The 57671-nt window shown below is 67.4% G+C and carries 45 protein-coding genes (2 of these 45 only partly in view); 32 read left to right on the top strand and 13 right to left on the bottom strand.

Going from position 1 to position 57671, the window contains the following annotated elements; translation table 11 throughout:
* Positions 1–460 carry the 5' portion of a zinc-dependent metalloprotease gene (locus AC1DW0_RS16175; protein ID WP_477946880.1) on the bottom strand. 2225 nt of this gene lie to the left of the window's left edge, so 460 of the gene's 2685 nt are visible here — the first part of the coding sequence; it begins with the start codon at positions 458–460; the stop codon falls past the left edge of the window.
* 124 nt (positions 461–584) lie between these two features.
* Here AC1DW0_RS16175 and AC1DW0_RS16170 point away from each other — a divergent pair, with 124 nt between their 5' ends.
* From AC1DW0_RS16170 to AC1DW0_RS16115, 12 genes are all read left to right on the top strand, one after another.
* Positions 585–1175, top strand: coding sequence for a YqiA/YcfP family alpha/beta fold hydrolase (locus tag AC1DW0_RS16170; protein WP_477946878.1), 591 nt, complete (start codon positions 585–587; stop codon positions 1173–1175).
* An 18-nt stretch (positions 1176–1193) separates the two neighbouring features.
* Positions 1194–3233: a ribonuclease catalytic domain-containing protein gene (locus AC1DW0_RS16165; RefSeq protein WP_477946876.1), complete on the top strand. Its 2040-nt coding sequence runs from the start codon at positions 1194–1196 to the stop codon at positions 3231–3233.
* A gap of 1 nt (position 3234) precedes the next feature.
* Positions 3235–4089 (top strand): energy transducer TonB, encoded by an 855-nt coding sequence (locus AC1DW0_RS16160; RefSeq protein ID WP_457326062.1) that lies wholly within the window; start codon positions 3235–3237, stop codon positions 4087–4089.
* Positions 4086–4925, top strand: coding sequence for a shikimate dehydrogenase (gene aroE, locus AC1DW0_RS16155; RefSeq protein WP_477946874.1), 840 nt, complete (start codon positions 4086–4088; stop codon positions 4923–4925). The genes AC1DW0_RS16160 and aroE overlap by 4 nt, the downstream gene beginning before the upstream one ends.
* A complete protein-coding gene (gene mtgA, locus AC1DW0_RS16150) occupies positions 4889–5638 on the top strand; it encodes a monofunctional biosynthetic peptidoglycan transglycosylase (RefSeq protein WP_457354341.1) in 750 nt (249 codons plus the stop codon). The genes aroE and mtgA overlap by 37 nt, the downstream gene beginning before the upstream one ends.
* Positions 5639–5713: 75 nt before the next feature.
* The gene (locus AC1DW0_RS16145; RefSeq protein WP_056203566.1) at positions 5714–6301 is read left to right on the top strand and encodes a hypothetical protein; all 588 of its coding nucleotides are present in this window, start codon (positions 5714–5716) and stop codon (positions 6299–6301) included.
* Entirely contained in the window at positions 6298–6819 is a 522-nt protein-coding gene (locus AC1DW0_RS16140) for a TlpA disulfide reductase family protein (RefSeq protein ID WP_477946872.1), read from the top strand. Before AC1DW0_RS16145 ends, AC1DW0_RS16140 begins: the two co-directional genes overlap by 4 nt.
* A gap of 117 nt (positions 6820–6936) precedes the next feature.
* A complete protein-coding gene (gene aroQ / locus AC1DW0_RS16135; protein WP_457394870.1) occupies positions 6937–7383 on the top strand; it encodes a type II 3-dehydroquinate dehydratase in 447 nt (148 codons plus the stop codon).
* 60 nt (positions 7384–7443) lie between these two features.
* Positions 7444–7902, top strand: a complete 459-nt coding sequence (gene accB / locus AC1DW0_RS16130; RefSeq protein ID WP_056203557.1) for an acetyl-CoA carboxylase biotin carboxyl carrier protein — start codon at positions 7444–7446, stop codon at positions 7900–7902.
* 9 nt (positions 7903–7911) lie between these two features.
* On the top strand, positions 7912–9261 hold the full coding sequence (gene accC, locus AC1DW0_RS16125) for an acetyl-CoA carboxylase biotin carboxylase subunit (RefSeq protein ID WP_056203555.1): 1350 nt from the start codon (positions 7912–7914) through the stop codon (positions 9259–9261).
* Entirely contained in the window at positions 9258–10154 is an 897-nt protein-coding gene (gene prmA, locus AC1DW0_RS16120) for a 50S ribosomal protein L11 methyltransferase (RefSeq protein ID WP_056203552.1), read from the top strand. The genes accC and prmA overlap by 4 nt, the downstream gene beginning before the upstream one ends.
* Positions 10155–10233: 79 nt before the next feature.
* On the top strand, positions 10234–11364 hold the full coding sequence (locus AC1DW0_RS16115; RefSeq protein WP_477946869.1) for a zinc-ribbon and DUF3426 domain-containing protein: 1131 nt from the start codon (positions 10234–10236) through the stop codon (positions 11362–11364).
* A gap of 387 nt (positions 11365–11751) precedes the next feature.
* Here the strand turns inward: AC1DW0_RS16115 and AC1DW0_RS16110 are convergent, their stop codons facing one another.
* The 7 genes from AC1DW0_RS16110 to AC1DW0_RS16080 form a co-directional block, all read right to left on the bottom strand.
* Positions 11752–12201, bottom strand: coding sequence for a histone (locus tag AC1DW0_RS16110; RefSeq protein ID WP_457323809.1), 450 nt, complete (start codon positions 12199–12201; stop codon positions 11752–11754).
* Positions 12202–12410: 209 nt separating this feature from the next.
* The gene (locus tag AC1DW0_RS16105) at positions 12411–13571 is read right to left on the bottom strand and encodes a ribonucleotide-diphosphate reductase subunit beta (protein ID WP_457443147.1); all 1161 of its coding nucleotides are present in this window, start codon (positions 13569–13571) and stop codon (positions 12411–12413) included.
* 156 nt (positions 13572–13727) lie between these two features.
* Positions 13728–16643 carry a ribonucleoside-diphosphate reductase subunit alpha gene (locus AC1DW0_RS16100; protein WP_056203543.1) on the bottom strand — a complete coding sequence of 972 codons (2916 nt, stop codon included), beginning with the start codon at positions 16641–16643 and terminating at the stop codon, positions 13728–13730.
* Positions 16644–17125: 482 nt separating this feature from the next.
* Entirely contained in the window at positions 17126–18574 is a 1449-nt protein-coding gene (locus AC1DW0_RS16095; protein WP_457326055.1) for a sigma-54-dependent transcriptional regulator, read from the bottom strand.
* Entirely contained in the window at positions 18571–20253 is a 1683-nt protein-coding gene (locus AC1DW0_RS16090) for a sensor histidine kinase (RefSeq protein WP_477946865.1), read from the bottom strand. The genes AC1DW0_RS16095 and AC1DW0_RS16090 overlap by 4 nt, the downstream gene beginning before the upstream one ends.
* Positions 20254–20255: 2 nt before the next feature.
* On the bottom strand, positions 20256–20498 hold the full coding sequence (locus AC1DW0_RS16085; RefSeq protein WP_056203534.1) for a PP0621 family protein: 243 nt from the start codon (positions 20496–20498) through the stop codon (positions 20256–20258).
* Positions 20495–21379, bottom strand: a complete 885-nt coding sequence (locus AC1DW0_RS16080; RefSeq protein WP_056203530.1) for a cytochrome C assembly family protein — start codon at positions 21377–21379, stop codon at positions 20495–20497. The genes AC1DW0_RS16085 and AC1DW0_RS16080 overlap by 4 nt, the downstream gene beginning before the upstream one ends.
* Before the next feature lie 324 nt (positions 21380–21703).
* On the opposite strand from AC1DW0_RS16080, the gene ffh reads away from it, so the two are divergent.
* Together ffh and AC1DW0_RS16070 are read left to right on the top strand one after the other, a co-directional pair.
* Positions 21704–23083 carry a signal recognition particle protein gene (ffh, locus tag AC1DW0_RS16075; protein ID WP_457349941.1) on the top strand — a complete coding sequence of 460 codons (1380 nt, stop codon included), beginning with the start codon at positions 21704–21706 and terminating at the stop codon, positions 23081–23083.
* A gap of 243 nt (positions 23084–23326) precedes the next feature.
* Positions 23327–23761, top strand: coding sequence for a hypothetical protein (locus tag AC1DW0_RS16070; RefSeq protein WP_457389041.1), 435 nt, complete (start codon positions 23327–23329; stop codon positions 23759–23761).
* Here AC1DW0_RS16070 and AC1DW0_RS16065 read toward each other — a convergent pair.
* Both AC1DW0_RS16065 and AC1DW0_RS16060 read right to left on the bottom strand, forming a co-directional pair.
* Positions 23758–24369, bottom strand: coding sequence for a LysE family translocator (locus tag AC1DW0_RS16065; protein ID WP_477946862.1), 612 nt, complete (start codon positions 24367–24369; stop codon positions 23758–23760). The genes AC1DW0_RS16070 and AC1DW0_RS16065 overlap by 4 nt on opposite strands.
* Positions 24366–25268 carry an NAD-dependent epimerase/dehydratase family protein gene (locus tag AC1DW0_RS16060; protein WP_457349947.1) on the bottom strand — a complete coding sequence of 301 codons (903 nt, stop codon included), beginning with the start codon at positions 25266–25268 and terminating at the stop codon, positions 24366–24368. Before AC1DW0_RS16060 ends, AC1DW0_RS16065 begins: the two co-directional genes overlap by 4 nt.
* A 101-nt stretch (positions 25269–25369) precedes the next feature.
* On the opposite strand from AC1DW0_RS16060, the gene AC1DW0_RS16055 reads away from it, so the two are divergent.
* The gene (locus AC1DW0_RS16055) at positions 25370–26281 is read left to right on the top strand and encodes a LysR substrate-binding domain-containing protein (protein WP_457349949.1); all 912 of its coding nucleotides are present in this window, start codon (positions 25370–25372) and stop codon (positions 26279–26281) included.
* Here AC1DW0_RS16055 and ftsY read toward each other — a convergent pair.
* On the bottom strand, positions 26244–27368 hold the full coding sequence (gene ftsY, locus AC1DW0_RS16050; protein WP_457349951.1) for a signal recognition particle-docking protein FtsY: 1125 nt from the start codon (positions 27366–27368) through the stop codon (positions 26244–26246). The two genes, AC1DW0_RS16055 and ftsY, sit on opposite strands and share 38 nt — an antisense overlap.
* 111 nt (positions 27369–27479) lie before the next feature.
* Between ftsY and AC1DW0_RS16045 the strand changes: the two genes are divergently transcribed.
* The 8 genes from AC1DW0_RS16045 (at position 27480) to AC1DW0_RS16010 (ending at position 42794) form a co-directional block, all read left to right on the top strand.
* On the top strand, positions 27480–31361 hold the full coding sequence (locus AC1DW0_RS16045; RefSeq protein WP_477946859.1) for a beta-galactosidase: 3882 nt from the start codon (positions 27480–27482) through the stop codon (positions 31359–31361).
* A gap of 20 nt (positions 31362–31381) precedes the next feature.
* Positions 31382–32545 (top strand): beta-galactosidase BglB, encoded by a 1164-nt coding sequence (bglB, locus tag AC1DW0_RS16040; protein ID WP_477946857.1) that lies wholly within the window; start codon positions 31382–31384, stop codon positions 32543–32545.
* A 627-nt stretch (positions 32546–33172) separates the two neighbouring features.
* Positions 33173–34828: an MFS transporter gene (locus AC1DW0_RS16035; protein WP_477946855.1), complete on the top strand. Its 1656-nt coding sequence runs from the start codon at positions 33173–33175 to the stop codon at positions 34826–34828.
* On the top strand, positions 34825–37551 hold the full coding sequence (locus AC1DW0_RS16030) for an exo-rhamnogalacturonan lyase family protein (protein ID WP_477946853.1): 2727 nt from the start codon (positions 34825–34827) through the stop codon (positions 37549–37551). Before AC1DW0_RS16035 ends, AC1DW0_RS16030 begins: the two co-directional genes overlap by 4 nt.
* Positions 37552–37627: 76 nt before the next feature.
* Entirely contained in the window at positions 37628–38842 is a 1215-nt protein-coding gene (locus AC1DW0_RS16025) for a rhamnogalacturonan acetylesterase (protein WP_477946851.1), read from the top strand.
* A gap of 5 nt (positions 38843–38847) precedes the next feature.
* Complete coding sequence (locus AC1DW0_RS16020) at positions 38848–40092, top strand: serine hydrolase domain-containing protein (protein ID WP_477946849.1); 1245 nt, start codon at positions 38848–38850, stop codon at positions 40090–40092.
* 201 nt (positions 40093–40293) lie between these two features.
* On the top strand, positions 40294–42120 hold the full coding sequence (locus AC1DW0_RS16015; protein WP_457349964.1) for a rhamnogalacturonan lyase B N-terminal domain-containing protein: 1827 nt from the start codon (positions 40294–40296) through the stop codon (positions 42118–42120).
* 11 nt (positions 42121–42131) lie between these two features.
* Positions 42132–42794, top strand: coding sequence for a PEP-CTERM sorting domain-containing protein (locus AC1DW0_RS16010; RefSeq protein WP_477946846.1), 663 nt, complete (start codon positions 42132–42134; stop codon positions 42792–42794).
* A 70-nt stretch (positions 42795–42864) separates the two neighbouring features.
* Here the strand turns inward: AC1DW0_RS16010 and AC1DW0_RS16005 are convergent, their stop codons facing one another.
* Both AC1DW0_RS16005 and AC1DW0_RS16000 read right to left on the bottom strand, forming a co-directional pair.
* Positions 42865–44259 carry an FGGY-family carbohydrate kinase gene (locus AC1DW0_RS16005; RefSeq protein WP_477946844.1) on the bottom strand — a complete coding sequence of 465 codons (1395 nt, stop codon included), beginning with the start codon at positions 44257–44259 and terminating at the stop codon, positions 42865–42867.
* The gene (locus AC1DW0_RS16000; RefSeq protein ID WP_477946842.1) at positions 44256–45350 is read right to left on the bottom strand and encodes a DeoR/GlpR family DNA-binding transcription regulator; all 1095 of its coding nucleotides are present in this window, start codon (positions 45348–45350) and stop codon (positions 44256–44258) included. Before AC1DW0_RS16000 ends, AC1DW0_RS16005 begins: the two co-directional genes overlap by 4 nt.
* Before the next feature lie 239 nt (positions 45351–45589).
* On the opposite strand from AC1DW0_RS16000, the gene AC1DW0_RS15995 reads away from it, so the two are divergent.
* The 9 genes in view from AC1DW0_RS15995 to AC1DW0_RS15955 are tightly spaced (at most 32 nt apart) and all read left to right on the top strand, a layout consistent with a single transcriptional unit that may run on beyond the window.
* Positions 45590–47710 (top strand): bifunctional rhamnulose-1-phosphate aldolase/short-chain dehydrogenase, encoded by a 2121-nt coding sequence (locus AC1DW0_RS15995; protein ID WP_477946840.1) that lies wholly within the window; start codon positions 45590–45592, stop codon positions 47708–47710.
* A 21-nt stretch (positions 47711–47731) separates the two neighbouring features.
* Entirely contained in the window at positions 47732–49030 is a 1299-nt protein-coding gene (gene rhaI, locus AC1DW0_RS15990) for an L-rhamnose catabolism isomerase (protein WP_477946838.1), read from the top strand.
* A 1-nt stretch (position 49031) separates the two neighbouring features.
* Complete coding sequence (locus AC1DW0_RS15985; RefSeq protein ID WP_477946836.1) at positions 49032–50399, top strand: glycoside hydrolase family 28 protein; 1368 nt, start codon at positions 49032–49034, stop codon at positions 50397–50399.
* A 14-nt stretch (positions 50400–50413) separates the two neighbouring features.
* Entirely contained in the window at positions 50414–50734 is a 321-nt protein-coding gene (locus AC1DW0_RS15980) for an L-rhamnose mutarotase (protein WP_477946834.1), read from the top strand.
* A gap of 12 nt (positions 50735–50746) precedes the next feature.
* On the top strand, positions 50747–52579 hold the full coding sequence (locus AC1DW0_RS15975; protein ID WP_477946832.1) for a glycoside hydrolase family 2 protein: 1833 nt from the start codon (positions 50747–50749) through the stop codon (positions 52577–52579).
* Positions 52576–55509 carry a DUF4982 domain-containing protein gene (locus AC1DW0_RS15970; protein ID WP_477946830.1) on the top strand — a complete coding sequence of 978 codons (2934 nt, stop codon included), beginning with the start codon at positions 52576–52578 and terminating at the stop codon, positions 55507–55509. Before AC1DW0_RS15975 ends, AC1DW0_RS15970 begins: the two co-directional genes overlap by 4 nt.
* 3 nt (positions 55510–55512) lie before the next feature.
* Entirely contained in the window at positions 55513–56529 is a 1017-nt protein-coding gene (locus AC1DW0_RS15965; RefSeq protein ID WP_477946828.1) for a glycoside hydrolase family 43 protein, read from the top strand.
* Complete coding sequence (locus AC1DW0_RS15960; RefSeq protein WP_477946826.1) at positions 56526–57305, top strand: alpha/beta hydrolase; 780 nt, start codon at positions 56526–56528, stop codon at positions 57303–57305. The genes AC1DW0_RS15965 and AC1DW0_RS15960 overlap by 4 nt, the downstream gene beginning before the upstream one ends.
* Positions 57306–57337: 32 nt before the next feature.
* Positions 57338–57671: the 5' portion of a hypothetical protein gene (locus tag AC1DW0_RS15955; RefSeq protein WP_056203458.1), read on the top strand. It continues 533 nt past the right edge of the window; only the first 334 of its 867 coding nucleotides appear in the window; the start codon lies at positions 57338–57340; the stop codon falls past the right edge of the window.

The raw sequence follows: 57671 nt of genomic DNA, 5'->3' as shown, positions 1-57671 counted from the left end.
GGCTGGGCGAGAAAGCCTGCTCGATGGCCAGCTTGCTGGACGGGTTGTCCGTGCGGAACTTGGTGTTCAGCGCAATCAGCTGCACATGGTTGCCAATGCGACGCCATTCGGCCAGCTCGTCGCCCAGCATCTGGCTGGCGTACAGGCCGCGCTCGCCGACGGCGTTGGCGACGTTGACACTGAACAGGAAGGGCTTGTTGAAGGCTTCCTTGGGGATCTCGATCCAGACCTTCTCGTCCTTGCGCCAGATCGGGAACAGGCCGGGCTGCTCCTTGGCGCCCTTGATGATCTCGGCAAAGGGCTTGGGCGCCGTCGGGTCGGCCGGCGGGCGGGCGGGAGCGGGTGCCGAAGCGGCGGCGCCGGGGGCCGAAGCGGCGCCATTGGGCGCGGGCGGGGTTTGGGCGTGGGCAACCGCAGCCAGCGCGAGCAGGGCGGCGGCGGCCAGGGCGGTGCGGGGCATCGGGATCATGGGGTGACGGTCCGGGATTGCGGAAAGGCAGGCACTGTGGCTGGGAGCGACACTCGCGTCAATCGGAGCCCTCCCCCGTCGCGGAGCGGCAGAAATTCACGCAAAAACTTCCGTCATGTCGTTGACTCATCTGCTCTATTTGCACGGCTTTCGCTCGTCGCCGGCCTCGGCCAAAGCGCTGCGAATGGCCGCCTGGGCGGCTACACAGCCGGGCCTGACCTTCGCCTGCCCGCAGCTGCCGCCCTCCCCGCTTGACGCCATGGCCCTTGTCGCCGGAATCGTGGCGGCCTGGCCATCCGAGGGTGCCGCCGTCATCGGCAGCTCGCTCGGTGGCTTCTACGCCACCTCGCTGGCCGAGCAGCACGCCCATCGCGGCTGGCGCGTCGCGGTGCTGAACCCCGCCGTCGACCCGGCGCGCGACCTGTCCCGCCACATCGGCACGCTGACCGCCTGGCACGACCCGCAGCTGAAGTTCGAGTTCACGGCCCAGCATGTGGCGGAACTGGCCGCCCTGACGCCACCGGCGAGGCTGACCAAGCCGCTGCGCTATTACGCGCTGATCGCCAAGGGCGACGAGCTGCTGGACTGGCACGAGATGCTGGCCCGTTATGCCGGCTGCGACGGCGAGGTGCTGGAGGGCAGCGACCACGGGTTGTCCGACTTCGAAGACCACCTGCCCGGCTTGCTGAAACACCTTCAAGGCTGAGGCGACAATCGCCCTCCTATGTTTGCGCTGTTTGATGACGCCGGGAAATTTCTCGCCGGCCGGGTGATGTCGGAGGCCGATGCCTCGCTGCAGGTCGAGCTGGACTCGGGCAAGCGGGTCAAGGTCAAGTCCGCCAACGTGCTGTTGAAATTCGAGCAGCCGGCGCCAGCCGTGTTGCTGGCGGAGGCCCGCAAGCTGGCCGACGACATCGACCTCGACCTGGCCTGGGAATTCGCCCCCGAGGGAGAATTCGGCTTCGCCGACCTGGCGCGCGACTATTTCGACGCCAAGGCCGGCACCCTGCAGCAAGCGGCCGCGCTGTTTCGTCTCTACGAAGCACCGCACTATTTCCGCCGCGCCGGCAAGGGCCAGTTCAAGAAGGCGCCCGAGGAGATCGTCAAGGCCGCGCTGCTGGGCATCGAGCGCAAACGCCAGCAACAACTGCAGATCGAGTCCTGGGCCGACGAGCTGGCGGCGGGCACCTGCCCCGCGCCCATCCAGGACCAGATCTACAAGATCCTCTTCAAGCCCGACAAGAACGGCCCGGAATACAAGGCTGTCGTCGAGGCCAGCAAGAAGTCGCACAAAGCGCCGCTGGACCTGTTGCAGGGCGCCGGCGCCATCACCAGCGCCTACCAGTTCCACTGGAAGCGCTTCCTGTTCGAGAACTTCCCCAAGGGCGCCGGCTTCCCCGCGCTGACGGCGCCGGAGATCAAGGACGAGCTGGCGCTGTCGCCGGCGCGCGCCTTCTCCATCGACGACTCGCAGACCACCGAGATCGATGACGCGCTGTCGGTGCAGGGCCTGGGCACGGGCACCGTCACCTTCGGCGTTCACATCGCTGCACCGGGCCTGGCCATCACGCCGGACTCGGCCGTCGACAAAGTCGCCCGCGAGCGCCTGTCCACCGTCTACATGCCGGGCTGGAAGCTGACCATGCTGCCCGACGACGTCGTGCAGGCCTACACGCTGATCGAGGGCCGCGACTGCCCGGCAGTCTCCATCTACTTCACGATGGATGAGGCCACCTTCGAGATCAAGGCACGCGAGACCAGGCTGGAGCGCGTGCACATCGCCGCCAACCTGCGCCACGACAAGCTCGACGGCATCGTCACCGACGCCACGCTGTCGGGCGAGGCGCCGGCCGACTACGCCTTCGCACGCGAACTCGCCTTCACCTGGCGCCTGGCCAAGCACTTGAAGGCCCAGCGCGAGGTCGTGCGCGGCAAACCCGAGAACTTCAACCGGCCGGACTACAACTTCCGCCTTGCCGGCGAACGCTCGGAGGCGCCGAACGGCACGGAGTCCGTCGAGATCAGCATGCGCGCCCGCGGCAGCTCGCTGGACCTGATCGTGGCCGAGGCCATGATCCTGGCCAACTCCGCCTGGGGTGGCTGGCTGGCCGAGCTGGGCCTGCCCGGCATCTACCGCAGCCAGGCCAGCCTCGCGCCGGGCATCAAGGTGCGCATGGGCGTCAAGGCCCTGCCCCATGCCGGCATGGGCGTGGCGCAGTACACCTGGGCCACGTCGCCGCTGCGCCGCTATGTCGACCTGGTCAACCAGTGGCAGATCATTGCCTGCGCCCGCCACGGCAAGATGGCAGCACTGGCCGCGCCCTTCAAGCCCAAGGACGCGCAGCTGTTCTCCATCATCTCGGGCTTCGAGTCCGCCTACATGGCCTACAACGGCTTCCAGAACGGCATCGAGCGCTTCTGGACGCTGCGCTGGCTGCAGCAGAACGGCACGACCGAACTGACCGCCGCCGTCATGAAGGACGGCCTGGTGCGCGCCGACGACCTGCCGCTGGTGTTCAAGGCGCTGGGCTGCGACTCGCTGCCGCGCGGCAGCCATGTGAAGGTGCGCATCACCGGGCTGGACGAGATGACGCTGGACGTGCATGCGACGCTGGTCGAGCGGCTGGATGAGTCGCCTGCCGCTGAAGAACCGGAAGGCGATGAGGACGAGCTCGAGGCCGCCGCGGCACCGCTGACACTGGCCATCGACCTGAATGATGGTTCCGGCGAGGCAGAACCCGCCGAAGCGGCCTCGCAAAGCTGAGATGCGCAAACCGAGCACGCTGCAGATCGCGCTCGCGTTTTCGCTTGGCGTGCACATCGCGCTGATGTTCATGCGCATCGCCGCGCCCGAGGCCTTCAACCGCATCTTCCAGGACACGCCGCTGGAGGTGGTGCTCGTCAACACACGCTCCAACGAGGCGCCCGTCAAGGCCCAGGCCCTGGCCCAGGCCAACCTGGCTGGCGGCGGCAACATGGAAACCGGCCGCGCGACTTCGCCACTGCCACCGGCGCGGCAAAGCGAAGTGGGTGATGCGGCCGAGGCGCAAAGCTCGCAGATCGCCCAGTTGCAGCAGCAGCAACAGCAGTTGCTGACCCAGGTGAGGCGCGAGCTGGCCCTGCTGCCCCCGCCTGACCCGCGCCGCGAAAAGACCGACGCTGCCGAGCGCGCCCTGGCCGAGAAACGCCGACAGCTCGTGGACCTGCTCGCCGAGATCGAGAAGCGCGTCAACGACGAGAGCGCCCGGCCGCGCAAGCGCTACGTCAGCCCGGCCACGCGTGAGGTGGTCTACGCCCAGTACTACGACGGCCTGCGCCGCCGCATCGAGGAGCGCGGCACGCGCGACTTCCCCGAGGCGCGCGGCAAGAAGCTTTATGGCGAGCTGACCATGAACATCCACATCGACCACAAGGGCCGCGTCATCGAGACCGAGATCGTCGCCTCCAGCGGCAACCCGACGCTGGACAAGCGCGCCGTCGCCATCGTGCAGGCGGCCTCGCCCTTCGGCAATTTCAGCAAGGAGATGCTGCGCGGGGCTGAGGTGCTGGTCATCACATCGCGCTTCAAGTTCACGCGTGACGAAAGCCTGGAAACGACTTTGCAGGGGCAGCCGCAATGACTGATCGATATGCCGTTGTCGGTCATCCGGTCGAGCACAGCCGCTCGCCGGCCATCCACGCGATGTTTGCGGAGCAGACGGGGCAGCAGCTCGTCTATGAGCGGCTGCTTGCGCCGCTGGATGGCTTCGAGGCCACGCTGCGCGCGTTCGCGGCCGCTGGCGCCAAGGGCTGCAACATCACCGTACCCTTCAAGTTCGATGCCTTTGCGCTGGCCACCGAACATACGGAACGCGCCGCGCTGGCCTGCGCCGTCAACTCGCTGCGCTTCGACGAAGGGGGCTGGGTGGGCGACAACACCGACGGCGTCGGTCTCGTCAACGACATCCAGCGCAACGCCCGCCGGCCGCTGGAAGGCCTGCAGGTGCTGCTGGTGGGCGCCGGAGGCGCGGCGGCCGGCGTGCTGGGCAGTCTGATCGCGGCCAGGCCGGCGCGCATCACCATCGCCAACCGCTCAGTGGGCAAGGCCCAGGCCTTGGTGGCCAGCCATGCCGACCTGGGCGTCCCCCTTGCCGCGGTCACCTTGGCGGAGGCCCCCGCTGCGCAAGACATCGTCGTCAACGCCACCAGCACCAGCCTCGCCGGCGCGGCCTCGCCGGTCGATGCCCGCGTGCTGGCCCGCGGCGCGCTGGCGCTGGACATGATGTACGGCCCCAAGGCGCAAGGTTTTCTGGACTGGGCCGCCGCCCACGGCGCCGAGCCCCGCGACGGTCTGGGCATGCTTGTCGAGCAGGCGGCCGAGGCCTTCTTCTTCTGGCGCGGCGTGCGGCCAGACACGGCGCCGGTGCTGAAAGCGCTGAGATCCGAGCTGAAATCCGAGCTGGGGGCCGCGCTGTGATCCGCCACATCGGCCGACTCGTCGCTGTGCTGGCCCTGGCCGTCATTTGCCTGCAGCTCTGGTTTGCTGGCCGCATCGCGCTGATGAACGTCCTCGCACCGCAGTCCACCAGCTTCCAGCGCAGCGAGGCCGTGCGCCTGTTGAAGGAAAAACAGCAGGTCGCCTGGAGCCAGCAGTGGGTGAACGACGCCCAACTGGCCACCACGCTCAAGCGCGCCGTCATCGCCAGCGAGGACGACGGCTTCGCCCAGCACGGCGGCGTGGACTGGGAGGCCCTCAAGGGCGCCTGGAAGAAGAACGAGAAGGCACAGGCCCGCGTGGAAGCTCGCGGCAAAGGTGTGGCCAAGGTCATCGGCGGCTCGACAATCACCCAGCAGCTTGCCAAGAACCTGTTCCTTTCCGGCGAGCGCACGCTGTTGCGCAAGGGCCAGGAGCTGATCCTCACGTTGATGCTGGAAGGCCTGCTGAGCAAGCAGCGCATCCTGGAGATCTACCTGAACAGTGTCGAATGGGGGGAAGGCCTGTTCGGTGCCCAGGCCGCGGCGCGGCATTACTTCCGCACGGATGCGTCACGCCTGGGCGCCTTCGAGGCCGCGCGGCTGGCGGTGATGCTGCCGGCGCCCAAGCGCTTCGAGCGCCAGCCGGGCTCGGCCTATGTCATGGGCCGGGCCGGCCTCATCGTCGGCCGCATGAACAGCGCCCAAACGCCATGACCACCCCCACGCTCGCTTCGCTCACTGCCCCCCGAGGGGGCGCGTCAGTGCTTCGGACGGCCGTGCGCCACTGACATGAGCGACTTCACCGAAGAAATCGCCGCTGCCGCGGCCCGCCTCATCGTCGACGAGGGCATGGACTGGGGCCCGGCCAAGCAGCGCGCCGCCCGCGACCTGGGCGCGCCGCGCGCCGCCTTGCCCGGCAACGACGAGGTCGAGGACGCCGTGCGCGAGCACATCGCCATCTTCCATGCCGACACTCAGCCGGCCGAGTTGCGGGCCCTGCGCGAGCTGGCCGCGCAGTGGATGGCGCGCCTGGCCGAGTTCCGCCCGCACCTGACTGGCGCCGTCTGGCGCGGCACGGCGACACGGCTGTCCAATGTTCACCTGCAGCTGTATTGCGACGACAGCAAGGCGGCCGAGATCGCCTTGCTGGATCGCGGCATCAACTTCGACGTGGCCGAAACGACAGCCGGCCGTGGCCGGCAGGTCGACATGCTCATCCTGGATGCACCTTGCGCCGCCCTGGGCGAGCGGGTGACGCTGTGCCTGACCATCCTGGACTTCGACGACCTGCGCGGCGCCCTCAAGCCCGACGCGCGCGGCATGACCGAGCGCGGCGACCTGGCCGCGCTGCAAAACCTGCTGGAGGCCGCCGAATGACGCCCATCAACCGCCGCCTGATCCTGACTGGCGCCGGCGTCGGGGCCGCAGCCCTGGGCGCCGCCTTCGCCTGGCGCAAGCTGAACCCACCGGTGGCTTCCGTCGTCGCCCAAGCATTCTGGGCGCGACGCTTTCCTGCCCTGGACGGTAGCGATCTGGACGTCAGCCGCTGGCGCGGCCAGCCCCTGCTGGTCAATTTCTGGGCCACCTGGTGCCCGCCCTGCGTCAAGGAACTGCCGGAGATCAACCAGTTCTACAAGGAAGCCAAGGGCAAGGGCTGGCAGGTGTTGGGCCTGGCGGTGGACCAGGCCGAGCCGGTCAAGGCCTTCCTGCAGAAGACGCCGCTGGATTTCGCGGTCGCGCTGGCCGGGCCGGAAGGCCTGGGGCTGGTGCGGGAACTGGGCAATCCGGCCGGCGGCCTGCCCTTTTCCGTCGTGTTCGACGAGACTGGGGAGATCAGCTGGCGGCGTCTGGGCGTGAGCCGCCTGGAAGAACTGCGCCAATTGGCCCGAAGCTGACGCGCCCCCGAGAATTTCCCTATCCAGCAGGAAATCGGGTCCAAAACGCGTAAAGTTCGCCCTTCCTCAATTTAGTGGCGACTCTCTAGACCTTCGGGCAGGCGCGCCGCCACATGTTTGATGCAAGTTCTCGTCCTGCATGGCCCCAACCTCAACCTGCTCGGCGCCCGCGAGCCCGAGGTCTACGGCGCGCAGACTCTCGCGCAGATCGATGCCGAACTCGGCAAGATCGCCACGGATGCCGGCGCCACGCTGAACAGCTTCCAGAGCAACCACGAGGGAGCATTGGTCGACCGCATCCAGGCTGCGCGCACCGACGGCACGCGCTTCATCATCATCAATCCGGCCGCCTACACCCACACCAGTGTCGCCATCCGTGACGCGCTGGCGGCTGTGGCCCTGCCCTTCATCGAAGTTCATTTGTCGAACATCCACCGCCGCGAAGCCTTCCGCCACCACAGCTATATGAGTGAGCTGGCGGTGGGCGTCATCTGCGGCCTCGGCGCCAACGGCTACCGCCTTGCGCTGCGCCACGCCCTCGAATCGTTGGAAGCTGGCGCCTGACCTCCGGTCTCGCGCCGCTTTTTCTCTTCCCCCACAACAACAACACCGCCTGGAGCCAAGATGGACCTTCGCAAGCTCAAAACCCTGATCGACCTGGTTTCGGAATCCAATATTTCCGAACTGGAAATCACCGAGGCCGACGGCAAGGTCCGCATCGTCAAGGCTGACCCGGCCGCCGCCGTGGCCATGCAGCCGGTCTACGCCGCCGCTCCCGTCGCCCATGCACCGGCCCAGGTCGCCATGCCCGCCGCCGCAGCGGCCCCGGCCGCCGCGCCGGTCGAGACCGGCCATATCGTCAAGTCGCCGATGGTCGGCACCTTCTACCGTGCGTCCAGCCCCAACGCCAAGCCGTTTGCCGACGTTGGCCAGCAAGTCAAGGAAGGCGAAGCCATCTGCATCATCGAAGCGATGAAGATCATGAATGAGATCGAAGCCGACAAGAGCGGCACGATCACCAAGGTCATGTGCGAGAACGGCCAGGCCGTAGAGTTCGGACAACCGCTGTTCGTGATCGAGTGAGGCCACTCGATGTTTAAGAAGGTCCTTATTGCGAATCGCGGAGAGATCGCTCTGCGCATTCAACGAGCGTGCCGAGAACTCGGCATCAAGTCCGTCGTCGTCTATTCAGAAGCCGATCGCGACGCCAAATATGTGCGCCTCGCCGACGAGGCCGTCTGCATTGGCCCGGCGCCCTCGGCCCAGAGCTACCTCAGCATGCCGGCCATCATTGCGACGGCCGAGGTGACGGACGCTGAAGCCATCCACCCCGGGTACGGCTTCCTCAGCGAGAACGCCGACTTCGCCGAGCGCGTCGAGCGCAGCGGCTTTACCTTCATCGGCCCGACGCCTGAGTCCATCCGCCTGATGGGAGACAAGGTCTCGGCCAAGCAGGCCATGATCCGCGCCGGCGTGCCCTGCGTGCCCGGCTCCGAAGGCGCCCTGCCCGAGGACCCGAAGGAGATCATCAAGATCGCCCGATCGGTGGGCTACCCCGTCATCATCAAGGCGGCCGGCGGCGGCGGCGGGCGCGGCATGCGCGTCGTGCACACCGAGGCGGCCCTGGTGCACGCGGTGCAGACGACACGCGCCGAAGCGGGTGCGGCCTTCGGCAACCCCGAGGTCTACATGGAGAAGTTCCTGGAGAACCCACGCCATGTGGAGATCCAGATCCTCGCTGACACCTTCAAGAACGCCGTCTGGCTGGGTGAGCGCGACTGCTCCATGCAGCGCCGCCACCAGAAGATCATCGAGGAAGCGCCGGCACCCGGCATCCCACGTCGCAACATCGAGAAGGTGGGCGACCGCTGCGCGGCGGCCTGCAAGAAGATGGGCTACCGCGGCGCCGGCACCTTCGAGTTCCTGTACGAAAACGGCGAGTTCTACTTCATCGAGATGAACACGCGCGTCCAGGTGGAGCACCCGGTCACCGAGATGGTCACCGGCATCGACATCGTGCAGCAGCAGATCAAGATCGCAGCCGGCGAGAAGCTGCCGTTCACGCAGCGCCAGATCGAGATGCGCGGCCACGCCATCGAATGCCGCATCAACGCCGAAGACCCGGTCAAGTTCGTGCCCTCGCCCGGCCGCATCACGATGTGGCACGCGCCGGGCGGCCCCGGCGTGCGCGTGGACTCGCATGCCTACACGAACTACTTCGTGCCGCCCAACTACGACTCCATGATCGGCAAGATCATCGTCCACGGCGACACGCGTGAGCAGGCCCTGGCGCGCATGCGCATCGCGCTGAGCGAGACGGTCGTCGAAGGCATCCAGACCAACATCCCGCTGCACCGCGAGCTGATGGCCGACGCCAAGTTCATCGAAGGCGGCACATCCATCCATTACCTTGAAGGCTGGATGGCTGCCCACAAGCGATGAGCAACCTCTTCGAGTTGGCCCTGGTCTGCCACGAGGCCGACGTCGAGATCGTCAGCGATGCGCTGATGGAGATCGACGCTCTCGCGGTCTCGGTGGAGGATGCCGACGCAGACACCGAGGCTGAGCACGCCTTGTTCGGCGAACCCGGCATGCCGGCGCCCGCAGCCGGTTGGGAGCGCTCGGTCGTCAAGGCCCTCTTTCCCACCGAGCCCGAGGCCACCGAGGCGGCGACGCTGATCCTGGCCCAGGACTGGGCTACGGATGTGCATGTGCAAGCCATCCAGGCCGTGCCCGAGCAGGACTGGGTGCGCCTGACGCAAAGCCAGTTCGCGCCGGTCGAGATCACGCCCGAGTTCTGGATCGTGCCGAGCTGGCACGAGGCACCGCCGCAGGCCCAACGCGTCATGCGCCTGGACCCCGGGCTGGCCTTCGGTACAGGCACACATCCAACGACGCGCATGTGCCTGCGCTGGATCGCGACCCATTCCCAGCCCTGGATTCGCGTGCTGGACTATGGCTGTGGCTCCGGCATCCTTGCCATTGGCGCGGCCCTGCACGGCGCGCGTGACATCGACGCCGTCGACATTGACCCGGCTGCCGTCACTTCGTCGCGCGACAACGCGGCGGCCAATGGCGTCACGCTGAAACCCGGCCTGCCGGAGCTGGCCCGGGGCGAGTACCCGCTGGTCATGGCCAACATCCTGGCCACACCGCTGAAGCTGCTCGCACCACTGCTTTGCGCCCATGTCGCGCCCGGCGGCAACCTGATCCTGGCTGGCATCCTGAGCCGCCAGGCTGAGGAACTGAAGGCCGCCTACGCGCCCTGGCTGGCGCTTGAAGTCAGCGATGAAGAGGATGGCTGGATCCTGATGACGGCCCAGCGAGCGGCATGAGCACCGCACGGCCGCCCGAAGGTGCTCATTCCCGCTTGGCGGGAGTGAGCCCGGACTTGAGACGCCCTGAGGGCATCTCATGCCTGGCGAACGCCTGGCCGCTCCGTCGGCCAGGCAAGCGCGCAGCGCGAAGGGTGCACCCGTGAGCCTCGCGACGCGCTGCACGGCCTGCGGAACGATCTTCAGGATCGTCGAGGACCAGTTGCGCGTCTCCGATGGCTGGGTGCGCTGTGGCCGTTGCGCGGAGATCTTCGACGCCCGCGAACTGCTGTTCGACATCGAGCGGGACGCTCCACCGCCCTGGCCGCCACAGTATGCGCCGGCCACCGTGGTGCCGGAGCCCGAGCCCCTGCCACCGCCTCCCCCTCCGCCACCTCCGCCCCCGGTCTACACACCGCCAGCGGACTGGATGCCGCCCCCCGAACCCGAGCCCCGTGCCGAGGCCTTGCCTACCGGCTGGCCCTCCGAGTACGGTCGGCAGGAAGCCAGGCCCGAGCCTCATTGGGTGGGTGACGACCGTGCCAGCGAGCCGGTTGCCGCCCCCCCGCCCATGGTGGCGCGTGATGCCGGGCCGGAACCGTCGATGGCCGAGATGGCTCCCATCACGGCCGAGCCGGCGGAGCGGCCGGGCAAGCCCGCAAAGGTCGCCAAAGCCGCCAAGCCGCAGAAGCCCGGCAAGGCCGAGGCGCCCGGCAGACTCGTGCCCGAGTTCATGCGCAAGGCCGAGAACACCGCTCGCTGGAATCGCCCTGCCGTGCGTGTGGCCCTCGGCGTCGCATCCCTCTTGCTTGCCGCAATGCTGGCCCTGCAGGTGACGCTGCACTTTCGCGACGCCATTGCCGCCCTGCACCCGCCCCTGCGCGAGCCATTGAAGGCGCTGTGCAGCGCCGCTGGCTGCGAGGTCAAACCGTGGCGGCGCATCGAGGCGCTCAGCATCGAATCAACGGCGCTCAGCCCGGTGGGCGCCGGCAGCTACAAGCTCAATCTCGCGCTGCGCAACAAGATCAGCGTGGACGTCGCCGCGCCTTGGGTGGAATTGAGCTTGACCGATGCCAGCGGCGCGGCTTTCTCCCGCCGCGTGCTCGGTCCCGAAACCCTGACCCCGGTGCTGACGCAGGTCAATGCCGATTCTGAACAGGCCTTGAGCCTGGTGTTCGGAACGGGTGGCCAGAAGGTCAGCGGCTACAGCGTCAACATCTTCTACCCCTGAGAGCGTCGACTCCGACTGCCCATCAACGGCCACCCCGCACCGCGTCATGGCCTCGTTGCCGTCCCAATGGGAAAGGCGCAGAGCCCATGCGAGTCCCTGAGACTTGAGCGCTTCGACCAACGTCAGACGTCAGGCCGGAACACGCTGGCGTGCTGCGGGGAGAGAGGCAAGGGGTCTACGCCCGGAATTGACTTTAGGTCGGCAGATTCGCGGGCCCTGTAGGACCATGCCGCATCGCCCGGACAAGCCGTTAGCAGATGCATCCCGGCCCTGCGAACAGTGCGCCGGAAATAAAAAACCCGGCACCGAAAATTTCGGGCCGGGTTGCCTGCTTCGCCGGGATCCGGGTGGACGAACCACCCGGCGGCGAGTCAGCGGATCGCCTGGTTAGGGCTTGTTGCCGGTCGGGAAGGGCCAGGCAGCTTGCGGGCTCAGAGCCGTCTTGGCCGCAGGAGCGGTTGCAGCAGCGGCAGGCTTGGCAGCCGGGGCAGGCTTGGCGGCAGCCTTCTTCGGAGCTGCGGCCTTCTTGGCAGCAGGCTTCGCGGCGGGCTTGGCAGCGGCCTTCTTGGGCGCAGCAGCCTTCTTGGCAGGAGCGGCCTTCTTGGCGGGYGCAGCCTTCTTGGCCGGAGCGGCCTTCTTGGCGGGYGCAGCCTTCTTGGCCGGAGCGGCCTTCTTGGCGGGCGCAGCCTTCTTGGCCGGAGCGGCCTTCTTGGCGGGCGCAGCCTTCTTGGCCGGAGCGGCCTTCTTGGCCGGAGCGGCCTTCTTGGCGGGTGCAGCCTTCTTGGCCGGAGCGGCCTTCTTCGCTGCGGCCTTAGCCGGGGTCTTTGCAGTTGCCATGGTTTTCTCCTTGATCAAGTGGAAAAGTCACCGTCCCGCACGGACCGGTCCGTGCGGATACGGTTATTCACCGCCCGAGAGTCGCCCAGGAGGAGCGCCTCGATACGGTGAATGGGATCGCCATGCAGCCCCGCCACGTCTAGCGTGTTGATGCGGGTTTCGCTCGGTGACTGCATTGGCCAGGTCTTGATCTTGTTATGGCTGGGACTTCAGTCCCAGCTCAGTGCCCCGCCTGATTGGTACTCGATGACGCGCGTCTCGAAGAAGTTGCGTTCCTTCTTCAAGTCGATCATCTCGCTCATCCAGGGGAAGGGATTTTCTTCGTTAGGGAACAGGGCTTCGAGGCCGATCTGCACCGCACGGCGGTTGGCGATGAAGCGCAGATAGCCCTTGAACATCGATGCGTTGAGGCCCAGCACGCCGCGCGGCATGGTGTCCTCGGCGTAGCGGTATTCAAGTTCGACGGCCTTCATGAACAACGCCTTGATCTCGGCCTTGAACTCGGCCGTCCAGAGGTGCGGGTTCTCAAGCTTGATCTGGTTGATCAGGTCGATGCCGAAGTTGCAGTGCATCGACTCGTCGCGCAGGATGTACTGGTACTGCTCGGCAGCACCGGTCATCTTGTTCTGGCGGCCCATGGCGAGGATCTGCGTGAAGCCGACATAGAAGAACAGGCCTTCCATCAGGCAGGCGAAAACGATCAGGCTCTTCAGCAGCGTCTGGTCGGTCTCGGGCGTGCCGGTGTGGAAGTGCGGGTCCATGATCGCGCCGATGAAGGGGATCAGGAACTCGTCCTTGTCGCGGATGGACTGGACTTCGTTGTAGGCGTTGAAGATCTCGCTCTCATCCAGACCCAGCGACTCCACGATGTACTGGTAGGCGTGCGTGTGGATCGCTTCTTCGAACGCCTGGCGCAGCAGGAACTGGCGAGCCTCGGGTGCCGTGATGTGGCGGTAGGTGCCCAGCACGATGTTGTTCGCGGCCAGCGAGTCAGCAGTGACGAAGAAACCGAGGTTGCGCTTGATGATGCGGCGCTCGTCTTCGGTCAGGCCGTTGGGATCTTTCCAGAGCGCGATGTCGCGGCTCATGTTCACTTCCTGCGGCATCCAGTGGTTGGCGCAGGTGGCGAGGTACTTCTCCCAGGCCCATTTGTACTTGAAGGGCACCAGCTGGTTGACGTCGGTCTGGCCGTTGATGATGCGCTTGTCGGCAGCCTTCACGCGACGCGCGGTGGTTGGTTCGCCGGACAACTTGGGAGCAGGAGAGGAAGCGAGAGCAACTTCAGGCATCAGGGGTGCCGAAGGCAGTGCCGCGACAGGCTTCGCGGTGTGTGTGTCAGTGGACTTCAGGTCTTCGTCCCAATCCAGCATGGTGTGCTTCCTATCACTTCGAATTATCGGCAGTGCTTGTGCAAATCAACAAGAACTAGCTACAGCTATTTGCATCGTTCGCGCAAAGTTTGTTGCGCGAGGGCATCGAAACCGAGGCCTTCACTTGTATAGACAAGTGAAGGCCTCGCTCCGAATTTACTGACAGGCCTCGCAATCCGGATTGTCGATCGAGCAGAACTTCATGTCCGTCGCCGGCAGTTCGGGCTCGACGACGGCAACCGGCGCGACCGGTGCGGCGGCCATCGCTGCGGTGCTGTTGGACACCGCGTTGAGCTGGCCCGAGCGCGTCACCGTGCTCTTCTCGGCCTGCGTCGCGCTGGTCGTGCGCAGGTAGTAGGTCGTCTTCAGGCCGCGCTGCCAGGCGAGCTTGTAGGTCTCGTCGAGCTTCTTGCCCGACGCGCCGGCCATGTAGATGTTCAGGCTCTGCGCCTGGTCGATCCACTTCTGGCGGCGAGCACCGGCCTCGATCAGCCACACGGTGTCGACTTCAAAGGCCGTCGCGTAGAGCGCCTTGATCTCCTCCGGCACGCGGTCGATGCGACGCAGCGAGCCGTCGAAGTGCTTGAGGTCCATGACCATCACGTCGTCCCACAGGCCCAGCGCCTTCAGGTCGCGCACCAGCGATTCGTTGATGATGGTGAATTCGCCCGACAGGTTGGACTTGACCGACAGGTTGCCAAAGCACGGCTCGATGGAGGCGTCCACGCCGATGATGTTGGAGATGGTCGCCGTCGGCGCGATCGCCACGCAGTTGCTGTTGCGCATGCCGAAGCTGGCGATGCGGCCGCGCAGGGCGTCCCAGTCCATCGTGGTCGAGCGGTCGACGTCGACGTAGCCGCCGCGGGCCTCGGCCAGCAGGTCCAGCGAGTCGATCGGCAGGATGCCGCGATCCCACAGCGAGCCCTTGTAGGTGGAGTAGCGGCCGCGTTCCTCGGCCAGTTCGGTCGAGGCCCAGTAGGCGTGATAGCAGACGGCCTCCATCGAGCGATCGGCGAAGTCGACGGCAGCCTGCGAGGCGTAGGGAGTGCGCAGTTGGTACAGCGCGTCCTGGAAGCCCATGATTCCCAGGCCGACCGGGCGGTGGCGCAGGTTGGAGTCGCGCGCCTTCTTGACGGCGTAGTAGTTGATGTCGATGACGTTGTCGAGCATGCGCATCGCGGTGCGCGTCGTCTTCTTCAGCTTGGCCTGGTCGATCTGGCCATCCTTGATGTGCTGGGCCAGGTTGACGGAGCCGAGGTTGCAGACGGCGATCTCGCTGTCGTTGGTGTTCAGCGTGATCTCGGTGCACAGGTTGCTGGAGTGCACCACGCCGACGTGCTGCTGCGGGCTGCGCACATTGCAGGCGTCCTTGAACGTGATCCAGGGGTGGCCCGTCTCGAACAGCATCGACAGCATCTTGCGCCACAGGTCCTTGGCCGGCATGCGCTTGAAGAGCTTGATCTCGCCGCGGTCGGCCTTGGCCTCGTAGGCCGTGTAGGCCACTTCGAAAGGCTTGCCGAACAGGTCGTGCAGGTCCGGGCAGGTGCTGGGGCTGAACAGCGTCCAGTCACCGCCTTCGAGCACACGGCGCATGAACAGGTCGGGAATCCAGTTCGCCGTGTTCATGTCGTGCGTGCGGCGGCGGTCGTCGCCGGTGTTCTTGCGCAGGTCCAGGAACTCCTCGATGTCGAGGTGCCAGGTTTCCAGATAGGCGCAGACGGCGCCCTTGCGCTTGCCGCCCTGGTTCACGGCGACCGCCGTGTCGTTGACCACCTTCAGGAAGGGCACGACGCCCTGGCTCTTGCCGTTGGTGCCCTTGATGTGCGAGCCCAGCGCGCGCACCGGGGTCCAGTCATTGCCCAGGCCGCCGGCGAACTTGCTCAGCAGCGCGTTCTCCTTCAGCGCCTCGTAGATGCCGTCGAGGTCGTCGCTGACGGTGGTCAGGTAGCAGCTCGACAGCTGCGAGCGGCGCGTGCCGGCGTTGAACAGCGTCGGCGTGCTGGACATGAAGTCGAAGCTCGACAGCACTTCATAGAACTCGATGGCGCGGGCTTCGCGGTCGATCTCGCCCAGGGCCAGACCCATGGCCACGCGCATGAAGAAGGCCTGGGGCAGCTCGATGCGCTGCTCTTCGATGTGCAGGAAGTAGCGGTCGTACAGGGTCTGCAGGCCGAGGTAGTCGAACTGCAGGTCGCGCTCGGGCTTGAGCGCCGCACCCAGCTTGACCAGGTCGTACTGCTGCAGCTTCTCGTCCAGCAGTTCGGCCTTCACGCCCTTCTTGATATAGCCGGGGAAGTACTCGGCGTAGCGCTGGGTCATCTCACCCTGCAGCACCTCGCCACCGAGGATCTCGCGGCGGATCGTGTGCAGCAGCAGGCGCGCGGTGGCGCGGCTGTAGCCGGGGTCCTTCTCGATCAGCGTGCGCGCGGCCAGGATGGCGGCCTTGTAGACCTCGTCGATGGCGACGCCGTCGTACAGATTGCGCTGGGTCTCGGCCAGCACCGGATCAGGCTTGACGTCGGCGCCGAGGTTCTCGCAGGCCGACGCGATCAGCGACTTCAGCGCACCCAGGTCCAGCGGGCGGCGCTCGCCGCGGTCCACCACCATCACCACCGGCTCGGCGGCGCGCGTGGCCTCGCCCTGCGCGGCGCGCTCCTGCGTGCGGCGCTCGCGATACAGCACGTAGGCGCGGGCGACTTCATGGTTGCTGCTGCGCATCAGGCCCAGCTCGACCTGGTCCTGCACATCTTCAATATGGAAGGTACCGCCACTCGGGCGCGAGCGCAGCAGGGCGCGCACGACGTTCTGGGTCAGCTGCTCCACCGTCTCACGCACGCTGGCCGAGGCCGCGCCGCTGGTGCCATGCACGGCCAGGAAAGCCTTCATCAGCGCAACGGCGATCTTGCTCGGCTCGAACGAGACCACGGCGCCATTGCGGCGAATGATCTGGTAGGCCTGATAGCCGGACAACGCAGGGGCGCTGGGGGCGGTGGCGTCGGATCCAAACGCGACCGGGGACTGCGACGACAGCGAGGCGGAGGTGGCCTGGCCCGTGGCGGCTTCATGCAGCATGAGGGGATCCTTTATCGAGAAATGACGGGCAAATGCGCGGCATCAACCCGAAGGTCGGGCCAGCGCATCGTGCGGTGCTTCAGTGGGGTATTTCGTCCCTGCCGCTCCATTGCCAGGCCGGCGTTTCGGCTTGGTCCCCGGGCGCTTTGCTGCCGTGGCCAAGCCACTGCAAACAGCGAATCCGAGGGGATGGTCATGGGGTCGACTGGCTCAGCAGGATATCACGAAGGAACACTATATCTATGGCCCCCGCCGTCCTCAAGCACTACCGCTAGTGTCAAACCCTGGCCGCGATTTCTCTGGACAAATGCCCTGCGCGCGCCTTTGGCCGATCAGATCGGGGCTTGCAACCGGCAACCCGCATCAACACTGGGCTGGCGGGCCGAAGCGGGCCGCAAGGCCGCGCCAGCGCTGCGTCCGAGCAAGCGCTCTATAGCCTCGCCGCAGATTCAAGCAGGGCAAATCCCGAGAAGGTTTTTCTTTCAGCTGTCACCAGCCGAGATCGCAAGCCGCGCCATGCGGTAGCGGATCTGGCGCAGCGACAGCCCGAGGCTGGCTGCCGCGGCCGTGCGGTTGAAGCGGTGCAGCTCCAGCGCTCGCAGCAGAATGGCGCGCTCGACCTCGTCGAGATAGCGCGCCAGGTCCGACGGCAATTCCTCGGGCAGGGACACGCCCTCGGCCACTGGTGCCGCCCCAAGGGGGGTGTCCAGCGCGGCGAACTGCGACTCGCTGCGGTCCTCGTCCAGCAGCGTGTCGGGCAGGCCAAGATCGTCGGCGTCGATCCACTCACCGCCCGCCAGCGCCAGCGCGCGGTGCAGCAGGTTCTCGAGCTCGCGCACATTGCCGGGAAAGGCATAGCGCGACAGCGTCTGCAGCGCACCCACCGTCAGTCGCGGCGCTGGTGACACGCCAGCGTCCTGGGCGATGCGGGTCAGCACCCGGGTGCTGATCAGGCCCAGGTCCTCCAGGCGCTCGCGCAGCGGCGGCACGCGGATCTGGATGACGTTGAGGCGGTAGAACAAGTCCTGGCGGAAGCGCCCCGCCGCCACCTCGGCGGACAGATCCTTGTGCGTCGCGCTGAGGATGCGCACATTGATCGGCGTCTCGGCGGTGGCGCCGACCGGCCGCACCGAACGCTCCTGGATGACGCGCAGCAGCTTGCTTTGCATCGCCAGGGGCAGGTCGCCGATCTCATCGAGGAAGAGCGTGCCGCCATCCGCCGCCTGGAAGAAGCCCTCGCGGTCCTCGTTGGCACCGGTGAACGCGCCCTTGCGGTAGCCGAAGAACTCGGCCTCCAGCAAGTTCTCGGGAATGGCGCCGCAGTTGACGGCGATGAAGCCCTGCCCGGCGCGCACGCCGTGGTCGTGGATGGCCCGCGCCACCAGCTCCTTGCCGGTCCCGGATTCACCCTGCACCAGCACCGGCGCCATGCTGCGCGCCACCTTGTCGATCAGCGAGCGAACCGCGCGGATGGCCGGTGATTCACCCACCAAGCGCAGCGCCGACGCCGGCATTGCCACGCTTTTTTCTTGCGCCGCCGGGCTGGGATCGGGCGCCACGCGGCCCAGTGCCGAACCGACGACGAGGCGGAACTGGCGCAGGTCCACCGGCTTGGTCAGGTAGTCGTAGGCGCCGGCCTTCAAGGCCTCCACCGCGTTCTCGGCCGAGCCGAACGCCGTGATGACGATGGCCTTCTCGGGTCGGCCGGCCTGCTCCAGCCAGCGCAGCAATGCCAGGCCCGAGCCGTCGGGCAGCTTCATGTCGGTGATGACGGCGCTGTAGGTCTGGGCCTGCAGATGCGCCAGCGCCTCTGCCACCGTGCCCGCACTGTCGATCTCATAGCCTTCACGCAGCAACGTCAGCTCGTAGAGCGTGCGCAGATCGGGCTCGTCGTCGACGACCAGCAGGCGCGGGAGCGTGGCAGTAGTCATGCAGAGGATGCAGATGGGGGCGTGCGCAGTCGAACGCAGAACTCGTTGGCCGCCGCGTCAGTGGCGCGGCGGTAGTCGATGCGGGCGCCATGACGCTCGCACAGTTCACGGCAAATGTAGAGGCCCAGGCCCGAACCGCGGCTGCGTGTCGAGAAGAAAGGCTCGAACAGATGGCGCTCGATCTCATGCGGCACCGGCGCGCCCGCGCTGCGCACGACGAGGTCCAGCGCATCGCCGTGGCGGTCCAGCTCCGCCTGGATCGCGCCCGCGCCGGGCTCGGCATGGCGGTGCGCGTTGTCGAGCAGATTGACCAGGACGCGGCGCAGATGCTCGGCGTCGAACAGCCCCATCAGCCCAGGCGCGGCGATGTGCAGCCGGAAGCGACTCTGGGCACCGGGCTCGACGCCATTGACCTTGGCCCAGTCCTCACAGGTTTCCTGTACCAACAGGCTGACGTCCAGCGGCTGGGTGTCGGGCTGCATGCCGGGCGCCAGCTCGCTGACGTCGTCGACCAACCGCTTGAGCCTTTGCACATTGGAGGCGACCATCCTGGTCAACTGCTCGGCGCGCCCGCCGGCGACGTCCTCGGCCAGCAAGGCATTGGCCTGGGCGATGGCCGCCAGCGGGTTGCGAATCTCGTGAGCGATGCCGGCCGACACCCGCCCCATGGCGGCCAGTTTCTCCTGGCGGGTACGCGCCAGCAGCTCGCGGTTGTCCTCGACGAACAGCACGCACAGCTCCTCGCTGCCCTCGCGCTGGCGTGTGAAGCGCAGGCGCAGGCGCAGGCTGCGCGCGGCGCCGCTGTCCAGCGCCAGCGCCACGTCGACTTCCGCTCCCCCATCACCGGCGTTGCCGCCATAGGCTCGCTCCAATGCGAGCACCAGAGGCTGCCAGTCGGCCCGCCCGCGCAACTGCCAGCTCAGCTCTCCGCTGGCGGCGCCCAACAGGCTGCGCGCCGCCGGGTTCATCGCGCGGATGCGGCCACGCCGGTCGACGACGAGCACGCCCTCCTGCATCTCATCGATGACCAGGCGGTTCAGCAGCTCCTGCTGGCGGGCGAGCGCCAGGCTGCCGCGTGCAGCCTTCTCCTCGCGAGCGAGCCGCGCGCTGAGCTCACCGGCGAGCAGGCTCACGGCGAACAGGCCGCTGCCCACCAGGCCGGCCTGCGTCGTCTTCAGGCCCACGTCCAGGCCGGCCAGCAGCGACCAGGCGGCCGCACCGAGCAGGCCCAGCGTTGCCATCGCCGCTGTAGCCAGCGCCAGCATGCGCGGGCTCAGCACGGCCGCCATCAGCACCGGCATGACGAAGAGGGCGCCGTAGTTCACCCCACTCGGGTCCAGCGCATGCAGCACGCCGAACAGGATCAAGTCCACGCCGATGGCGCTCCACCAATGGGGGCTGCTGATGCGCGCCAGGCTGCGCGCCGAGGCGCCCCGCCGCAGCTGCGGCGCCAGCCACAGGGCCAGGGCCGCCATGGCATAGGACAGGCTCAGAGCCAGCGTCGAGCGCGCCGGCGTCGTGCCGAGAACGACGGAGATCAGTTGGGCCATCACCAGGGCCAGGCCCAGGGCTGCACGCGCCGACAGGAAGGCGCGGTAAAGACGCTCGAACGAAGCGCTGGCCTCGGCCGGCGGCTCCGCCGGCGGCTGCTCGACGAACCAGCTGCCGGCGCCGGCCACCGTCAGGCCTGCCCCTCGCGGGCCTCGAAGCTGGTGCGATGCGCCGAGCTGCAGAACACGCCACCCTTGCCCGGCAGCGCCTCATCGACGGGCAGATGCATGCCGCATTCGGCGCAGCGCAGCATGGCTTGCGGCGGCGCCGGCGGCTGAGGCTTGCGCGCCTCGGGTTCGCGCGGCCGGCCGCGCTTGATGCCCAGCACAAAGAACAGGCCCGCCAGCAGGGCCAGCAGCAGCAGGTATTTCATGCGCCGCCTCCGTTGACACCGCGCTGCAGGATGACCTCCAGCACGAAGCGCGAGCCGGCATAGGACAACAGCAGCAAGGCCGCGCCGGCGTAGAGCCAGCGCGTCGCACGCCGGCCGCGCCAGCCGTAGATGCGCCGCCCGACCAGCAGGCCGGTCAGCACCAGCCAGCCCAGCACGGCCAGCAGGTTCTTATGGTCCCAACGCCAATGCGGTGTGAACCACCATCCCAGCAGGATGGCCAGGGACAGCACGCCGACGCCGGCGGCCACGAACTGGAAGGTCAGGCGCTCAAGCCGCAGCAGCGGCAGCCCGGCCGGTGTCGACTGCTTGCGGCGCAGCTGCGCCTCGGCGCGGTTCATCAGCGCCGCATGCAGCACCGCCACGCCAAACAGGCCGTAGGACGCCAGGCCCAGCACCCAGTGCAACGGCGCCCAGGGCGACGCGGCCAGCGGCCGGCTCTCACCGGGGAAGCCCCAAGCCAGCAGCACGGCCGCCGCCGCCAGCCAGGCCAGCACGCGCCGCACGCTGTGCAGGGGCAGGAAGCGGCTTTCAACCAGATAGACCGTCAGCACCAGCCAGGTCGTCATCGACAGCGCCGGCGCGAAACCGAAGCGCGCACCCGGTTCGGCCAGGCCGTAGCCACTGATATCTATATAGAGGGCGGCGAACTGGGCCGTCCAGGCCAGGGCCATGGGCGGCACGGACCGCAGCGGCCGCCGCACGGAGGCATCGTCGCCGGCGCGCGCGCGCAGCAGGCCAACCCAGACATATCCCAGCAGCGCCAGCGCGCTGGCGACGGCCAATGCCGGCCCGGGGCCGAGGCTTTGGGCGCCGGCTGCGGCGTCTCCAGCATCGGCAAGAAGGGCGGGCGATAAACTCATGGCTGCAGTGTACTTTTGGCCTGCCGCCGTTCTGGCGGTCCAGGAGGCTGTCGGGCTTTGGGCGGGGTGCGCGCCGAGGCGAGTTGCGAGGCCAGGCTAGGCGTCGACGAGGCGTTGGGTGGGGCCCAGCAACGAGTCGGCAACGACGCATGGCCCCGCAAATCGCCTCGGCCCTTCGGGTTGGGTCTGCAAGGGGGCTGATGCGTTGTTGCTCCTCCTCGCGGGCACGAGCCCGCAGCGTCGTCGCGCCTAGCCTCAGCCCCCTTGCAGATCCAACGTGCACCCCGCCCAAAGCCCGACAGCCTCCTAGCCCACCTCCCCACCATGGCATCCAACCTCACCGACCGCCTGAGTCGCCTCGTCAAGACGATGCGCGGGCAGGCCCGCATCACCGAGAGCAACGTGCAGGACATGCTCCGCGAGGTGCGCATGGCCCTGCTGGAGGCCGACGTGGCCCTGCCGGTGGTGCGCGACTTCATTGCCCGCGTGAAGGAGAAGGCGCTCGGCCAGGAGGTCGTCGGCTCGCTGAACCCCGGCCAGGTGCTGGTCTCGGTCGTGCACAAGGAACTCGCCGCGACCATGGGCGAAGGCGTGGCCGACATCAACCTCGCCGCCCAGCCGCCCGCCGTCATCCTGATGGCCGGCCTGCAGGGCGCCGGCAAGACGACGACGACGGCCAAGCTCGCCAAGCACCTGATCGAGAAGCGCAAGAAGAAGGTGCTGACAGTCTCCGCCGACGTCTACCGCCCGGCAGCCATCGAGCAGTTGAAGACGGTGACCAGGCAGGCCGGCGCCGAATGGTTCGAGTCCACGCCCGAGCAAAAGCCTCGTGACATCGCGCTGGCCGCGCTGGACTACGCCAAGCGCCACTACATCGACGTGCTGCTGGTGGACACCGCCGGCCGCCTGGCCATCGATGAAGCGCTGATGGCCGAGATCAAGGACCTGCATGCGGTGCTGAACCCGGTCGAGACGCTGTTCGTCGTCGACGCCATGCAGGGCCAGGATGCGATCAACACCGCCAAGGCCTTCAAGGACGCTCTGCCGCTGACCGGCGTCGTGCTGACCAAGCTCGACGGCGACTCCCGCGGTGGTGCGGCGCTGTCGGTGCGCCAGATCACCGGTGCGCCGATCAAGTTCGCCGGCGTGTCCGAGAAGATCGACGGGCTGGAGGTCTTCGACGCCGACCGCCACGCCGGCCGCGTGCTGGGCATGGGCGACATCGTGGCCCTCGTCGAGCAGGTCACGGCCAACGTCGACATGGCCAGCGCCCAGGCGATGGCCGACAAGCTCAAGAGCGGCAGCGGCTTCGACCTGAATGACTTCCTGCAGCAGATCGCGCAGATGAAGAAGATGGGCGGCCTGGGCGGCCTGATGGACAAGCTGCCGCAGAACATGATGGGCAACAAGCAGCCCGGCCAGGCCGACATGGACCGCGCCGAGCGCGACATGAAGCGCATGGAAGGCATCCTGCGTTCCATGAGCGCCAAGGAGCGCTCACACCCGGCCCTCTTGATGGATGGCAAGAGCAAGGCCAGCCGCAAGCGCCGCATCGCCACCGGCGCCGGCGTGCAGATCCAGGACGTCAATCGCCTGCTGAATCAGTTCGACCAGATGCAGCAGATGATGAAGAAGATGAAGGGCGGCGGCCTGATGAAGATGATGAAGCGCATGGGCGGCATGAAGGGCCTGCCGGGGATGTAAACCCGCAGGCTTGCACTCTCGATCGTTCGTTCGATCCGCGCGCAGACAGCCTGTCGTCAGCAGGGACACAAGTCCACACACTTGGTCCCAAGGTCGAGGGACAACGGAGCATGGTCAAGAACCGGCGCGGCCGCTAGCGTCGCGCGCATGCTGAACCTTCACCTCCCAAGAGCCGTTGGCGCCTGGCTGAGCAACCTCACCGGGCAAGGCAGAGCGCCTCGCAAGGACGCCAGCGATACCGTGATGCAATGGCCGCCCACCGCTGCGCGGGTGCTGGTGAGCGCGGAGCGCCATGCCCACAAGTGCATCGCACAAGCCCTGGCACTGGAACACCCCAAGGGCTTCCTGCTGGCCCATGTGCCGCTGCACAAGCTGGTGCGGGTGCCGAAGCAATACTCCTACCGCGAGTGGCTGTCGCGCACGGGTTTGCTGACCGTCGACTTCGCGCTTTGCGACGAACACGGCTATGCGCGCTCCGTCGTTCTGCTGCCCGTTGCCGACGAGCCTCGCCATTCCAGAAAACGGGATCGCCTGTTGCGCGTGCTGGGCGCCACCGAGCTGGCGGTCACACCGTGGAACCGGGAATGGCAGAACGAGTCCAGCGACCGGCTGCGTGACACGCTGTTCCCCAAGCCGCGCGCATCCGGCTACTACGCCGATACGCCACACGCGCATTAGCCGAGCATCACCAGGGCCGCGCAGCCCAGCAAGCCCAGACCGCCGAGGCGGTTCAACCAGGGCCCGGCGGGCATGCGGGCACGACGGCGCAGCAGGACGGCACCTGCGATCAGCAGCGCGAACCAGCCGATGTTGATCAGCTCGAACAGCAGGCCCAGGTGCATGAAGCCGCCCAGCCAGTCGGTGTTGTCAATCGTCAGGAAGAGCGGAAAGAAGGCGCCGAAGAACAGGATGGGCTTGGGGTTGAGCAGCGTCAGCAGCAGGGCCGGACCGAAAGCGCCGCTGGCCTTCCCGCTGAATTTCTCCTCCATGGTGGCAGGCGCCGCAGCGCTGCGCAGCATGGTCAGCCCAAGCCATGCGACGTACAGCGCGCCGACCATCCGCAACGCCACCAACGCCGCCGGCCATTGCTGCAGGAGGCTGCCCAGCCCCAAGCCAGCCGCCATGATCAGCAACAGATCGCCGGCCACCAGGCCGCCAACGGCCAGCATGGCGCGAGGCACCGCCGTGCGCACCTGGCCGAGCACATAGAGCGTCGCCGGCCCCGGCACGACGATGACGAGCAAGGCTGCCAGCAGGAAGGCGCCAAGGTGTTGGACGCCGTTCATGCGCCCACCCCTTCACCAGCCAGCGCTGCTGCGTGCGTGTCGATGAGGGCATCCAGCCAGTCGTCCAGGGGATCAAACAGCCAGCCCAGCGCCGTCGCGCGACCGGTGTCCAGCGCGTGAAGCGCGGCGTAGTCGAAAGGGCTCGCACCGGCACCAGCTTTCGGCGTCATCAGCGCCTCGCGCCCCAATCTTGTCGCGATACGCGCATGCAGTTGTGGCGCCGTCAGCGTGCCGCGGCTCGCGACGTTGAGCGGGCCGAGAAAGTCCTGGCGGCCAGCCCAGACCAACAGCGCCACCACGCCAGGCACATCGATGAAGGAGGTCGCGCCCGGCACCGCCGCATGCAGCAGCGGTTCGCCACGGAGGACCCGCTCGACATAGCCGCGCAGCCGGCCGGTGAAATCCTCCGCGCCGCCCAGCACGTGGGCCAGCCGAAGCGTCGCGACCGGCAGCTCCCGAGCCCTCAGCAGCTGGACCTCGGCGCGACGCTTGCCGTCGCCATAGGCCGTCGGCGGCTTGTCCACGGACCGCGCCAGGTCGAGATCCTCCTCTCGATAGGCGCGCGCCAGCTGGCCATGCCGCGCGTCATAGACCTCGAGCGTCGACGTCATCAGGTAGCGGCCGACCTTGCCGGTGAACAGGCGTGCGGCGAGTGCGGCTTCATCCGGGCCGTAGCACATCTGGTCGTAGACGACGTCAAAGCGCGCATCGCTGAACGCAGCCTGCATCGCCGTCGCGTCGCCGCGGTCCACCGCGATGCGGCGCACGCGCATGCCGAAGGGATCGGGCGTGCGGCCGCGCGTCGCGATCGTCACGCGGTTGCCAGCAGCGAGCAAGGCCTCAACAAGAGGAATGCCGAAAAATCGGGTTCCGCCGATGACCAGGATTTCTTGACTCATGACTCGTCCGTGGAGTGATGGCCAGCAGTCTTCCCCTGCGGGGCGAGAAGCGAAACCGAGATTTAGCTATCCTGAGGATCAGGAAAACTTGCCCTCGCTCCATGCCCAAGCCTTTTGCCAGCCTGTCCGGCCTGCTCGACTTCGAAGCGGCCGCCCGCCACGATGGCTTTCGCTCGGCAGCGGCCGAGCTGCACAAGACGCCGGCAGCGTTGAGCCAGCAGATCAAGCTGCTGGAGCAGTCCCTGGGCCTGGCCCTGTTCGTGCGCCACGCGCGCCATGTCGCCATCACGCCGGCCGGGCGCGCGCTGGCCGCGAGCGTCACGCGCATGGTGGGCGAACTGCGCGAGCAGGTGCTGGCGCTGCGCGAGACGCAGGACCCGCACACCGTGCGTGTATCCAGCACGCATTCGCTGACGATGAAGCTCCTGGTTCCGCGGCTGCATGCGTTCACCGCGACCCATCCGGCGGTCGACGTGCGCGTGCAGGCCAGCGACCAGCTCGCCGACCTCGACGGTGGGGGCTGCGACATCGCGCTGCGCTACCAGGCCCTCGACAAGATGGGTGAGCCGCCGCTGTACGCCGAGCAGCAGGTCGTCGCCTACAGCCCTGCCCTCACGCCCAAGCCGGCGCCACTGGCCGAGTTGCTGCGCCAGCCGCTGCTGCACGAGGAAGGGGGGCTGCAGGCCTGGCAGCGCCTGCTGTCGCGCGAGGGGCTGGCCGCGCGGCGGCATCTCGATTTCTCACGCAGCTACAGCCATGGCGGGCTGCTGGTGCAGGCTGCGGTGGCCGGGCTGGGCGTGGGCCTTGTGCCGTTCGCGCTTGCGGCCGAGGACCTGGCCCAGGGCCGCCTGGTGCTCGCCAACTGCGCGCCGCTGGCTTCGGCCTATGGCTACCGGTTGCTGCGTGGTGCGGCCCGCGTCGGCGCGCCGGCCGTCGACGCGTTCGAGGCCTGGATTCGCACCGAGTTCGGGCGGCTTACTCCAGCAAGGCCCGCGCGAACTCGCGCGCGCTGAAGGTCTCGAGGTCTTCCAGCTTCTCGCCCACGCCGATGAAATAGACCGGCACAGGCCGCTCGCGCGCTATTGCCGCCAGCACGCCACCCTTGGCGGTGCCGTCGAGCTTGGTGACGATGAGCCCGGTGAGGCCCAGCGTTTCGTCAAAGGCCTTGACCTGGTTCAGCGCGTTCTGGCCGGTGTTGCCGTCCACCACCAGCAGCACCTCATGAGGCGCACCTTCCTGGGCCTTGTTGATGACGCGCTTGATCTTCTTCAGCTCTTCCATCAGGTGGAGCTGCGTCGGCAGGCGGCCGGCGGTGTCGGCGATGACGACATCGGCACCACGCGCGCGTCCGGCATTGACGGCGTCGAAGGACACGGCCGCGGGGTCGCCGCCCTCCTGGCTGACGATCTCGACCTTGGCGCGGTCGGCCCACACGCCCAACTGCTCGCGCGCCGCGGCGCGGAAGGTGTCGGCAGCCGCCAGCAGCACCTTCTGGTCGGCTTCGGCAAGATGGCGGGTCAGCTTGCCGATGCTGGTCGTCTTGCCGGCGCCATTGACGCCCACGACCATCATGACAGTGGGCGTGTGACGGCCAACTTCCAGGCCCCTTTCCAGCGGCGACAGCAACTCGGTGAGCGCGTCGATCAGCAGACCACGCACGGCCTGCGGGTCGCTGGCCCGGGCGTCCTTCACGCGACGCTTCAGGTCATCGAGCAGGAACTGCGTGGCCTTGACGCCGGCATCGGCCATCAACAGGGCTTCTTCCAGCTCCTCGTAAAGCTGGTCGTCGATCTGGGTGCCGGTGAAGACGCCGGCGATGCTGCCGCCCGTCTTGCGCAGGCCGGCACGCAGCCGCTCCATCCAGCTCTGGCGCGGCGCAGCGGCGGGTTCGGGCGCCCTCGGCGGCAGGGCGACGGACAGCGCGGGAGTCGGCGCGGCGGGAACGGGTGCTTGGGGCGCGGCGACCGGTGGTGCAACTGGCTCGGGAGCGGCGGGCGGAGGTGGCGGGCTGGCGGGCTTGGTGACCCAGCCCTCGGGCAGCAGGGTGGGCGCCTCGTCGGGCACCGGCGCCGGCGCCGTCTTCTTGAAGAAACTGAACATGGGGGCATTCTCGCCGGCCCAGGCGAAGGCCCCTTTCTCGCACGCGCTTGATTTTTTGGCGCCGGTGAACCGGGTGACACTGAATCAGGCTCCCCGCACTCCCGGTCCGCTATGCACGCTGCCTTGCCGTTTGCTCCGTCGCCCCGCTCCGCCAGCTGGTGGGCCGCGCTGTTGCTGTGCGGGGCGATCCAGGCGCAGGACCTGCCGGGCCAGCAGGCGCCCACCGCCGTCAGCACGCCGGCGCAAGCGACGTCCCCGGTGGCAAAAAGCGAGCGAACCTATCTGATGTCGGCCTTCATGGCCACGTCGCAAAACACGCTGAGCCTGTTCAGTTCCAACGACGGCGTCAACTTCACCTCGCTGGGCTCGGAGGTCTACACGCCGGCCAGGGAGCTGCTGCGCGACCCGTCCATCATCCGCGCGGCGGACGGGCTGTACTACATCGCCTACACAACCAACTGGAGCGGCTCCACCTTCGGCATCGCCAAGTCGGCCGACCTGAAGAACTGGACACACGTTGCCGACGTGCCGGTGACGCTGCCGGGCGTCTCGAATGTCTGGGCGCCGGAATGGTTCCGCGACAGCGACGGCAGCTTGAAGCTGGTCATGAGCCTGTCCAAGACCGGCACGCAAGGTCCGTTCGGTGCCTATACCGTGAAGGCGCTTGACGCCAGCTTCACGAAGTTCGCCGACCCCGTGCTCATGCAGGGGCTGGAGAAGAACTACATCGACACCTTCGTCATCCAGCACGAGGGCCGCTACGTCGCCTTCACGAAGAACGAGACGACCAAGTTCATCGAACTGGCCACCGCGCCGTCGCTGGACGGACCGTGGACCTTCCAGAAGACCGGCGACTGGGCCGGCTGGGGCGGCCCGTCGGAAGGCCAGGCGCTGGTACCCATCAAGGGCGGCTGGCGCATCTACTTCGACGACTACACGACCAAGCGGTACTGGTACTCCGACAGCTTCGACGGCCTGCAGACCTGGACGGCCAAGAAGGAGCTGGGCGGCGTGTCGGGCACCGTGCGCCACTTCACGGTCATCTCCGAAGAGACCGCGCAACTGGAGCGTGCAACGGCACCCAAGGCCAAGCCCAAGGCCATCGCCTGGGACCGCCACTCGCTCATCATCGACGGCCATCGCGAAATGATCTTCGCGGGCGAGTTCCACCCCTTCCGCCTGCCCTCGCCCAGCCTGTGGCACGACGTACTGCAGAAGATGAAGGCGTCGGGCCTCAACGCCGTGTCGCTCTACTTCAGCTGGGGCTATCACTCGGCCAAGCCGGGCCACTACGACTTCACCGGCGTGCGCAACATCGAGCGCGCCATCCAGATGGCCGAGGAGGAAGGCCTCTACGTCATCGCCCGCATGGGGCCTTATGTGAACGCCGAGCTGACGGCCGGCGGCTTCCCGGGTTGGCTGCTGCGCCAGCGCGCCGAGGCCCGCACCGACGCGGCCGAGTACCAGGCCGCAGCGGATGAATGGATGACGCAGATCAACGCCATCCTGGCCCGCCACCAGATCACCAACGGCGGCGGCACCGTCATCGCCTATCAGTTGGAAAACGAGCTGTTCGCGGTGAACCCCAAGAACATCCGCCACATGCAGCACCTGGCGGACAAGGCGCGCGCCGACGGCATCACCGTGCCGCTGTTCCACAACGCCGCCTCACGGCTGCCGGACTGGACGCCCAAGAACTCGACCGCGCCGTTCGCCAACCCCGGCCCGACCGACCTCTACGCTTTTGACGGCTATCCCGGCGGCGTCTGCGGTGTGGACGCCCAACCCGGCACGCCGGCACCGGCGCCGGACTGGGGCATCTACGGCAAGAACTTCCCCAAGGTCGGCTCGCTGGCCTCCCCCAACACGCCGGGCTTCGTCGCCGAGATCGGCGCAGGCTGGTTCGACTACTGGGGCTCTAACGGCACCTACGAGTGCACCGCCCAGCGCCAGGGACCGGGCTACCAGCGCGTGTTCTACGGTAGCAGCCTCATCAACGCGCTGACCATCCATTCCATCTACATGGCCTATGGTGGCACCAGCTGGGGCTGGCAGCCGGGGCCCATCGTCTACACCAGCTACGACTACGGCTCGCCCATCAGCGAGGCCCGCGTCATGCGCGACAAGGCGCTGGTGCTCAAGCAGATGGGCGGCTTCGTGCAGGCGGCCACGCCCGTGCTGGCGCAGATGGACAAGGGCGAGCCTCTTGATTCGGGCAATGCCAAGGTCAGGCTTTATCACAACGTCAATCAGGCGCTGGGCAGCCATGTGCTGCTGGCTCAGCACAACGCGCTGACAGGAACTGAGGCGTTCAGCTTCAAGCTGCAAACGCGTGACGGCAGCTACCAGGTGCCGCAGGCCGGTAAGCTGACGCTGACCGGCCAGGACGCCAAGATGCTGCTGGCCAGCTACGCACTGGAACACCAGCACCTGGTCTACAGCACGAGCGAGCTGCAGGCGCAGTTGCAGCAAGGCGCCCGTGATGTGGCGCTGTTCTACGGCCGCAACGGCGACGACGGCGAGACCGTGCTGCGCTATGCCGCCAGGCCGACCGTGAAGCTGCTGCGCGGCCAGGCCCAGGTGAACTGGGATGCCAAGCGCGGCGACCTGCGGCTGAACTACCAGCACACCGGCCTCATCGAAGTGCTGATCAGCGGCGCCGGGCGTGCCCCCTTGCTGCTGCTGATCGCTGACGAAAAGACGGGCCAGGAGTTCTGGCGCCTGCAAGCGGTGCTGGTGCGCAGCCCGGCCCTCGTCCGCACGGCGACCGTAGACGGCAAGACATTGAAGTTGAGCGGCGACACGACCGCGCCCAGCGCGCTGCGCGCCTGGGTGCCCGATGACATCACCGGCTTGAGCTTCAATGGCCAACCCATCGCCACTTCGGCACAAGACTTCAGCCTCGCCGCCCGCACCGCCCTGCCTGGCCCGGATGCGATCAAGCTGCCTGACCTGACGCAGCAAGCATGGACGCGCCGCTTCGACTCCCTCGAAGCCACTCCCGGCTTCGACGACAGCGCCTGGCGCAAGGCCGACGCGGGCGCCTCGGCCGCCAACGTCTACACCGCGCCCGACAAGGGCCAGCCCGTGCTGGCGATGAGCGACTACGGCTTCCACCACGGCGACGTCTGGTACCGCGGCCGCTTCACGACGAGCGACACCAAGCCGCTACAGCTCGAACTCTTCTTTGGCGCGGGCGGCGCCGGGATGATCCAGGTCTGGCTGGATGGGCGCTTCCTCGGCCAGCAGGAGAACGACACCGGCCGACCCTTCCCCGAGACGACCGATACCTTCAAGCAACTTCTGAAAGACCTGCCGCCCGGCGAGCACGCGCTGGCGGTCGTGGTGCGCAACAACTCGCACAACTGGGACCTGTTCGCTGACGATGCGCACAAGGAAGGCCGCGGTCTCCTCGCCGCGTCGCTGGCGACCAAGGGCGGCCAGCGCTTCGGCGTTCCCATCGCCTGGAAGATCCAGGGCAACAAGGGCGGTGAGGACATCGCCGACCTCGTGCGCGGCCCGATGAACAGCGGCGGCCTGCACGGCGAGCGCATGGGCTGGCATCTGCCCGTTGACCCGACCAAGCCCCAGCCCGGCTGGGAGGCTACGACCGTGAGCGCCGCGCCGCCAGCGCCGGGCAGCTACTGGCTGCGCACCAACTTCAAGCTGGACCTGCCGGCCGGCCACGATGTGCAGCTCGGGCTGGCCTTTGGCGACACGACCAAGCCACGTTCCGAGGTCGAGAACCGCGCGCTGATCTTCGTCAACGGCTGGAATATGGGCCAGTTCATCGCCCATATCGGCCCGCAGCGCGTCTTCGTGCTGCCGCCCGGCATCCTGAACCCGAACGGCGAGAACACGTTGACATTGGCCGTCACCACCGACGGCCAGCCGGCCAACGCACTGGAGGCCGTGCGCCTGGTGCCGCTGGCCGTCGCCCGCGGCGGCGTACCGTTGGAGCCGGTGCCCCAACCGCGCAACCTGCAGCGTTGAATTCACATCGAGACAAGACCATGCCCAACCAGATCCTCAAGCCCGTCGCCTCCTCGCGCATCCACCCGCTGCTGGCCCATCACACGGCCGGCCTCGGCGCAGACCGCGACGACATCCGTGGCGCCATCGACCGGCTGATCCACAACCTGGTCAACATCGAGGACAAGGACGGCAAGTTCCTGCTGCGCCTGGACGACGGCCGGGTGCTGGACACCAAGGGCTGGAACGGCTTCGAGTGGACGCACGGCGTGGGTCTCTATGGCGTCTACAAGGTCTGGGAGCTGACCGGCGACCCCAAGGCCTGGAGCATCATGACGAGCTGGTTCGAGGCCCGCTTTGCGGAGGGCATGCCCAGCCGCAACATCAACACGGTGGCGCCCTTCCTGACGCTGGCCTATCTGTTCGAGCGCACCGGCGAGCGCCGCTTCCTGCCCTACATCGACCGCTGGGCCGAGTGGGTCTACAACGAGCTGCCGCGCACCGAGGAAGGCGGCTTCCAGCACATCGTCTACAACAGCGTGAACCACCAGCAGCTGTGGGACGACACGCTGATGATGTCGGTGCTGCCGCTGGCCAAGTTCGGCCTGCTGCTGAACCGGCCGCATTACATCGAGGAGGCCAAGCGCCAGTTCCTCATCCACATCAAATACCTGGCCGACCGCAAGACGGGGCTGTGGTTCCACGGCTGGACCTTCGAGGGGCGGCACAACTTTGCGAATGCGCTGTGGGCGCGTGGCAATTCGTGGGTCACGATCGTCATCCCAGAGTTCATCGAGCTGTTGAACCTGCCCGAGGGCGACGCCTTCCGCCAGTTCCTGATCACGACGCTCGAAGCGCAGGTCAAGGCCCTGGCCCAGTTCCAGTCACCATCGGGCCTGTGGCCCACGCTGCTGGACGACCCGACGTCCTACGACGAAGCCGCCGCGTCGGCCGGCTTCGCCTACGGCATCCTGAAGGCGGTCCGCAAGGGCTACATCTCCAAGGACTACGAGGCCTTCGGCGTGAAGGCGGCGCTGGCGGTGCGGTCGAAGATCAACGATGCGGGCGAGCTGACTCAGGTGAGCTTCGGCACGCCGGTGTTCAACACGTTGCAGGAATACAAGGACATCCCGCTGACGTCGATGCCGTTTGGGCAGGCGATGGCTTTGTTGGCGATGGGCGAGTTGTTGGTTCGCTTCATCTGATTCGATTGCTATGCGCTGCTTTGGGTTTATGGCTAGGCCCAGCCGGGGGTTCGTCCCGGCGGCCGACCTACTTTTTGCGCCGCCAAAAAGTAGGCAAAAAGCTCTCCCCTGCGAAACCGTCCCTGCGGGGTCCCCTGCGATGCTCGAAGCCCGAGGCTCGCGCAGAACTCACTTCGCTACGCTGCGTTCAGACAACTGCGCTAAGTCAGTTGTCGAAGCGTGCTTCGCACGCGCCTCGGGCTTCTGCGCTTCTCGGCGGTTTAGAAGGGGAGGCTCCGAACAGCCCCAACAGCCAAACCCGAAATCCGGGTGGTGGATGTATTTCTGTCTGCCCCCTTTTAGCCCCGCCGAGGAACGGAAGACCCGAAGCCCGTTCGCGCAGCGAACCTCAAGAACTGACTCGCGACGCCTGTTTGAGCAGAGCGTAGCGACGCGAGTTCGGCGCGGGGCTTCGGGGCTGAGTACCGCAGGGGACCCGCAGCGAAGCGTAGGGCGGGGCGGTCAGGGGGGAGCTCTTTGGTTACTTTCTGGCGGCCCAGAAAGTGACTCGCCTGCGGGGGCGAAATCCCCGCACCACTCGCAGCAGAAAACAAGAGCAGCTGAGACAAGCGCTCAAAGAGCACAGACATGACAACCCGAAACCTCCACCCAGCCGCCAAAGAACCCACCTGGATCAACTACTGGGGTTGGGGCAGCGGCGACATGCTGGGCGCCGGCGCCCAGGCCGTCATCACCGGCTGGCTGTTCTATTTCTTCACCACCTTCTGCGGCCTCAGCGCCGTCGACGCGGGACTGATCCTCGGCCTCCCGAGACTGCTCGAAGCCATCACCTGCCCCCTCATCGGCTACGTCTCCGACAACCTGCGCCACACCTGGGTGGGCCGCAAGATTGGCCGGCGCAAGCTCTTCCTGCTGATCACCATCCCGCTGCTGCCCAGCTTCGCGCTGATCTTCCGCACCGGGCACACGTTCACCTACTACCTGCTTGCCTTCATCTTCTTCGAGCTGCTGTACACGATGTTTCTCATCCCCTGGGAAACGCTGGCGGCCGAGATGACCAAGGACTACAAGCGCAAGGCCAAGTTCGCCGGCGCGCGCATGATCGTGGCGCAAAGCTCGGCCATCCTGGCCTCCTACCTGCCCACGCTGCTGATCAGCCAGTTCGGCGGCAAGGACTCGCCCGACACCTTCTTCTGGATGGCAGCCATCTTTGGCTGCATCTTTTCGGTCGTCGTGACGATCGTCGTGTTGACGACGTGGGAGCGCCCCTACGGCACGCGCGAACAAGCGGTCATGTCGCAGACCTATGGCGGCGTGACGCTGAAGGCCGCACTGGCCCTGCCGGTCAAGATGTTCGGCGACCTGTTCTCGACGCTGAAGATCCGCGCCTTCCGCCAGCACCTGTCCATCTACCTGGGCGGCTACCTGTCGCAGGACATCTTCAACACCGCCTTCCCCATCTTCGTGGCGACGGTGCTGATGGGCGCGACCCTCGTCATCTCGCAGCTGATGACGGTCATGTACGTGGCCCAGCTCATCTCGGTGATGGTGGCCATCCAGATCGTCATCCGCACCGGCCCCGTGCTGGCCTACCGCCTCGCCATCTCGCTGTTCGGCGCGGCGCTGCTGCTCTACCTGGGCTTCTTCCTGTCGCGGCCCGAGGGTTTCGATGCCGGCTTCAAGGCGCTGGGCACCAACCTCTTCACCGCGCTGAACCCGGCAAGCGGCAGCTTCAGCCTGGTGTTCTGGATCTTCGTGCCGATCGTGCTGGCCGGCCTGGGCCGCGGCACGCTGAACTTCGTGCCCTGGTCGGTCTACAACTACCTGCCCGACATCGACGAGGCCGTCACCGGCCAACGCCGCGAGGGCATCTTTGCCGGCGTGATGACGCTGGTGCGCAAGATGGCCCAGAGCGCGGCCATCATCGCCAGCGGCTGGATCATCGACCTGGGCGGCTACATCTCGCCCAAGAGCCGCCCCGGCGAGGTCATCGTGCAAAGCCCCGAGGCCATCCAGACCATCACCGGGCTGATGGTGGGCGGGCCCCTCTTGATGATGCTGTTCGGCCTGATCGCCTCCTGGACCTTCCGCCTCAATGCCAGCACGCATGCCGTCCTCGTCAACGAGGTCGAGCGCCTGCGCAACGGCGCGACCGAGGCCGAGACGCCGGAAAGCGGCCGCATCGTCGAAGACCTGACCGGCTGGCCCTACGACCGCCTGTGGGGCCGCGGCAGCGGCCACGCCGCCGACTCCTCGCTGCAACCTCTGCAAGCCCGCCCATGACCGACTTCAGCCGCCGCAACTTCTTCAAGACCGCGTCCCTGCCTCTGGGTCTGACCGGCTTGGCCACCACCGCCGGTGCTGCATCGGCGCCCGCACCGACCGTCGCCACGTCGGACGACCTGCTCGGCTTGCACTGGCTGGACGGCACCGCCCCCGCGCTGGCGCTCGGCGCCACGTTGGGCCTGCCGTGGCCGCGCGGCCAGCACAGGAAGGATCAGGCCTTCCACGCGCTGGACGCGCAGGGCAAGCCACTGGCCTTGCAGACCTGGCCGCTGGCCTGGTGGCCCGATGGCTCGCTGAAGTGGACGGCGCATGCGCTGCCAGCCGGCGTCGATGCCGGTGCCCAGCCCAGCATCCGCCCGGGCAAGGGTGCTGCCGCCGCAGGTGCCACCGTGAAGGTGCGCGAGGAGGCTGACTTCATCGAGGTCGACAACGGCGTCATCCGCTGCAGGCTGCCACGCCAGGGCGCCAAGCTCATCCAGGGCATCGAGCGCGACGGCCGCGAGGTGCTGGGTTCCTGCACCCTCATCGCCCAGACCGACGACAAGCCCGACGCCGAGCAAGGCGCTGTCACGCAGACCGCCTTCCAGAGCCGCATCGCAAAACTGACCGTCGAGCAGACCGGCCCGGTGCGCGTCGTCATCAAGGTCGACGGCCAGCACCGCAGCGCCGCCGGCCGCGAATGGCTGCCCTTCTCGGTGCGCTTTTACTTCTACGCCGGCGCCGAGTCGCTGCGCGTGATGCACACCTTCGTTTTCGATGGCGACGACCAGAAGGACTTCCTGCGCGGCATCGGCCTGCGCTTCGAGGTGCCGCTGCGCGACGCGCTCTATGACCGCCATGTGCGCTTTGCCGGCGAGGCGGGCGGTCTGTGGGCCGAGGGCGTGCGCAACCTGACCGGGCTGCGCCGCGACCCGGGTGCTGCCGTGCGTGAGGCCCAGCTGGCCGGCCGCGCCACGCCGCCGGTGGCGCAATGGGGCACGCAGGTGCGCCAGCTGCAACATCGCATCCCCGCCTGGGGCGACTACTCCTTAAGCCAGCTCAGCGCCGACGGCTTCCAGATCAAGAAGCGCACCAAGGCCGGCCATGGCTGGATTCCCGCCGCCTTCGGCAAGCGGGCGCCGGGCAGCGGTTATATCGGCGGCGCCACCGGTGGCGTGGCCTTCGGCCTGCGCGACTTCTGGCAGCGCCACCCGACGCAGCTGGACATCCGCAACGCCCACACCGACGCTGCGCAGGTGACGCTGTGGATGCACTCGCCCGAGGCGTCGGCCATGGACCTGCGCTTCTATCACGATGGCTTGGGGCAGGAAACCCACGAGCAGGAGCTCGAAGGCCTGGAGATGACCTACGAGGACTACGAGAAGGGCTTCGGCACGCCGGTGGGCATCGCACGCAGCAGCGAGATCACGCTGTGGGCGCTGGCCGCTACGCCGACCCGCGAACGCCTCGTGCAGATGGCCGCCGCCGTGCAGACGCCGCCGCAACTGGCCGCCTCGCCACAGCGCTATCTGTCGGCCGGCGTCTTCGGCAAGCTGTGGAGCCTGCCTGACCGCAGCACGCCGATGCGCGTCAAGATCGAGGACAAGCTGGATTTCCTGTTCGGCTTCTATGCCAAGGAGGTCGAGCAGCGGCACTGGTACGGCTTCTGGGACTACGGCGACATCCGCCACACCTACGACAGCGACCGCCACGAATGGCGTTACGACGTCGGCGGCTTTGCCTGGGACAACTCCGAGCTCTCGCCTGACCTGTGGCTCTGGTACGCCTATCTGCGCAGTGGCCGGGCCGACATCTTCCGCTTCGCCGAGGCCATGGTGCGCCACACCAGCGAGGTCGACATCTATCACGCCGGCCGCTTCCAGGGCCTGGGCACGCGCCACAACGTGCAGCACTGGGGCTGCAGCGCCAAGCAGGCGCGCATCTCCACGGCGGCCTACCGCCGCTTCTACTACTACCTGACGGCCGACGAGCGCATCGGCGACGTCATGCGCGAGGTGCTCAGCGCCGACAGCAAGATGGACGAGGTCGACCCCGTGCGCAAGATAGCCGGCCGCGTGGACAAGGGCCCCTGGCCGGCGCGCATCGGCTTCGGCACGGACTGGGGCTCGGTCGTCGCCAACGTGCTGACCGAGTGGGAGCGCACCGGCGACGTGCGCTGGCGCAACAAGCTGCTGCGTGGCATGAAGGGCATCGCGGCCATGCCGCACGGTTTCTTCACCGGCAGCGGCGGCTACGAGCCCACGGGACCCAATGAAGGCGCCTTCCACAACGTCAGCGGCGACAAGCTCAGTGCCAGTCATTTGAGTGCCGTCTTCGGTGCCGTGGAGATGATGGCCGAGCTGGTGGAGCTCATCGACGAGCCGGCCTTCAAGCAGGCCTGGCTGCAGTATTGCGAGCTGTACAACGCGCCGAAAGAACAGCAGGCCAAGGCGCTGGGTGCGCCGCATGGCGGTGGCACCGTGCTGAGCGTCGGCCACTCGCGCCTGAGCGCCTACGCGGCAAAACAGAAGCAGGACCAGGCCCTGGCCCAGCGCGCTTGGCGCGAGTTCTGGGCCGACGACCCGCGCGGCCACAAGACGCTGAAGACGACGCGCATCGCTGGGCCGCTGGCTTTGAACCCGGTCGACGAAGCGCCGTGGATCAGCACCAACGACACAGCGCAATGGGGGCTGGCCGCCATCCAGAACCTGGCTCTCATCGGCGACCAGCTGACGGACTGACATGGCTGCAATGATTTTTGCCACAGAGGCACAGAGACACAGAGGAACAAAGCTTCTCTTGTCCTTGCTCCTCTCTGTGCCTCTGTGCCTCTGTGGCTGTGTTTCGCAGCCTCAAGCCCCCAAGCCGCAGCTGTTCGACCTCAGCAACGAGACCACCTACTCCCGCGAATTGGGTCGTGGCTTCGAGCCCGGCGCCCCGCTCAATGCCGCCGGCCAGCCGAGCTTCTTCACGGTGGACGTGCCCGCGGAAGGCAACTACCGCGTCACCGCGACGCTCGGCGCCGCCGCCGCCAGCAACACGACCATCAAAGCCGAGCTGCGTCGGCTGATGCTGGACAGCGTGGGGGTGGCTGCCGGTGCAACTGAAACGCGCAGCTTCATCGTCAACGTGCGCACCGCCCGCATCGCCGCCGTGCCGGGTGTGGAAGCAGGCGTCGTCAAGCTCAAGGAACCGCGCGAAAGCAAGGATGAGATCTGGGCCTGGGACCAGCGCCTGACGCTGGAGATCAACGGCAGCCAGCCGGCGCTGCGCAGTCTCGTCATTGAGCCCGTCAAGGTGCCCACCGTCTTCCTGCTGGGCGACTCCACGGTGGCCGACCAGTCCCGCGAGCCCTACAGCAGCTGGGGCCAGATGCTGACGGGCCTGTTCAAGCCCACCGTGGCCGTGGCCAACCATGCGCAGTCGGGCGAAACCTTCCGCGACTCGCTGGCACGCCGGCGCATCGACAAGATCCTGTCCGTCATGCAACCGGGCGACACCGTGCTGCTGCAGTTCGGCCACAACGACCAGAAACAACAGAAGGACGGCAGCGGCAACGCCCAGACCTACAAGGCCGAGCTGCGCACCCATGCCGAGCGCATCCTGGCGCGAGGCGGCGTGCCGGTCGTCGTGTCGTCGATGGAGAGGCGCAACTTCGACCCCGAGGGAAAGCTCAGGCCCAGCCTGACCGAGTACGCCGACGCGGCGCGCGCGGTCGCGCAGGACATGAAGCTGGCCTTCATCGACCTCAACGCGATGAGCCAGCAGTTCTACGCGGCCCTCGGCCCCGAGCGCTCCCAGGCCGCCCATCCGATGAACAACGGCAAGCTCGACAACACCCACCACAACAACTACGGCGCCATGCAGTTGGCTCGTTTGGTGGCCCTGGGTTTGCGGGAAGCCCGTGTGCCGGTGGCCGCACAGCTGCGCGATGATCTTGGCGCCATTGACCCCGCCAGGCCGCTGCCGCCGGAGCAGTTCCACGTTGCAGCGAGCCCGGGCTTCACCCAGCAACGCCCCCTGGGCGATTGAGCCGAATGAGAACCCCCCTTGCCGCCCTGGCGCTGGCCTGCGCCGCGCTGATCCACGCCCCGGCGACCTCGGCCGCACCGCCCAAGGCCGCCGCGGTCAACGTACAGGGCTTCTCGCCAGAACGCCTGCAGCGACTCGACGCGGCCATCGACGAGCAGATCAGCAACAAGCAGCTCGCCGGCGGCGTGATGGCCGTGCTGCGCGATGGCAAGCCGGTCGTCTTCAAGGCCTATGGCCAGCGCGACATCGAGAACGCCAGGCCGATGCGCACGGACACGATCTTCCGCATCGCCTCCATGACCAAGGCGCTGACGACGGTGGCGGCGATGATCCTTTACGAGGAAGGCCGCTTCCTGCTGAAGGACCCGGTGGCGCGCTACCTGCCGGCGTTCGCCAACCTGCAGGTCGCCTTGCCCGGCGGCGGCACCGAGAAGGCGCGCCGCCCGTTGACCATCCACGATCTGTTGACGCACACGGCCGGCATGAGCTACGGCGGCGGCCCGGCCCAGGCGGCCTACAGCGCGGCTGGCATGAAGGACTGGTACCTCATCGGCAACGACGAGACGTTGGCACAGTGGACCGACCGCTTCGCCGCGCTGCCGCTGCAGAGCCAGCCGGGTGAGCAGTTCATCTACGGCTACGCCACCGACGTGCTGGGCCGCCTCGTCGAGGTCGTTTCCGGCCAGCCGCTGGACCGTTTCATCAAGGAGCGCATCACCAACCCGCTGCACATGCCCGACACGAGCTTTTTCCTGCCACCGGAAAAGCTGGAACGCCTGGCCAACGTCTACGGGCTGGAAGGCGGCCGGCTCAAGCTGATGGAAACGTCGGCGAAGAGCGACTTCGTCAACGGCCCGCGCAAGCTGCTGTCCGGCGGCGCCGGCATGCTGAGCACCGCGGGCGACTACACGCGCTTCCTGCAGATGCTGCTGAACAAGGGCGAGCTGGATGGCGTGCGCATCCTCGCGCCCCACACCGTGGCGCTGATGACGGCCGACCATCTCGGTTCCAAATCCGGCGGCGATGCCGATGGCTTCGGGCTGGGCTTCTGGGTCAACGTGAAACGCGGCGRCTTCAAGGAACTGGGCAGCGAAGGCGCCTTTGGCTGGGGCAGCGCCTATTTCCCGCAGTACACGGTGGACCCGAAGGAGCGCCTCGTCATCCTCTTCATGACGCAGCTGCGGCCCGCGGGAAGTTCGACGCTGCATCTGCGCGTGCGCACGCTGACGTATCAGGCGCTGATCAAGTGATCCGCAAGCGCGCGCTATACCGCGCAGCTATGGCAAACGCGGTGATAGCGCTCATCTGAGCGAAGAGTCGCGGGCGCACGAGCGGCGCTGTTCAAACGCTCATCTGGTTGAGTACACGCGGAGTCAGGCGCTGCCTACATTCCGCTCCGGCTGCGGGCAAGCCCGCAAACCGTGAACAACGACACAAGACCAGGAGACTTCATGAACACGACAAGCTCGCGCCGGCCTATGGCGCACTGGCTGGCCGCAGGCCTGCTCGCCGCAGCGGCACCGGCCGCGATGGCCGCCTTCAGCATTACCACCGTCCACGACAACAACAACGCGGCGCGGCCGCAGTACGTCATCGACACCGATGGCGGCCTGGTGTTCAAGGTGCGTGGCTGGGACAGCAGCAGCACCACGGCCATCGGCGACTTGTCCAGCATGGTCTACAAGGGCGTGGAGTACGCCGACCCCGCCCGCGGCACGCAGCTCAACTCCGGGGCCGACTGGCTCTACAACGGCGTCAGCGCCGTGGGCCTGAAGGTGGAGGCCGTCAGCGCCAACGGCACGGTGACGCCGGCTTCCAGCAGCAACGGCGGCGTGGTCAACGCGAGCGACTACATCCGCGTCACCCTCACCAGCACCAGCACCAAGGGCGGCGTGCTGACGCACTACTACCTGGTGAAGAAGGGCGAGTCCAACATCCACATGGGCACGCACTTCACCGAAGAGCCGGACGTACACGGCCTGGTGCGCTTCATCGCCCGCATCCCCATCGCCAAGCTGCCCAACGGCGGCCCGGTCAACGCGGCCGGCGGCCTGCGCACCTACAACGGCGAGAGCTTCTGGGCCGAGGACCTGCGCGGCACCAGCGGCGCCATCGAGGCCAGCGACGTGTTCGGCTTCCCGGCCACCGATGCGCGATACGGCCAGTCGCGCTCCAAGCACTACGCCAACCGCCGGCTGAAGGACTGGGAGTTCGTCGGCGGCTCCGGCCCTGGCGTGGGCATCTGGTTCTGGCGCGACAACAACGAAGGCGGCTCCGGCGGCCCCTTCTACCGCAGCCTGCTGCAGCAGATCACCGACACGACCAACGAGCTGACCTACATCGTCAACTACGGCGAGGCCCAGACGGAAGCCTTCCGCATGGGTGTACTGAACACCTACACGATGATCTTCAACGACGGCACGGCCCCCACGGCCCGCCCCGACACCAGCTGGTACGGCAACGTGGGCCTGCTGGGCTACGTGCCTCCGGTGGGCCGAGGCTCGGTCAGCGGCGCCGGCCTCACGGGCCGCATCGCCGGCCTGCCCTACACGGTGGGCTTCGCCAACGCGCAGGCACAGTACTGGGCCGACGCCGACCCCGTCGACGGCCACTTCACGGCCACGGGCATGCTGCCGGGCGTCTACACGATGACGGTCTACAAGGGCGAGCTGGCCGTGCAGACCGGCTCGGTGACGGTGACCGCCAATGCCACGTACGCGCTGAACCCGGTGGCCATCACGGCCGACCCCGAGGCCACGCCGGCGCTGTGGCGCATCGGCCACTGGGACGGCACGCCGCAGGAGTTCATCAACGGCGACAAGCTGACCTTCATGCACCCGTCCGACGTGCGCATGGCGTCGTGGAATGTCAGTCCCTTCGTCATCGGCCAATCCAATGCCGCAACGCAATGGCCGGCCTATCAATGGAAGGACGTCAACAACGGCCTGCAGGTGCGCTTCACGCTCAAGCGCGGCCAGAACACCGTGCCGCTGCGGCTGCGCCTCGGCACCACGGCCGACTTCGCCGGCGCCCGCCCACAGGTCACGGTCAACAGCTGGACGTCGGCCATTCCCGCCGCACCGCCCAAGGTGTCGCGCAACCTCACCGTGGGCACCTACCGCGGCTTCAACCGCACCTACAGCTTCGACATCCCCGCCGCGCAGCTGGTCGTCGGCACCAACGTGCTGACCATCAACACCGTCAGCGGCACCGCCGGTGCCGCCTTCCTGAGCCCGGCGCTGTCCTTCGATGCCATCGATCTGATTGCCGCGCAATGAACGCTCTTCCCATGAAAACCATCACCCTCCTCGCCTCTGCCTTGCTGGCAGCCCACGTCAGCGCCGCCGTCGTGCAGACCACCGGCGCCGGCAGCGCCACGCCGAGCGCAGCGCACCTGACCTCCGCTGCCGACTTCGAGGCCAACGTCAACCTCGACAGCCCCTGGTCAGAAGGCGGCCTTCTGTTCAGCCACACGGGCTTTGCCAATGACAACGGCGGCTGCGGCTATGCCGGTGGCAACTGCGTGGACCTGGGCGCCGGCGAGACCTACAGCCAATCCTTCGCGGGCAACTACTTCGCCACCGCAGGCATGAACGCCTACCTGTCCATCCGCAGCACGGCACGCGACATCAACGGCATCGAGTTCGCCGTCGATTCGGGCTACGCCAACATCTACCTGATGTGGCAGACCTGGCTGGACGGCGTGCAGACCGGCAATGGCCGCGTGTCCCTGGGCGCGGCGGGCATTGGCGGCGTACTCGGGCTGAGTGACGCCGTCGGCTTTGACGAAGTGCGGGTCTATGCCTTCGACAGCGCGACCGACACGAGCGGCTACAGCGTGCCGGCCATCGACAGCGTGCGCGCCTTCACTCTTCCCGAGCCGGGCTCGCTGGCCCTGGCCTCGCTGGCCGGGCTGGGTGTGGCCGGCATCAGGCGCCGCCGACGCGGCTGACGCCACCGCGACCCCAAGTCAAAGGGCCGGCCTCGCGGGAGGCCGGCCCTTCTTCTTCGTGGCTTGCAGATCAGTGCGCGCCGGTGCTTGTGCGCCAGGCGTCGCGGTAGGCCCGCCATCCCGGCGGGTTCAATGCGGCCACCGACGCGGCTGCCGCGTCGGGCGCGCTGCCCCAGGCGTCCAGCAGCCAGGCGCCGCAGGTCGTGCCACTGCTGTCGTCCGACACGGTCACGTCGCGGCCTTCGGCCAGGCCGGCAAGCAGCGGGCCGAACCAGGGGTTGGCCGTGAATGCGCCTTCGACGACGACACGGCCGGTGGTGCCCAGGGCGGCCAGGCAATGGTCGGCCATCAGCACGACGTAGAGCGTGGCCAGCGCGGCCTGTTCGGCGAGCGTCTGCGGTGCTGGGCCGGTGACACGGCCGGGCTGACCCGCGAACGGCCCGCCGGTTTCGGCAAAGCAGGGCAAGGCCAGGGTGCGCTGTGCAATGAGTCGCTGCAGTTCGTCCAGACCGAAGCTGGCCGGTTGCGCACCGGCAATGGCACCGAATTCGCGCCCACCCATGAAACGGATACAGGGCACCGCGTCGCCAAAGACATCGCAGTTGGCCAGCATGTCCTGGGCCTCGACGAGAGGCCTGGTTGCCGAGCCCAGGGCCGCCGCGATGACCCAGGTGCCGGTGGACAGCACCGTGCAGGGGCCGCTCTGCTGCAGGGTCAGCAGATGGCGCAGCAGCGAGGCATTGCTGTCGTGGATGCCGCAGACGATCTCGCAGTCGCCGGGCAGGCCGGTGTCCGCGGCCAGCTCGGGCCGCAGCTTGCCCAAGCGCGACCAGGCATCGCGGCGCGGCGGGAACAGCTTCTCCCAGCCCAGGCGTTCGACCAGGCTGGACCAGCGGCCCACCCGGGGACGCCACAGGTCGGTATGGCAACCCAAGGAAGTGACCTCGCTCGCAGCCACCCCGCACAGCCGCCAGGCCCAGTACTGCGGGTACATCAGCACATGCCGGGTGCGAGCGAACTCCTCGGGAAAGCGCGCCTGCAGCCAGTCCAGTTGGCGGCCGAGGTTGAGGCCGGCCGGCAGCCGCGGCGAACCGCTCTCGTCGAACGGCGGCCGCAGCGTGTCATAGCGAGCGGCATCGACGGCGTCGCCCGGCACATGCTCATAGTCAGGCACCGGCAGCACCAGGCCGGCGTCATCGATCAATGCCGCCGTCGCCCCATGCGTGACTGGCACGATGGCGCGGATCTGGGCCAGCGTCGACAGCTCGCGCAGTTGACCCAGCAGCCAGTTCCACAGCCTCTCGGTGTCGTGGTGCGGATAAGGCCCGTCTCGCCGCACGGTGTTGGGCGTGCGCGCCTCGGCCAGCGTCTTGCCAGCCGCGTCGATGAGGGTCAGCTTGGCGTTGGTCTTGCCGATGTCGAGGACGACGGTGCCTGAAACGAGATCGCCGGCCGCAGGGCTCAAGACACCAGCCCCGCATGCCGGTGGTAGGAGCCCGACTCCAGCACGGCCGCATAGTCATGCGAGCTCAGCGCCGAAGCCTCCACCACGCGAGGGTCCACGGCCTCAGGCTCCACGGTGATGACGCGCACGCCGTAGTGCTCCAGCAGTTGCACGGCACTGTCGGACGCGCCGGTGTCGGTAATGACGGTGGACACGCGGTTCAAGCCGCACAGCACCAGGCCCGCCTTGCGCTGGAACTTGGAGCTGTCCACCAGCACGATCAGCTCCTCCGCCTGGCTGATGAGGCGCTTCTCCGCCTGGATCAGCAGCGGGTCGGCCTCCATCAGGCCCAGGATGGACAGCCCGTAGACGCCCATGAACATCTTGGCCGCGTAGTGGTGCTGGGCCACGTCGTTCTCGAACGGGCTGAGGATGACGTTCTGCTCGCGGTAAACCTTGCCGCCGGGCAGGATGATCTCGTTGTCGCTGGTGACGAGCAGGCGCTCGGCCATCAGGAAGGAGTTGGTGAGAATCTTCAGCTGCTTCTCGACGAGAAACTCCGCCATCATGAAGGTGGTGGTACCGCCATTGATGATGATGGTTTCGCCGTTATTGCACATCGAGGTGGCATAACGCGCGATGGCGCGCTTGGCGGCGGTATGTTGCTGGGCATTGTTTTGAAAAGTCTCGCTGGACAGCGTGTATGACTTTTTCTTTTGCTCCAGCCTCTGCGCGCCGCCTCGAGTGCGGGTCAACTGGTTTTTTGCGGCCAGCCAGGAAATATCCCGCCGCACCGTCGCGGCCGAGGCCGACAACCAGTCCATCAATTGCTGAACGCTGGCGTGCTCGCGTTCGTCCAGCAGTTTGAGCAGACGCTTGTGACGCTTGTGATTGATCATGTGGATCACCTTTATCGGGCGCCCCGGAGAATCGGCGGCGACCGTTGTCTCGTATTTATGGCACCCAGCCTCTGAAGGGCAGGCGTCGCTTGGCTTGGCGGCCCGGCTGAGGCCGGCTCCTTGATCGCAGCCGGTGAGCGTAGGCGCCGGCAGCAACAGCCCAATCCACTCACGCTCAGAAGCAATCAAAGCCTGGGTGAAACGCTGTTCCAAGTGCAGATTACGTCAGCTGCGTGACAAGGTCAATCAGCAAACGCTCACGGCCATGAGCGTTTCGTGAGCGGAGGTGCCGCGGCCGATGCATTCGCTCATCCTTTTGATTTACTGCGCCGGCGCCGACCATGGCGCGCTGTTTCGGCCCACACTGCGCTCCGCTAATCCCGCGAATGGCGGGCTCCGGGTCGCAAGCTGCGCTCACGGAGATGAATGACGGACTGAATACAGGCAAGCTGATGACTGCAAATTCCCAAACTCCCGCCAAATTCTCAGATACGGCTCCCATCGTCTCCAAGTGGGACGATGCCGTGGCAGCCAAGTTGAGCGAACCCGAACTGCTGCTCTACCGATCCAATCTGCTGGGCTCCGATCTGCGCGTGACGAATTTCGGCGGCGGCAATACCTCGGCCAAGGTTCTGATGCGCGACCACCTGACCGGCGCGGATGTCGAGGTGCTGTGGGTCAAGGGCTCGGGCGGCGATTTGGGGTCCATCAAGCTGGATGGTTTCTCCACGCTCTATATGGACAAGCTGCAGGCGCTTAAGCAACGTTATCGCGGCCTGGAACATGAAGACGAGATGGTGGATTACCTGCCGCACTGCACCTTCAATCTGAATCCGCGAGCGGCGAGTATCGATACGCCTTTGCACGCCTATATCCCGAAGGCGCATGTCGACCACATGCACCCTGACGCCATCATCGCCATCGCCGCCTGTGCCGATAGCCGCCGCCTGACCGAAGTGATCTTCGGCGGCCAGCTGGGCTGGCTGCCCTGGCAGCGCCCCGGCTACGACCTGGGCCTCAAGCTCGAAGCCCTGGCCACTTCGCAGCCGAACCTGAAGGGCATCATCCTGGAAGGCCACGGCCTGTTCACCTGGGGCGACACGGCCAAGAGCTGCTACGAGATCACGCTGGAGATGATCCGCCTGGCCGAGCAGTGGCTGGCCGAGAACATCAAGCAGCCGGTGTTCGGCGGCGTCAAGACCATCACCCTGCCCGCCGAAGAGCGCGCAGCCCTCGCCGCCAAGCTGATGCCCGCGCTGCGCGGCCGCATCAGCGCCAGCGAACGCAAGCTGGGCGACTTCAACGACAGCGCCGCGGTGCTGGAGTTCGTCGGCAGCAAGGACCTGGCCGCGCTGGCCGCCCTGGGCACGTCCTGCCCCGACCACTTCCTGCGCACCAAGATCCGCCCGCTGGTGCTGGACTTCGACCCGGCCAGGCCTGACGTCGACGCGCTGCTGGCCGGCCTGGACAAGGCGCTGGAAGACTACCGCGCCGACTACGTGGCCTATTACGAGCGCTGCAAGCGCGCCAACAGCCCGGCCGTGCGCGATGCCAACCCCATCATCTACCTGATCCCCGGCGTGGGCATGTTGTCCTTCGCCAAGGACAAAGCCACCGCCCGCATCGCCGGCGAGTTCTACATCAACGCCATCAACGTGATGCGCGGTGCGAACGGCGTCGACAAATACGTCGGCCTGCCCGAGCAGGAAGCCTTTGATATCGAGTACTGGCTGCTTGAAGAAGCCAAGCTGCAGCGCATGCCCAAGCCCAAGAGCCTGGCCGGCCGCGTGGCCCTGGTGACCGGCGGCGCCGGTGGCATCGGCCAGGCGGTGGCACGCCAGCTGCTGCAGGAAGGCGCCTGCGTGATGCTGACCGACATCGACGCCGAGGCGCTGGAAGAAGCCCGCCAGAACCTGCTGAAGGCCGGCGGCAAGGACAACGTGGCCGCCGTGCGCGGCGACATCACGTCCGAGTCCGAAGTGGAAGCGCTGCTGTCAGCCACGGCGCTGCGCTTTGGCGGTCTGGACATCCTCGTTTCCAACGCCGGCATCGCCTCGGCCGCGCCGCTGGAAGACACCACGCTGGAGATCTGGAACCGCAACCAGAACATCCTCGTCACCGGTTACTTCCTCGTCAGCCGCGGTGCCTTCCGCCTGATGAAGCAGCAGAAGATCGGCGGCAGCATGGTGTTCGTGGCCAGCAAGAACGGCCTCGTCGCGTCCGCCGGCGCCTCGGCCTATTGCACGGCCAAGGCGGCCGAGATCCACCTGGCCCGCTGCGTCGCGCTGGAAGGCGCGCCCATCGGCGTGCGCGTCAACGTCGTCAACCCCGACGCCGTCATCCGCGGCTCGCGCATCTGGGACGGCAAGTGGAAGGAAGAGCGCGCCGCGTCCAACAAGATCGAGACCGACAACATCGAAGAGTTCTACCGCCAGCGCAGCATGCTCAAGCTCAGCGTGCTGCCCGAGGACATCGCCGAGGCGGTGTACTTCATGGCAAGCGACAAGTCGGGCAAGAGCACGGGTAATGTCCTCAACGTGGACGCCGGCAACGCCGCGGCCTTCACGCGCTAACAATCAGCGCAGGAGACAAACATGACGACGCAGATCATCGACGCAGGCCAGATCGAGCAGCACAACGCCACCCAGCGCGCCACGCTGCAGGCCGACTATGACGCGCTCGGCGGCATGCTGTCCCGCCGCGGCGTGGACATCGAGGCGCTGACGGCCACGGCCCAGACCTTCGCCGTGGCCTTGCCCAGCTGGGGCGTGGGCACCGGTGGCACGCGCTTCGCGCGCTTCCCCGGCAAGGGCGAGCCGCGTGACGTGACCGAGAAGCTGGAGGACTGCGCCGTCATCCACCAGCTGACGCGCGCCACGCCCACCGTGTCGCTGCACTTCCCCTGGGACAAGCCGAGCGACCCCAAGGCGCTGCGCCAGCAGGCCGACAGCCTGGGCCTGAGCTTTGACGCGGTGAACTCCAACACTTTCCAGGACCAGCCCGGCCAGGCCCATAGCTACAAATACGGCAGCCTGACCGCGCAAAGCCAGGCCGCCCGCGAGCAGGCCGTGGCCCACAACATCGACTGCATCGAGCTGGGCAAGACGCTGGGCTCCAAGGGCCTGACCGTGTGGGTGGGTGACGGCGCCAACTTTCCCGGCCAGCACAACCTGCGCAGCTCGCTGGAGCGCTATCTGGACAGCGCCAAGGGCATCTACGCCGCGCTGCCGGACGACTGGCTGATGTACATCGAGCACAAGCTGTTCGAGCCGGCTTTCTACTGCACCGTCATCGCCGACTGGGGCACCAGCTTCGCCGCGGCGCAGACCCTGGGCGACAAGGCCAAGTGCCTGGTGGACCTGGGCCACCACGCGCCCAACACCAACATCGAGATGATCGTGGCGCGCCTGGCGCAGTTCGGCAAGCTGGGCGGCTTTCACTTCAACGACAGCAAGTACGGCGACGACGACCTGGACTCGGGCTCCATCGACCCCTTCCAGCTCTTCCTCGTCTTCAACGAGCTGGCCGATGCGGCTGAGCGTGACGGTGCGGCCTTCAAGCCCTCCTACATGCTGGACCAGTCGCACAACGTGACCGACCCCATCGAAAGCCTGATGAGCAGCGCCGTCGAAGTGCAGCGCGCCTTCGTGCAGGCCGCGCTGGTGGACCGCAAGGCGCTGGCGAACTTCCAGGAAGCCAACGACGCACTGCAATCCGCACAGTCGCTGAAGAAGGCCTTCCGCACCGACGTCAGCCCCATCCTCGCCATGGCCCGCCTGCGTGCCGGCGGCGCGATCGACCCGGTCGCGGCCTACCGCGCCAGCGGCTATCGCGAGAACGCCGCCGTCAAGCGCCCGCCGAAGGCAGGCGCCAGCGGCTCGGGCATCGTTTGAGGTGAGCCCGCAGGACTTCGGCGCGCGCGGTGACGGCCTCACGCTCGACACGCGGGCGCTGCAGGCCGCCATTGATGCCGCGGCGCTGCAGCGCACGACGCTGCGAATCCCGCCCGGCACCTACCTGACGGGTTCGCTCTTCCTGAAAAGCGGCATGACGCTGCGGCTGGATCGCGGCGCCACGCTGCTGGGCTCGCGCAACCTGGCCGACTACCCACTGCTGGCCACTCGCGTTTCAGGCATCGAGATGCGCTGGCCGGCGGCGCTGGTCAACATCTACGGCGAGCATGACGTCGGCCTCGTCGGCGAAGGCTGCATCGACGGCGATGGCCAGGTCTTCTGGGACAGCTACTGGGCCTTGCGCGCGCTCTACGAGCCGCGCGGCCTGCGCTGGGCGTCGGACTACGACGCGCAGCGCCCCCGGTTGATCCAGGTGTTCGAGGCGGCTCGCATCCACATTGGCGACGGCTTGCTGCTGCGCCGTTCGGGCTTCTGGACGCTGCACCTTTGCTATTCGGAGGATGTCAGCGTCGACGCCATCACCATCCGCAACAACGACGGCGACGCACGCGGCCCGTCCACCGACGGCATCGACATCGACTCCTCCCGCCGCGTCACCATCCGCCGCGCCGACATCGCCGTCAACGACGACGCCCTGGTGCTGAAGGCCGGCCGCGACGCCGATGGTCTGCGTGTCGCACGGCCCTGTGAAGACATCAGCATCAGCGACTGCATCGTCCGCGAGGGCGCCGCGGGCTTGACCTTCGGCAGCGAGACCTCGGGCGGTTTCCAGCGCATCACGGCGAGGCGCATCGAAGTGCACGCGCCGGTGCCGGTGGGCCTGCTGTTCAAGTCCGCACCCAGCCGCGGCGGCTTCATCGAGGGCGTGACGATCAGCGATCTCGTTCTGCACGAGGTACCCACCGCGCTGCGCGTGACGATGAACTGGAACCCCGCCTTCAGCCGCGCCGACATCCCTGCCGCCGAACGTGCCGGCGCACCCGCTCACTGGCTCAACCTCGCCACGCCGGTGCCCGCTGAACGGGGTCGCGTCCGGGTGGACGGTGTGCGCATCGAGCGCCTCAAGGCGCGCGGCGCGGCAGTCGCCTTCGAGGTCGACGCCTATGCCGAGACGCCGCTGCGGGGCTTCCACTTCACGGGGCTGGACATCGAGGCGCAACGCGGCGGCCATGTGCTGGACGCCGCGGACTGGCGCTTCGTGGACAGCCGCATGTCACTGGGCGAGCCCATCGCCGTCGGCGCGGGTATCGAACTCACCGGCTTGGGCAGCGCCTGCTGGAGACATGATCCCGCCCTGCGCCGCCGCGACGTGTCGGTCCTGCCGATGGCGGAGCAGGACGTTCAATAAGAAGGAGACAAGCGATGAGCGACGAGACCCTGGCTTTCAAGATGCAGCTCAAGCCCGGCGTCGTGCCGGAGTACAAGCGCCGCCACGACGAGCTCTGGCCCGACCTGGCCGCGGCCCTGCGCGAAGCCGGCATCCATGACTACTGGATCTTCCTGGACGAAGCCACGCTGTCCCTCTTCGCCGTCCTCAAGCGCAAGCCTGGGGCCGCCTTTGACGCCCTGCCCCAGCAGCCCGTGATGCGCCGCTGGTGGGACTACATGGCCGACCTGATGGAGGTCGAGCCCGACAACAAGCCGCGCCAGTGGCCGTTGCAGCCTCTCTTCCACTTCAATTGAAGGCGGGTCGTCATGCGCACCTGGATCACCCTCGCCTTGGCCTGGGCCCTCGCCCTACCGACGCTCGCCGCCGACTCGCTGCGCCCATCCCTGCTGCTGACGGCCCGCGCCGCCGACCAGGATCTGTCGGGCCGCTGGACCTATTCCAAGGACCTCTACCGCACGGGGTTCACCGACATCAACGGCTGGCCCGCCAAGCCGCGCATGCAGCGCTTTCGTGACGTTGACGTGGCCACGGCCGAGGCCAAAGGCGGCGCGGGCTTCTTCGAATACGACCTCGACCGCGCGCCAGCGATGGAGCTCCCCGGCGCCTGGAACTCGGCGGTTCCCGAGTTGCGCTACTTCGACGGGCTGATGTGGTTCCAGCGCCGCTTCGATGCGCCCGTCAAGGCGGGCCGGCGCAGCTTCCTGCGCTTCGAGGCCGTCAACTACCGAACCACCACCTTCCTGAACGGCCAGGAAGTCGGCAAGCATGAAGGCGGCTTCACACCCTTTGTCGTCGAGGTCACGCAGGCCCTGCGCGAGACCGGCAACCGCCTCGTCGTCGGCGTCGATTCCAAGCATGACGCCCAGACCATTCCGGCCGAGATCACCGACTGGGATCTGTACGGCGGCATCACGCGGCCGGTCAAGCTGTTCCAGACGCCCGCCACCTTCATCGACGACGCCACGCTGCGCCTGACCGAGGCCGGCCGCATCGTCGGCAGCCTGCAGCTCAACGGCCCGCAGCCGGCCAACCAGGCCGTGAGCCTGCGCATCGCCGCGTTGAACCTCACGCTGGCGGCCCGCACCGACGCGAACGGCGAAGCCCGCTTCGACACTGCCGCGCCGGCGGGGCTCAAGCGCTGGTCGCCCGAGTCGCCGACGCTTTACGACGTCGAGTTCGAGGCCGGCGGTGACCGCGTGCGCGACCGCATGGGCTTTCGGACCATCGCCGTGCGCGGCAGCGACATCCTTTTGAACGGCCAGCCCATCACGCTGCGCGGCATCTCCATCCATGAGGAAGAGATCGGCCCCAACCCGGCGCGCCGCATCGACGAGGCCGCCGCGCGCCGCCTGCTCGGCGAGGTGAAGAACGGCCTGCATGGCAACTATGTGCGCCTGTCCCACTACCCGCACAACGAGACCATGCTGCGTGTGGCCGACGAACTGGGCCTGCTGGTCTGGAGCGAGATCCCCGTCTACTGGAGCATCGACTGGGACACGCCCGCCGTGCTCGACAAGGGCCGCCGCATGCAGGCCGAGACCATCTACCGCGACCGCAACCGCGCCGCCCTCATCCTGTGGAGCGTCGGCAACGAGACGCCGGTGGCCGAGAACCGCACGCGCTTTCACACCGCGCTGGCGCAGACCGTGCGCGCGCTGGACAACAGCCGCCTGGTCAGTGCGGCGCTACTGGTCGAGCGCCAGGGCGACACCATCCACATCGCCGACCCGCTGCTGCCGCAGCTCGACGTCATCGCCGTCAACACCTACGCCGGCTGGTATGGCGACGACACGCTGGACACGGTGCGCCGGCTGCGCTGGGATGTGCCTGCGGACAAGCCGCTGCTGTTCTCCGAGTTCGGCGCCGACGCCTTCGCGGGCTTTCGCGACGAGAAGCTCAGGCCCAAGTTCTCCGAGGACTACCAGGCCGACTACTACCGCGCGACGCTGGCCATGGCCGCCAAGGTGCCAACGCTGCGCGGCCTGTCACCCTGGGTGCTGAAGGACTTCCGCTCGCCGCGCCGCGAGCACCCGGTCTATCAGAACGGCTGGAACCGCAAGGGCCTGATCTCGGAGACCGGGCAGCGCAAGCTGGCATTTGACGTGCTGGCCGAGCACTACAAGGCGCAAGCCAAATGACGCAATGGCTGGCCGCCCTCGCCTTGGCCGCGGCGGCGCTGTCGGCCCAAGCCGCCCGCGAGACCTACAACTTCAACCCCGGCTGGCGCCTGCACGTCGGCGACGCGCCGGGCGCCGAAAGCACGACATTCGACGACGCCAGCTGGAAGCCCGTCACCCTCCCCCGCGCCTGGAACGAGGACGATGCCTTCGCCAAGGACATCGTCGACCACAGCACCGGCATCGCCTGGTATCGCAAAAGCTTCACGCTGCCCGCCGACGTTGCCACCCGCAAGGTGTTCATCGAGTTCGAAGGCGCCCGCCAGGCCGCCGAGGTCTGGGTCAACGGCCAGCGCATCGGCCTGCATGAGAACGGCGTCACCGCCTTCGGCTTCGACCTGAGCCAGGCCGTGAAACCCGGCGACAACCTCATCGCAGTGCGCACCGACAACCGCTGGGACTACCGCGAGCAGGCGACCAACCAGCGCTATCAGTGGGCTGACCGCAACTTCAACGCCAACTACGGTGGCCTGCCCAAGAACCTGCGGCTGCACCTCACCGACAGGCTCTACCAGACGCTGCCACTGCTCTCCAACCTCGGCACGACCGGCGTCTACATCTATGCCAAGGATTTCGACCAGAAGGCCGGCCGCGCGACCATCACGGCCGAAGCCCAGGTGCGCAACGAGCACGGCCGGCCGCGCCGCTTTGGTTATGAGGTGACGCTGCGCGAGCCGGGCGGCCGCGTCATCGCGACGTTCAGGGCGCCCACCCAAACCATTCCCGCCGGCGCCACCGTCACCGTCAGCGCCAAGGCGCTCGTGACCGGCCTGCAGTTCTGGAGCTGGGGCCACGGCGCCCTCTACGACGTGGAGACGACGCTTAGCACCGATGGCAAGCCCGTTGACCGTGTCGTCACGCGCACGGGCTTTCGCCAGACCGAGTTCACGCAAGGCATGGTCAGGCTCAACGGCCGTGTCATCCAGCTCAAGGGCTATGCCCAGCGCACGAGCAACGAGTGGCCGGCCATCGGCCTGTCGGTACCACCCTGGCTCAGCGACTACAGCAACGGCCAGATGCTGGCCAGCAATGCCAACTTCGTGCGCTGGATGCACACCGCGCCGTGGAAGCAGGACGTCGAATCGCTGGACCGCGTAGGCCTGATGCAGGCCATGCCCGCGGGCGACTCCGAGGCCGACGTGACCGGCCGGCGCTGGGAGCAGCGCATGGAGGCCATGCGCGACGCCATCGTCTACTTCCGCAACAGCCCCAGCATCCTCATGTACGAGTCGGGCAACCGCGGCGTCAGCGCCGAGCACATGCGCGAGATGGCCGCGCTGCGCGATCGCTTCGACCCGAACGGTGGCCGCGCCGCTGGCAGCCGCGAGATGCTGTCCCAAGCCCTGCAGGACGTGGCCGAGTACGGCGGCGAAATGCTCTACGTCAACAAGAGCGCGCGGCGGCCGATGTGGGCCATGGAGTACTCGCGCGACGAGGGCGCCCGCAAGTTCTGGGACGAGCTCTCGCCGCCTTTCCACCGCGACGGCGACGGCCCCGAGCACAAGGGCCAGAGCGCTGCGGCCTACAACCGCAACCAGGATTCCCACGCACTGGAAGACGTGCGCCGCTGGGTGGACTTCTGGCGCGAGCGGCCGGGCACCGGCATGCGCGTGTCGTCGGGCGGCGTCAACATCATCTTCAGCGACAGCAACACCCACCACCGCGGCGCCGAGAACTATCGCCGCAGCGGCGAGGTGGATGCGATGCGCATCCCGAAGGAGGGCTTCTTCGCTCACCAGGTGATGTGGGACGGCTGGGTGGATGTGGAAAAACCCCGTGCCCATTTGCTGGGCCACTGGAACTACGCGGCCGACACGCTCAAGACGGTCATCGTCATCTCCAGTGCACAGCGCGTGCAGCTGACGCTGAACGGCAAGGTCATCGGCACGGCCGAGGCCACCGAACCCTTTGTCTTCCGTTTCGACGGCGTGCGCTTCGAACCCGGCGAACTGCGTGCCGTGGGCTTGGACAAGGTCGGCAACACCGTCTGCGAGGACGTGCGCGTCACCGCCGGCCAGCCCGCCGCGCTGAAGCTGGCGGCGCGGACGCACCCGCAAGGCCTGCAGGCCGATGGCGCCGACCTGGCGCTGGTGCAGGTCGAAGTGGTGGACGCTGCCGGCAGACGCAACCCCATCGCGCTGGACACGGTGAAGTTCACGCTGGACGGTCCTGCCGAGTGGCGCGGCGGCATTGCGCAGGGGCCGGGCAACTTCGTGCTGGCGCGCGAGCTGCCGGTGGAAGGCGGCGTCAACCGCGTGCTGGTGCGCAGCACGACCGACGCGGGTGTCATCCGGCTGCGCGCCGAGGCGCCCGGCCTGGCTCCGGCCACGCTGGAACTGCGTTCGCAGCCCGTGCCTGTCATCGGCGGCTTGAGCACCCGCTTCCCTGCGGACGGCCTGGCGCCGCAATCCACGCGAGGACCGACGCCGGCCACGCCTTCCTTCACGCCAAGCCGCCTGGCCGTTGCCATAGCGTCTGTCGAGGCCGACAGCGGCACGCCAGCCCAGGCCATCGACGATGACGAATCGACCGCATGGACCAGCGAGTCCGGCAAGGGCGCCATCCGCTTCAAGCTGGCCGAGCCGGCCACGCTGACCGAGATCACGCTCAAGCTCGGCGGCTGGCGCGAGCGGCGCTACCCGCTGCGCGTCAGTGTCGACGGCACTGAGGTCTGGCGCGGCCTGACCGAGCGCAGCCTGGGCTATGTGACGCTGCCGCTCAAGCCCCAGCGCGGCCAGACGGTCGGCATCGAGCTGGCCGGTGAGGCCGAAGGCGGCACGGAAACGGCGAACACCGAAGTCGCCAACCAGAAAATCGTCGACACCGGCGCCAGCCGCCTCGGCCGCGGCGTGCTGTCCATCGTCGAGGCCGAGTTCTACCGCCTGCCCTGAACCATGTCTGCTGCAAACCTCACCCGCCGCCAGCTGCTGACCACTGCACTGCTCGCCACGGCCCTGCCCGCCGGCGCCCAGCCCACATCCTGGCCCAACCCGTTGGTCCCCCAGCGCGCCGACCCGCAGATCCTGCGCCACGGCGATTGGGTCTACCTGATGGCCACGGTGCCCGAATACGACCGCCTGGAGCTGCGCCGCGCGCGCAGCATCGCTGGCCTCGCCACTGCCGAGCCGAAAGTGATCTGGCGCCGGCACGAGCAGGGCCCGATGAGCCACCACGTCTGGGCGCCCGAGCTGCACTTCATCGACAACCGCTGGTTCATCTACTTCAGCGCCGGTGAAGCGAAGGAGCCGTGGAAGATCCGCCTGTGGGTGCTGGAGAACGCGTCGCCCGACCCCATGCAGGGCGAGTGGACCGAGCGCGGCCAGATCAGGACGCAGTGGGAGACGTTCACGCTGGACGCGACTGTCTTCGAGCATCGCGGCCGGCGCTACATGGCCTGGGCCCAGACCGACCCGGCGAAGAAGAACCACAGCACCGACATCTTCATCTCAAGCATGAAGAGCCCGACCGAACTGCAAGGCCCGCAGGTGCGGCTGAGCCAGCCCGACTACGCCTGGGAGAAGGTGCGCCACTTCGTCAACGAGGCGCCGGCTGTGCTCATCCACGGCGGCCGCGTCTTCATGACCTACTCGGCCGCCGGCACCGGCGCCGAGTACTGCCTGGGCCTGCTGTGGGCCGACGAGAACGCCGACCTGTTGGACGCGAAGAACTGGCGCAAGTCGCCCGGCCCGGTGTTCACCAGCAGCCCGGAGAACGGCATTTACGGCCCCGGCCACAACAGCTTCGTCACCGAGCCGGATGGCAGCGTGCAGAACGTCTTCCATGCCCGCAACTACCGCGACATCGTCGGCGACCCGCTGAAGGACACCGGTCGCGCCACCCGCGTACAGCCGCTGGCGTTCACGGCCGACGGCATGCCGGACTTCGGCCTGCCGCTGCCCGAGAAACGATGAACCTCATTGCTCTGTCAGCCGGCGCGCCGAATGTCTTTGACGGCGAATCGCCCGACCGCATCTGCCGCCGCCCGACGCGGGCCGAGCTGCACGCCTATCCGTCGCCCTCACCGGCGCGCGGCCGTGCCCTCGTCTATGCCGGCGGCGGCTACCTGCAGCTGATGCACGACAAGGAAGGTGTCGAGATCGCGCAGTGGCTGAACACGCTGGGGCTGGACGCCCATGTGCTGGTACATCGCCTGCCCGGTCAGGACGGCCACCCCTTCGACATCGCGCTGCAGGACGGCTTGTTGGCACTGGCACATCTCGCCACGTTGCCGCGTTTGCCGCTGCTGCACGTAGGCCTGTCCTCGGGCGGCCATCTGGCCGGCGTGATGGCCTGTCAGCGGGAATCGGCGGGCGCCGTCATCGCCTACGCGCCTCTCAATGCCAACCACCGTGATCACAAGTTTCCTGCCGGAAAACCCGACTTTCCGCCGCCCGAGAAGCAGGCCTTCTACGACGCCTGGCCCATCGGCATTGCCAGCCAGCCCCACGGCCTGCCGCGCTGCCCGGTGTTCCTGGCCTATGCGCTGCACGACCCCGTCGTGCCCGTCGCCCATGCACTCAACCTGATCGCCGCGGCCCAGCAACACCGGCTCGACGTCGAGGCCCATGTCTTCCCGCAGGCCGAACACGGCTTCGCGCTGCGGGAACTGGCCGGCACGCAGGATCAATGGCCAGCGCTGGCAGCCCGCTGGATGGGCGAGAAACTGGGCAACCCAAACTTCGCCTAACCTTGCGCGCTTGTCGGGGCAACAAAGCAAGCATGCTGCAAGAGATCAATACCTGGGCTGACTACCGTTCCAAGCTGCGCGAGTTCGACGCCGTGCTCGAACATGGCAAGGCGGTTTCCGCGGCCCTGACCGGCCAGCCCCTCTCGGCTGTGCATGTCAGCTATGGCGAACAGATCTTCGCCAAGCTGCTGTCCCACGGCATCGCCTTGCGCCGGCTGGCGCCTGACCCCACCCAGCAACCGCCTCTCGATCTGTGGGATCTGCCGTCCATGAGCGCCCTGGCGCGCTGCGTCATCGAGGCCCATGACGCCTTTGAGTACATCGCGGGTCATCAAGTGCCGGACTCGGAACGCAGCTTCCGCATCC

The sequence above is a fragment of the Roseateles sp. P4_D2 genome (assembly GCF_056401875.1).
This window is presented reverse-complemented; position numbering and strand designations above follow the sequence as displayed.

Bases quoted from the DNA above. Each gene is read 5' to 3' on its own strand.
- AC1DW0_RS15960 (WP_477946826.1), top strand. From the start codon at position 56,526: ATGAACCTCATTGCTCTGTCAGCCGGCGCGCCGAATGTCTTTGACGGC.
- AC1DW0_RS16165 (WP_477946876.1), top strand. From the start codon at position 1,194: ATGTTTGCGCTGTTTGATGACGCCGGGAAATTTCTCGCCGGCCGGGTG.
- AC1DW0_RS16085 (WP_056203534.1), bottom strand. From the start codon at position 20,498: ATGAAATACCTGCTGCTGCTGGCCCTGCTGGCGGGCCTGTTCTTTGTG.
- AC1DW0_RS16080 (WP_056203530.1), bottom strand. From the start codon at position 21,379: ATGAGTTTATCGCCCGCCCTTCTTGCCGATGCTGGAGACGCCGCAGCC.
- AC1DW0_RS16015 (WP_457349964.1), top strand. From the start codon at position 40,294: ATGAACACGACAAGCTCGCGCCGGCCTATGGCGCACTGGCTGGCCGCA.
- AC1DW0_RS16065 (WP_477946862.1), bottom strand. From the start codon at position 24,369: ATGAACGGCGTCCAACACCTTGGCGCCTTCCTGCTGGCAGCCTTGCTC.
- AC1DW0_RS16145 (WP_056203566.1), top strand. From the start codon at position 5,714: ATGAGCGACTTCACCGAAGAAATCGCCGCTGCCGCGGCCCGCCTCATC.
- AC1DW0_RS16095 (WP_457326055.1), bottom strand. From the start codon at position 18,574: ATGACTACTGCCACGCTCCCGCGCCTGCTGGTCGTCGACGACGAGCCC.
- AC1DW0_RS16105 (WP_457443147.1), bottom strand. From the start codon at position 13,571: ATGCTGGATTGGGACGAAGACCTGAAGTCCACTGACACACACACCGCG.
- AC1DW0_RS16170 (WP_477946878.1), top strand. From the start codon at position 585: ATGTCGTTGACTCATCTGCTCTATTTGCACGGCTTTCGCTCGTCGCCG.
- ffh (WP_457349941.1), top strand. From the start codon at position 21,704: ATGGCATCCAACCTCACCGACCGCCTGAGTCGCCTCGTCAAGACGATG.
- accC (WP_056203555.1), top strand. From the start codon at position 7,912: ATGTTTAAGAAGGTCCTTATTGCGAATCGCGGAGAGATCGCTCTGCGC.
- AC1DW0_RS16035 (WP_477946855.1), top strand. From the start codon at position 33,173: ATGACAACCCGAAACCTCCACCCAGCCGCCAAAGAACCCACCTGGATC.
- AC1DW0_RS16160 (WP_457326062.1), top strand. From the start codon at position 3,235: ATGCGCAAACCGAGCACGCTGCAGATCGCGCTCGCGTTTTCGCTTGGC.
- prmA (WP_056203552.1), top strand. From the start codon at position 9,258: ATGAGCAACCTCTTCGAGTTGGCCCTGGTCTGCCACGAGGCCGACGTC.
- AC1DW0_RS16060 (WP_457349947.1), bottom strand. From the start codon at position 25,268: ATGAGTCAAGAAATCCTGGTCATCGGCGGAACCCGATTTTTCGGCATT.
- AC1DW0_RS15980 (WP_477946834.1), top strand. From the start codon at position 50,414: ATGAGCGACGAGACCCTGGCTTTCAAGATGCAGCTCAAGCCCGGCGTC.
- rhaI (WP_477946838.1), top strand. From the start codon at position 47,732: ATGACGACGCAGATCATCGACGCAGGCCAGATCGAGCAGCACAACGCC.
- AC1DW0_RS16055 (WP_457349949.1), top strand. From the start codon at position 25,370: ATGCCCAAGCCTTTTGCCAGCCTGTCCGGCCTGCTCGACTTCGAAGCG.
- AC1DW0_RS16045 (WP_477946859.1), top strand. From the start codon at position 27,480: ATGCACGCTGCCTTGCCGTTTGCTCCGTCGCCCCGCTCCGCCAGCTGG.
- AC1DW0_RS15970 (WP_477946830.1), top strand. From the start codon at position 52,576: ATGACGCAATGGCTGGCCGCCCTCGCCTTGGCCGCGGCGGCGCTGTCG.
- AC1DW0_RS15995 (WP_477946840.1), top strand. From the start codon at position 45,590: ATGACTGCAAATTCCCAAACTCCCGCCAAATTCTCAGATACGGCTCCC.
- accB (WP_056203557.1), top strand. From the start codon at position 7,444: ATGGACCTTCGCAAGCTCAAAACCCTGATCGACCTGGTTTCGGAATCC.
- AC1DW0_RS16030 (WP_477946853.1), top strand. From the start codon at position 34,825: ATGACCGACTTCAGCCGCCGCAACTTCTTCAAGACCGCGTCCCTGCCT.
- bglB (WP_477946857.1), top strand. From the start codon at position 31,382: ATGCCCAACCAGATCCTCAAGCCCGTCGCCTCCTCGCGCATCCACCCG.
- AC1DW0_RS16070 (WP_457389041.1), top strand. From the start codon at position 23,327: ATGCAATGGCCGCCCACCGCTGCGCGGGTGCTGGTGAGCGCGGAGCGC.
- AC1DW0_RS15975 (WP_477946832.1), top strand. From the start codon at position 50,747: ATGCGCACCTGGATCACCCTCGCCTTGGCCTGGGCCCTCGCCCTACCG.
- AC1DW0_RS15965 (WP_477946828.1), top strand. From the start codon at position 55,513: ATGTCTGCTGCAAACCTCACCCGCCGCCAGCTGCTGACCACTGCACTG.
- AC1DW0_RS16010 (WP_477946846.1), top strand. From the start codon at position 42,132: ATGAAAACCATCACCCTCCTCGCCTCTGCCTTGCTGGCAGCCCACGTC.
- aroE (WP_477946874.1), top strand. From the start codon at position 4,086: ATGACTGATCGATATGCCGTTGTCGGTCATCCGGTCGAGCACAGCCGC.
- AC1DW0_RS16140 (WP_477946872.1), top strand. From the start codon at position 6,298: ATGACGCCCATCAACCGCCGCCTGATCCTGACTGGCGCCGGCGTCGGG.
- ftsY (WP_457349951.1), bottom strand. From the start codon at position 27,368: ATGTTCAGTTTCTTCAAGAAGACGGCGCCGGCGCCGGTGCCCGACGAG.
- AC1DW0_RS16115 (WP_477946869.1), top strand. From the start codon at position 10,234: ATGCCTGGCGAACGCCTGGCCGCTCCGTCGGCCAGGCAAGCGCGCAGC.
- AC1DW0_RS16100 (WP_056203543.1), bottom strand. From the start codon at position 16,643: ATGCTGCATGAAGCCGCCACGGGCCAGGCCACCTCCGCCTCGCTGTCG.